General features: G+C 32.5%; 52 protein-coding genes and 1 tRNA gene (1 of these 53 running past the window's edge). 20 read left to right on the top strand and 33 right to left on the bottom strand.

Translation table 11 applies throughout. The features are described 5' to 3' along the window. Together ACN5J3_RS07630 and ACN5J3_RS07625 are read right to left on the bottom strand one after the other, a co-directional pair. Positions 1-215 carry the start of a hypothetical protein gene (locus ACN5J3_RS07630; protein ID WP_418511343.1) on the bottom strand. Its footprint begins 844 nt before the window's first position, so the window shows 215 of its 1,059 coding nt (coding positions 1-215); its start codon is at positions 213-215; its stop codon lies off the left edge, out of view. 49 nt (positions 216-264) lie between these two features. After that, the gene (locus ACN5J3_RS07625) at positions 265-918 is read right to left on the bottom strand and encodes a uracil-DNA glycosylase family protein (protein WP_418511342.1); all 654 of its coding nucleotides are present in this window, start codon (positions 916-918) and stop codon (positions 265-267) included. 68 nt (positions 919-986) lie between these two features. On the opposite strand from ACN5J3_RS07625, the gene ACN5J3_RS07620 reads away from it, so the two are divergent. After that, positions 987-1,121, top strand: coding sequence for a 30S ribosomal protein THX (locus ACN5J3_RS07620; RefSeq protein ID WP_418511341.1), 135 nt, complete (start codon positions 987-989; stop codon positions 1,119-1,121). Positions 1,122-1,123: 2 nt separating this feature from the next. Here the strand turns inward: ACN5J3_RS07620 and yaaA are convergent, their stop codons facing one another. The 3 genes from yaaA to ACN5J3_RS07605 form a co-directional block, all read right to left on the bottom strand. Continuing rightward, complete coding sequence (yaaA, locus tag ACN5J3_RS07615) at positions 1,124-1,882, bottom strand: peroxide stress protein YaaA (protein ID WP_417291617.1); 759 nt, start codon at positions 1,880-1,882, stop codon at positions 1,124-1,126. Positions 1,883-2,008: 126 nt separating this feature from the next. Beyond that, positions 2,009-3,052 carry an RluA family pseudouridine synthase gene (locus ACN5J3_RS07610; RefSeq protein WP_344729441.1) on the bottom strand — a complete coding sequence of 348 codons (1,044 nt, stop codon included), beginning with the start codon at positions 3,050-3,052 and terminating at the stop codon, positions 2,009-2,011. Positions 3,053-3,054: 2 nt separating this feature from the next. Then, positions 3,055-3,612, bottom strand: a complete 558-nt coding sequence (locus tag ACN5J3_RS07605; RefSeq protein WP_418511340.1) for a PASTA domain-containing protein — start codon at positions 3,610-3,612, stop codon at positions 3,055-3,057. Between the two features lie 163 nt (positions 3,613-3,775). On the opposite strand from ACN5J3_RS07605, the gene ACN5J3_RS07600 reads away from it, so the two are divergent. Together ACN5J3_RS07600 and coaD are read left to right on the top strand one after the other, a co-directional pair. Continuing rightward, positions 3,776-4,750, top strand: a complete 975-nt coding sequence (locus ACN5J3_RS07600; protein WP_418511339.1) for a D-alanine--D-alanine ligase — start codon at positions 3,776-3,778, stop codon at positions 4,748-4,750. A gap of 18 nt (positions 4,751-4,768) precedes the next feature. After that, a complete protein-coding gene (gene coaD / locus ACN5J3_RS07595) occupies positions 4,769-5,224 on the top strand; it encodes a pantetheine-phosphate adenylyltransferase (protein WP_417291620.1) in 456 nt (151 codons plus the stop codon). Between the two features lie 26 nt (positions 5,225-5,250). Here the strand turns inward: coaD and ACN5J3_RS07590 are convergent, their stop codons facing one another. Further along, on the bottom strand, positions 5,251-6,912 hold the full coding sequence (locus ACN5J3_RS07590; RefSeq protein WP_418511337.1) for a SulP family inorganic anion transporter: 1,662 nt from the start codon (positions 6,910-6,912) through the stop codon (positions 5,251-5,253). A 98-nt stretch (positions 6,913-7,010) separates the two neighbouring features. Here ACN5J3_RS07590 and ACN5J3_RS07585 point away from each other — a divergent pair, with 98 nt between their 5' ends. Further along, positions 7,011-8,744, top strand: coding sequence for a M14 family metallopeptidase (locus tag ACN5J3_RS07585; protein WP_418511336.1), 1,734 nt, complete (start codon positions 7,011-7,013; stop codon positions 8,742-8,744). A gap of 1 nt (position 8,745) precedes the next feature. On the opposite strand, the gene ACN5J3_RS07580 is transcribed toward ACN5J3_RS07585, so the two are convergent. Beyond that, positions 8,746-9,330, bottom strand: a complete 585-nt coding sequence (locus ACN5J3_RS07580; RefSeq protein ID WP_344729429.1) for an NUDIX hydrolase — start codon at positions 9,328-9,330, stop codon at positions 8,746-8,748. Positions 9,331-9,460: 130 nt separating this feature from the next. On the opposite strand from ACN5J3_RS07580, the gene pyrE reads away from it, so the two are divergent. Further along, positions 9,461-10,105, top strand: a complete 645-nt coding sequence (gene pyrE / locus ACN5J3_RS07575) for an orotate phosphoribosyltransferase (protein ID WP_344729427.1) — start codon at positions 9,461-9,463, stop codon at positions 10,103-10,105. Between the two features lie 30 nt (positions 10,106-10,135). Beyond that, positions 10,136-10,531 (top strand): SRPBCC family protein, encoded by a 396-nt coding sequence (locus ACN5J3_RS07570; RefSeq protein WP_418511334.1) that lies wholly within the window; start codon positions 10,136-10,138, stop codon positions 10,529-10,531. Here ACN5J3_RS07570 and ACN5J3_RS07565 read toward each other — a convergent pair. Then, positions 10,528-11,259 (bottom strand): biotin--[acetyl-CoA-carboxylase] ligase, encoded by a 732-nt coding sequence (locus ACN5J3_RS07565; protein ID WP_418511333.1) that lies wholly within the window; start codon positions 11,257-11,259, stop codon positions 10,528-10,530. The genes ACN5J3_RS07570 and ACN5J3_RS07565 overlap by 4 nt on opposite strands. Before the next feature lie 96 nt (positions 11,260-11,355). Here ACN5J3_RS07565 and rsfS point away from each other — a divergent pair, with 96 nt between their 5' ends. From rsfS to ACN5J3_RS07535, 6 genes are all read left to right on the top strand, one after another. Continuing rightward, positions 11,356-11,727, top strand: a complete 372-nt coding sequence (gene rsfS, locus ACN5J3_RS07560; RefSeq protein WP_344729421.1) for a ribosome silencing factor — start codon at positions 11,356-11,358, stop codon at positions 11,725-11,727. Between the two features lie 8 nt (positions 11,728-11,735). After that, positions 11,736-13,682 carry an ATP-dependent zinc metalloprotease FtsH gene (gene ftsH / locus ACN5J3_RS07555; RefSeq protein ID WP_344729419.1) on the top strand — a complete coding sequence of 649 codons (1,947 nt, stop codon included), beginning with the start codon at positions 11,736-11,738 and terminating at the stop codon, positions 13,680-13,682. Positions 13,683-13,800: 118 nt separating this feature from the next. Continuing rightward, the gene (locus tag ACN5J3_RS07550) at positions 13,801-14,421 is read left to right on the top strand and encodes an LUD domain-containing protein (RefSeq protein ID WP_418511332.1); all 621 of its coding nucleotides are present in this window, start codon (positions 13,801-13,803) and stop codon (positions 14,419-14,421) included. 1 nt (position 14,422) lies between these two features. Then, on the top strand, positions 14,423-15,244 hold the full coding sequence (locus ACN5J3_RS07545; protein WP_418511331.1) for a phosphatidate cytidylyltransferase: 822 nt from the start codon (positions 14,423-14,425) through the stop codon (positions 15,242-15,244). Next, complete coding sequence (locus ACN5J3_RS07540) at positions 15,234-15,884, top strand: phosphatidylserine decarboxylase family protein (RefSeq protein ID WP_344729413.1); 651 nt, start codon at positions 15,234-15,236, stop codon at positions 15,882-15,884. Before ACN5J3_RS07545 ends, ACN5J3_RS07540 begins: the two co-directional genes overlap by 11 nt. Next, the gene (locus tag ACN5J3_RS07535; protein ID WP_344729411.1) at positions 15,884-16,150 is read left to right on the top strand and encodes an acyl-CoA-binding protein; all 267 of its coding nucleotides are present in this window, start codon (positions 15,884-15,886) and stop codon (positions 16,148-16,150) included. Before ACN5J3_RS07540 ends, ACN5J3_RS07535 begins: the two co-directional genes overlap by 1 nt. 19 nt (positions 16,151-16,169) lie before the next feature. Here the strand turns inward: ACN5J3_RS07535 and pafA are convergent, their stop codons facing one another. Next, on the bottom strand, positions 16,170-17,816 hold the full coding sequence (gene pafA / locus ACN5J3_RS07530; RefSeq protein ID WP_418511330.1) for an alkaline phosphatase PafA: 1,647 nt from the start codon (positions 17,814-17,816) through the stop codon (positions 16,170-16,172). Positions 17,817-17,927: 111 nt separating this feature from the next. Between pafA and ACN5J3_RS07525 the strand changes: the two genes are divergently transcribed. Beyond that, entirely contained in the window at positions 17,928-18,665 is a 738-nt protein-coding gene (locus tag ACN5J3_RS07525) for an ABC transporter permease (RefSeq protein ID WP_344729407.1), read from the top strand. Then, entirely contained in the window at positions 18,665-19,432 is a 768-nt protein-coding gene (locus ACN5J3_RS07520; RefSeq protein WP_344729405.1) for an ABC transporter ATP-binding protein, read from the top strand. Before ACN5J3_RS07525 ends, ACN5J3_RS07520 begins: the two co-directional genes overlap by 1 nt. A gap of 3 nt (positions 19,433-19,435) precedes the next feature. Here ACN5J3_RS07520 and ACN5J3_RS07515 read toward each other — a convergent pair whose 3' ends face one another. The 5 genes from ACN5J3_RS07515 to argS all read right to left on the bottom strand — a co-directional run bounded on the left by ACN5J3_RS07515 (position 19,436) and on the right by argS (position 25,402). Next, on the bottom strand, positions 19,436-20,908 hold the full coding sequence (locus ACN5J3_RS07515; protein WP_418511329.1) for a DUF389 domain-containing protein: 1,473 nt from the start codon (positions 20,906-20,908) through the stop codon (positions 19,436-19,438). 2 nt (positions 20,909-20,910) lie between these two features. Next, a complete protein-coding gene (locus ACN5J3_RS07510; RefSeq protein WP_418511328.1) occupies positions 20,911-21,990 on the bottom strand; it encodes a mannose-1-phosphate guanylyltransferase in 1,080 nt (359 codons plus the stop codon). A gap of 49 nt (positions 21,991-22,039) precedes the next feature. Continuing rightward, entirely contained in the window at positions 22,040-22,636 is a 597-nt protein-coding gene (locus ACN5J3_RS07505; RefSeq protein WP_417291630.1) for a SprT-like domain-containing protein, read from the bottom strand. Between the two features lie 132 nt (positions 22,637-22,768). Further along, positions 22,769-23,539 (bottom strand): membrane metalloprotease, encoded by a 771-nt coding sequence (locus ACN5J3_RS07500; protein ID WP_418511327.1) that lies wholly within the window; start codon positions 23,537-23,539, stop codon positions 22,769-22,771. An 84-nt stretch (positions 23,540-23,623) separates the two neighbouring features. After that, a complete protein-coding gene (gene argS / locus ACN5J3_RS07495) occupies positions 23,624-25,402 on the bottom strand; it encodes an arginine--tRNA ligase (protein ID WP_418511326.1) in 1,779 nt (592 codons plus the stop codon). Between the two features lie 377 nt (positions 25,403-25,779). On the opposite strand from argS, the gene ACN5J3_RS07490 reads away from it, so the two are divergent. Beyond that, on the top strand, positions 25,780-27,849 hold the full coding sequence (locus tag ACN5J3_RS07490) for an ATP-binding protein (protein ID WP_418511324.1): 2,070 nt from the start codon (positions 25,780-25,782) through the stop codon (positions 27,847-27,849). Positions 27,850-27,852: 3 nt separating this feature from the next. Here the strand turns inward: ACN5J3_RS07490 and ctlX are convergent, their stop codons facing one another. After that, positions 27,853-28,788, bottom strand: coding sequence for a citrulline utilization hydrolase CtlX (gene ctlX / locus ACN5J3_RS07485; protein ID WP_417291634.1), 936 nt, complete (start codon positions 28,786-28,788; stop codon positions 27,853-27,855). A gap of 100 nt (positions 28,789-28,888) precedes the next feature. On the opposite strand from ctlX, the gene ACN5J3_RS07480 reads away from it, so the two are divergent. Together ACN5J3_RS07480 and ACN5J3_RS07475 are read left to right on the top strand one after the other, a co-directional pair. Then, positions 28,889-29,395: a DUF3124 domain-containing protein gene (locus ACN5J3_RS07480; protein ID WP_417291635.1), complete on the top strand. Its 507-nt coding sequence runs from the start codon at positions 28,889-28,891 to the stop codon at positions 29,393-29,395. Between the two features lie 6 nt (positions 29,396-29,401). Beyond that, complete coding sequence (locus tag ACN5J3_RS07475) at positions 29,402-30,100, top strand: class I SAM-dependent methyltransferase (RefSeq protein ID WP_417291636.1); 699 nt, start codon at positions 29,402-29,404, stop codon at positions 30,098-30,100. A 50-nt stretch (positions 30,101-30,150) separates the two neighbouring features. On the opposite strand, the gene ACN5J3_RS07470 is transcribed toward ACN5J3_RS07475, so the two are convergent. From ACN5J3_RS07470 to porU, 8 genes are all read right to left on the bottom strand, one after another. Then, a complete protein-coding gene (locus tag ACN5J3_RS07470) occupies positions 30,151-34,227 on the bottom strand; it encodes an FG-GAP-like repeat-containing protein (protein ID WP_418511323.1) in 4,077 nt (1,358 codons plus the stop codon). A 160-nt stretch (positions 34,228-34,387) separates the two neighbouring features. Continuing rightward, on the bottom strand, positions 34,388-35,071 hold the full coding sequence (locus ACN5J3_RS07465; protein ID WP_418511322.1) for an SDR family oxidoreductase: 684 nt from the start codon (positions 35,069-35,071) through the stop codon (positions 34,388-34,390). Next, entirely contained in the window at positions 35,064-36,014 is a 951-nt protein-coding gene (locus ACN5J3_RS07460; RefSeq protein WP_418511321.1) for a M28 family peptidase, read from the bottom strand. Before ACN5J3_RS07460 ends, ACN5J3_RS07465 begins: the two co-directional genes overlap by 8 nt. 102 nt (positions 36,015-36,116) lie before the next feature. Beyond that, complete coding sequence (locus ACN5J3_RS07455; protein WP_418511320.1) at positions 36,117-37,736, bottom strand: pyruvate dehydrogenase complex dihydrolipoamide acetyltransferase; 1,620 nt, start codon at positions 37,734-37,736, stop codon at positions 36,117-36,119. A gap of 6 nt (positions 37,737-37,742) precedes the next feature. Next, complete coding sequence (pdhA, locus tag ACN5J3_RS07450) at positions 37,743-38,741, bottom strand: pyruvate dehydrogenase (acetyl-transferring) E1 component subunit alpha (RefSeq protein ID WP_131508049.1); 999 nt, start codon at positions 38,739-38,741, stop codon at positions 37,743-37,745. Between the two features lie 123 nt (positions 38,742-38,864). After that, positions 38,865-39,347 (bottom strand): cytidine deaminase, encoded by a 483-nt coding sequence (gene cdd / locus ACN5J3_RS07445; protein ID WP_417291641.1) that lies wholly within the window; start codon positions 39,345-39,347, stop codon positions 38,865-38,867. Positions 39,348-39,456: 109 nt separating this feature from the next. Further along, positions 39,457-40,698, bottom strand: a complete 1,242-nt coding sequence (gene porV, locus ACN5J3_RS07440) for a type IX secretion system outer membrane channel protein PorV (RefSeq protein WP_417291642.1) — start codon at positions 40,696-40,698, stop codon at positions 39,457-39,459. A 34-nt stretch (positions 40,699-40,732) separates the two neighbouring features. Further along, the gene (gene porU / locus ACN5J3_RS07435) at positions 40,733-44,623 is read right to left on the bottom strand and encodes a type IX secretion system sortase PorU (protein ID WP_418511319.1); all 3,891 of its coding nucleotides are present in this window, start codon (positions 44,621-44,623) and stop codon (positions 40,733-40,735) included. A gap of 266 nt (positions 44,624-44,889) precedes the next feature. On the opposite strand from porU, the gene gldJ reads away from it, so the two are divergent. Continuing rightward, positions 44,890-46,584, top strand: coding sequence for a gliding motility lipoprotein GldJ (gldJ, locus tag ACN5J3_RS07430; RefSeq protein WP_417291653.1), 1,695 nt, complete (start codon positions 44,890-44,892; stop codon positions 46,582-46,584). Between the two features lie 64 nt (positions 46,585-46,648). Next, positions 46,649-47,917, top strand: a complete 1,269-nt coding sequence (locus tag ACN5J3_RS07425) for a UDP-N-acetylmuramoyl-tripeptide--D-alanyl-D-alanine ligase (protein WP_418511318.1) — start codon at positions 46,649-46,651, stop codon at positions 47,915-47,917. Positions 47,918-48,044: 127 nt separating this feature from the next. Here ACN5J3_RS07425 and ACN5J3_RS07420 read toward each other — a convergent pair whose 3' ends face one another. The 9 genes from ACN5J3_RS07420 to ACN5J3_RS07380 all read right to left on the bottom strand — a co-directional run bounded on the left by ACN5J3_RS07420 (position 48,045) and on the right by ACN5J3_RS07380 (position 56,095). Next, positions 48,045-48,815, bottom strand: coding sequence for a response regulator transcription factor (locus tag ACN5J3_RS07420; protein ID WP_418510202.1), 771 nt, complete (start codon positions 48,813-48,815; stop codon positions 48,045-48,047). Positions 48,816-48,888: 73 nt separating this feature from the next. Then, positions 48,889-48,963: transfer RNA gene (locus ACN5J3_RS07415), tRNA-Val, on the bottom strand. A 64-nt stretch (positions 48,964-49,027) separates the two neighbouring features. Beyond that, positions 49,028-50,248 (bottom strand): bifunctional folylpolyglutamate synthase/dihydrofolate synthase, encoded by a 1,221-nt coding sequence (locus ACN5J3_RS07410; protein ID WP_418511317.1) that lies wholly within the window; start codon positions 50,246-50,248, stop codon positions 49,028-49,030. A gap of 3 nt (positions 50,249-50,251) precedes the next feature. Next, positions 50,252-51,148: an energy transducer TonB gene (locus ACN5J3_RS07405; RefSeq protein ID WP_418511316.1), complete on the bottom strand. Its 897-nt coding sequence runs from the start codon at positions 51,146-51,148 to the stop codon at positions 50,252-50,254. Between the two features lie 2 nt (positions 51,149-51,150). Beyond that, positions 51,151-51,543 carry a biopolymer transporter ExbD gene (locus ACN5J3_RS07400; protein ID WP_344729359.1) on the bottom strand — a complete coding sequence of 131 codons (393 nt, stop codon included), beginning with the start codon at positions 51,541-51,543 and terminating at the stop codon, positions 51,151-51,153. Beyond that, positions 51,543-52,235 carry a MotA/TolQ/ExbB proton channel family protein gene (locus tag ACN5J3_RS07395; RefSeq protein WP_344729357.1) on the bottom strand — a complete coding sequence of 231 codons (693 nt, stop codon included), beginning with the start codon at positions 52,233-52,235 and terminating at the stop codon, positions 51,543-51,545. The genes ACN5J3_RS07400 and ACN5J3_RS07395 overlap by 1 nt, the downstream gene beginning before the upstream one ends. 57 nt (positions 52,236-52,292) lie before the next feature. Next, complete coding sequence (gene nhaD / locus ACN5J3_RS07390; RefSeq protein WP_417291649.1) at positions 52,293-53,690, bottom strand: sodium:proton antiporter NhaD; 1,398 nt, start codon at positions 53,688-53,690, stop codon at positions 52,293-52,295. Between the two features lie 6 nt (positions 53,691-53,696). Further along, a complete protein-coding gene (locus ACN5J3_RS07385; protein ID WP_418511315.1) occupies positions 53,697-54,923 on the bottom strand; it encodes a Glu/Leu/Phe/Val dehydrogenase dimerization domain-containing protein in 1,227 nt (408 codons plus the stop codon). A 68-nt stretch (positions 54,924-54,991) separates the two neighbouring features. Next, positions 54,992-56,095, bottom strand: a complete 1,104-nt coding sequence (locus ACN5J3_RS07380; RefSeq protein WP_418511314.1) for an anhydro-N-acetylmuramic acid kinase — start codon at positions 56,093-56,095, stop codon at positions 54,992-54,994. Positions 56,096-56,145: 50 nt separating this feature from the next. On the opposite strand from ACN5J3_RS07380, the gene ACN5J3_RS07375 reads away from it, so the two are divergent. Further along, on the top strand, positions 56,146-57,288 hold the full coding sequence (locus ACN5J3_RS07375) for an acyl-CoA dehydrogenase (protein ID WP_418510198.1): 1,143 nt from the start codon (positions 56,146-56,148) through the stop codon (positions 57,286-57,288). Between the two features lie 67 nt (positions 57,289-57,355). Here ACN5J3_RS07375 and ACN5J3_RS07370 read toward each other — a convergent pair whose 3' ends face one another. Beyond that, a complete protein-coding gene (locus tag ACN5J3_RS07370; RefSeq protein ID WP_418511313.1) occupies positions 57,356-57,604 on the bottom strand; it encodes a hypothetical protein in 249 nt (82 codons plus the stop codon). Positions 57,605-57,671: the final 67 nt, after the last annotated feature.

Here is a 57,671-nt window from a genome sequence, read left to right as displayed (position 1 = left end):
ACTAGTACAAAGTTCTGATTAGGTGGTACAAAGTTCAGATTAGGTAGTACAAAGTTCTGATTGACCACCACAAAGTTCTGATTGCTCACCACAAAGTTCTGATTGACCACCACAAAGTTCTGATTGACCACCGCAAAGTTCTGATTAACCACCACAAAGTTCTGATTGATTGGTACAAAGTTCTGATTGATTGGTACAAAGTTCTGATTAACCATTCCAGTTCCGTGATAGGTTGTTCCAGCTACACACTAGCTGCCATCACACCTAAAAAAACGCCCGGTATTGCATAACTCTAAAATCAAATGTATTAAAATCTGGGTTTTTAGCTTTAAGTTGCTTGTACAAAGGCAGCCTACTTATTGAGATATTCGCAGCACCAGAACTTGAGGTTAAAGACACCGTTTTAATAAGTCTTCCATTCAAAAAAAACTTATGAATTCTAGGCACCTCATCATGAACCAGCTCTAGTTTTAAACCATACGTCCTTAAGTGTTTTCTAAAAAAATACTCCGGGCCATTTTTACTATTACCACCAGTAAATAACAAGGTGTCAATATTAGGATACTGCTTAAGATAGCCTATAATATCGCGCAACTGTATTTGTGTCATTCCCAAATCTGAAGCATCTATTTTCTCTCTTTTAGCACTTGCCACAATATCACAAACACCTATCTTGTTTTCAATAAGAAATTGTTTGCGTTGCGCTACCGCTTCTTCAGAATTATCATATCGCAAACCTAAATTATGAATGCTATCAATAAACAACCATAAACTATTATAGTAGCTTCCGTAGCAAAAATCAACATCCTTTTCCAATAAATCGCCTGTTGAAAAACGCGGTGGTGGCAAAGTACCAACAATAAGTTTTTTAGTATCTGTTTGAATAAAAGGCTTATATGGATGTTTATGAAAGAACATTGATAAGATTTTCTATAAGTGGTATTTTTTCATTATATTATTATTTCACTTAAAACTAAATAAAAACCATGGGAAAAGGCGACAAAAAAACAAAACGAGGTAAAATACATCGAGGTACATCTGGTGCTAGGCGAAAAAAAATAAAGAAAAAGCCAAGACCAGAAGAAAAAATTAATATCGATAAAAAGATAAAAACTAAATAGCCTTATCTAATAAATACTAATTCATTGTCTTTTGACAATGCTTCACTAAACCCGTAACCTTCATAATTAAAACCTTTTACATCATCTATTGTTTGGGCATTGGTCTCTAGCACGTAGCGTGCCATATAGCCTCTAGCAAGTTTAGAAAAAATAGCTATGGTTTTGTAAGTACCGTTTTTTAACTCCTGGAATTTAACATGAGTTACAGGAACTTTTAGGGCTTTTTCGTCTACGGCCTTAAAGTATTCATTACTTGCTAGGTTTAGAAAAAGCTCATCATCTTTTAACTCGTCATTCAAGGCTTGAGTCACTTTCTTTTTCCAGAATTCATACAAGTTTTTGTTTTTTCCTACTGGAAATTTAGTGCCCATTTCTAATCGGTAAGGCTGAATTAAATCTAGCGGCTTTAACACACCATACAAACCTGATAAAATTCTAACGGTATGCTGTAACGCTTCTATTTTTTCAAGCGAAATGCTATAAGCATCTAACCCTCTATATACATCACCGCTAAACGCATAGACAGCTTGTCTAGAATTCTCTGGAGTAAATGGTAATTGCCAATCTTGATTACGCTCATAATTAAGTTGCCCTAAACTATCAGAAATGTGCATTAACTTTGATAAGCTTTTGGCTGATTTCTTTTTAAGAAGTTTATTTACACGTTCTGCCTCTTTTAAAAAAGATGCTTCAGTATATTGTGCTGTTGGTAATTTACTTTCGTAATCAAGTGATTTTGCAGGTGATAAAACGAGTTTCATTGAAAATTTATTTTTCATTTCCGAGCAATCGGAAAACTATTATTTGAATTAATCTCAAAATTACAATTACCTAATAATAAAATCAATTTTAGGTAATATTCTTTTCTATAAAACTATTGAATAAATTTATTCTAAATCCTGATGTTTTGAATAGTTACGCCATTTATCAATACACTGTTGCATATCTTCTGGAATTTCAGAATTAAATCTCATAAATTCGCCTGTAATTGGGTGTTCAAAACCTAACGTTTTAGCATGAAGCGCTTGCCTTGGCAAAACTTTAAAGCAATTATCTACAAACTGTTTGTACTTACTAAACGTGGTTCCTTTTAAAATTTTCTCACCACCATAGCGTTCGTCATTAAACAATGTATGCCCTATATGTTTCATATGCACACGTATTTGATGCGTACGTCCTGTTTCTAATTTACAAGACACGAGAGTAACATACCCTAAACGCTCTATAACCTTGTAATGTGTTACAGCCGGTTTTCCTTTATCTGCTTCATCGCCTTCAAAAACGGTGTTTTGTAATCTGTTTTTAGGATGACGACCTATGTTTCCTTCAACAGTTCCTGAATCTGCTTCTACATTGCCCCAAACAATGGCAACATACTCGCGCTCACTCGTTTTATCAAAAAACTGTTTAGATAAATGTGTCATAGCCTCTTCAGTTTTGGCTATCACCAATAAACCACTAGTGTCTTTATCTATTCTATGCACCAACCCAGGACGATTGCTTGAGTTGTTCGGTAAGTTATCAAAGTGATATGTTAAGGCGTTTATTAACGTTCCAGAATAATTACCATGACCAGGATGCACAACCATTCCAGCGGGTTTGTTTACTACTAGAAGCACGTCGTCTTCATAAACAATATCTAAAGGTATATTCTCTGGCGTTAATAAATACTCATACGGCGGATGCTCAAAAAGCACACGTATTTTATCAAAAGGCTTGACTTTGTAGTTTTGTTTTACGGGTATATCGTTTACATAAATACTACCGTTTTTTGCTGCCGTTTGAATTTTATTACGCGTAGCGTTTTCTATAAAATTCATTAAGTATTTATCTATTCTTAATGGTTGCTGACCTTTCTCTGCTGTAAATGCATAGTGCTCGTAAAGCTCATCGTCATTATTATCGTCTATCTCTAGAGGTGCTTGTGTCATAATTATTCAGGTCTATTTCCGTTTCCTAATACCAAATCTATTGTTGCTGTTTTTGACAACGCTTCATCTTTTTGAATTTCAGAACCTTTATGTGTAAGTTTTACAACCTCATCTTTACCTAAATAATCTACATAAGTAAGTGTTCCTATTTTAAAACCTAGAGCTTCTAAAGTTGGTTTTGCTTGTCTAAATGTTTTCCCTTTTAAGTTAGGTACTCTTACTTTTCTGTATCCTGAAGGGTTTAGTGTTAAATATATTTTTCTGCTTTCTTTTACCTTGGCTCCAGCAGCAGGATCTTGCTCTATCACGGAAAATTTAGGATAATCAGGATTATAATTAGAAGAATCTTGAATTTCCATGACCAGTTTATTTTCTTTTAGCTCAATTTCGGCTACCTCTATAGATTTACCTGTTAAATCTGGAACGGTTTCAAATTTTCCATGATTTGTAGAAATATTTAACCATTTCAACAAGATAAAACTCAATACAACAATAACGACAACCGCAATAATAATCTGCTTTAAAAAGATTCTACTTTTCAGAAATTTTATAAGACTCATGTATTTTTATTTGAAAACAAAGATATAAAAACAGAACTGTTTTTACTTTTGATTTATTAGTGATATTTTAGCTTAACAATAATTACTTACGTTTTATTGTACGTTTTTAGATTACATTAAAGAATAAATTAATTTATCGTCTTGTTTTACAAGATTAACATCTATGAAAAAAAACATTGCCATAATAATGGGCGGATATTCTAGCGAATATGAAATATCCCTTAAAAGCGGAAACGTGGTTTATGAAACCCTTGATAAGCAAAAATATAACGCTTACCGCATTCACATTTTTGAAAACAAATGGATATATGTTAATGACGATAACATAGAATTTCCTGTAGATAAAAACGATTTCTCTATAATTATTCATGATAAAAAAATCACTTTTGATTGTGTTTTTAATGCCATACATGGTACGCCTGGAGAAGATGGTTTTATGCAAGCATACCTAGAGTTGCTTAATATACCTCATACCAGCTGCGGCATGTATCAAGCAGCTTTAACTTTTAATAAAAGAGACTGCCTAAGTGTATTAAAACCTTACGGAATAAAAACTGCGGAATCTTATTATTTAAATTTAGGTGATGCTATTGATGAAGATGCTATTATAAAAAAAGTTGGATTACCGTGTTTTGTAAAAGCCAATAAAGCAGGAAGCAGCTTCGGAATTTCTAAAGTTTATGAAAAAGAAAAGCTACAACAAGCTATTGATTTTGCCTTTAAAGAAGATGATGAAATTATCATAGAATCATTTCTAGATGGCACCGAAGTATCGGTTGGTGTTATCTCTTACCAAGGCGAAACCAAAGTACTACCTATTACCGAAATTGTAAGTGATAATGATTTTTTTGATTATGAAGCCAAATACCTAGGTGAATCTCAAGAAATTACTCCTGCAAGAATAAGTGACACAGATGCTAACAAAGTACGAGAAATTGCAAAAAAGGTTTACGAAGTTTTAAAAATGAAAGGGTTTTCTAGAAGTGAATATATTTTTAAAAATGGAGAACCACACTTATTAGAAATAAACACCGTTCCTGGTCTTACACAAGCAAGTATTTTACCTCAACAAGCAGCTGCTGCTGGAATTTCATTATCAGAGTTGTTTGAAAACGCCATTGAAGAGGCTTTGAAATAATTGTTGTAATTTTACATTATGAAACGAGCTATTTTTCCAGGATCTTTTGATCCTATTACTTTAGGCCATTACGACATTATAAAACGAGGTGTAAAACTTTTTGATGAAGTGGTTGTTGCTATTGGTATCAATGCCGAAAAAAACTATATGTTTTCTCTAGAAGAACGAAAACAATTTATAGAAGACGCTTTTAAAGACCAACCAAAAGTAAAAGTGGTAACATATCAAGGGCTTACTGTTGATTTTTGTAAAGAAATAAAAGCAAAGTTTATTTTAAGAGGTTTAAGAAACCCTGCCGACTTTGAATTTGAAAAAGCCATTGCTCACACCAATAGAAAGCTTTCTAAAATTGAAACAGTATTTTTACTTACAGCTGCAAAAACATCGTATATAAGCTCTAGCATTGTTCGTGACGTTATTAGAAACAACGGCGATTACAGTGTGTTAGTTCCTGAAAGTGTTGTTGTAAAATAAAGCTTAATTACAGCTCTGTTTTTTTCTTACAACTTATATTCTGATAATGGATTAGGAAAGTCCTCTGGGTTTGCCGCAAGGTGATACCTAGGATCATCAATATCTTCAACGATAACTTCCTTAAATTTAGGACTTGCTTTATATAAAAGCATTTTACAGTCTTTACTTAAGTGTTTTAGTTTTATTGATTTTCCTTCGGCTTCATATTTATTAACCAGATTAAATATGGCCTCTAAAGCTGAATGGTCACTTACTCTAGATTCTACAAAATCTATTTCAATCTTTTCTGGATCATTCTTTACATCAAATTTCTCATTAAAAGCTGTTATACTTCCAAAAAATAATGGTCCCCAAATTTCATAAACTTTAGTACCATCAGCACGCATACGCTTTCTTGCTCTAATACGTTTTGCATTTTCCCATGCAAATGCTAAAGCAGATATTATAACACCTACAAAAACAGCAATAGCTAAATCAAAAATAACAGTAACCGCTGAAACCGTTATTAAAACAACCGCATCTGAAAGAGGTATTTTTTTTATAATTCTAAAACTAGACCAAGCAAATGTTTCTATTACCATCATAAACATAACACCTACTAAAGCTGCTATTGGCACTTGTTCTATCAACTTATCTGTAAACAATATAAATGTTAGAAGTGTGACAGCCATCATAACACCAGAAAGACGTCCACGTCCACCAGCATTTATATTTATTACGGTTTGTCCAATCATACCACAACCACCAGTTCCTCCAAAAAGTCCTGACATAATATTACCAGCTCCTTGTGCAATACATTCTCTGTTTCCGTCTCCTCTACTTTCTGTTAACTCATCTACCAAATTCATAGTCATTAAAGACTCTATCAATCCTACAGACGCCGCTAAAAATGCATATGGTAAAATAAATTTTAAGGTATCTAAATTTAGCGGTAAGTATTGCCATAACTCCATATTAGGCGTTGGCAACTCACCTTTTAAGCCTGTTCCGCCACCTTCTATAATGTATGAACCAACTGTAGAAACGTCTAAATTAAAGCCAACAACAACCAATGTTGTTATTAAAATAGCTGTTAAAGCTGCCGGAATTTTTTTTGTAATTCTTGGTAAAGCCCAAATAATTCCCATAGTTAAAAGCACCAAACCTATCATTGTATAAAGTTCGGTTCCTGACATAAATGTGCTTACGTACTCTTTAACGCCTTCACTTGAAATTTGTAGTGTTTTGTGTGAAAACATTTTTACTTGTGCCCAAAATATAACAATAGCTAATCCATTAACAAACCCTAGCATTACTGGATACGGAATTAGCCTAACAAATCTTCCTAATTTAAAAACACCTGCAAAAACCTGAATAACTCCCATTAAAATAACACAAGCCATCAAATAGAAGAATCCCATATTTTCAATAGGCTGATCAAAAAGCATTCCTTTGGTATGCCCATCTGATATCATACTAACAAAAATAACAGCAACAGCACCAGCTGCTCCAGAAATTAAACCTGGTCTTCCTCCAAAAATTGCTGCAATAAGTCCAACTATAAATGCACCTGAAAGCGCCATCAATGGGTCTATTTGAGCCACAAAAGCAAAAGCAACAACCTCTGGTATCATAGCTAGAGACACAGTAATACCACTTAAAATATCATTTTTAGGATTTGATGTGAAATTTCTAAATATTTGAGTCATTGTATTATTTTTTGAAGCTGCAAAAATACGTCGTTTATGCAGATGTACAAGTTTATATGCCAATAAATGATTAATTTTAAGCTCTAAAACTTTTTTTGATGAAGCGTATTTTCATACTATGCATTTTACTTGTTGGTTGTAAACAACAAGAGACAGTTTCAACTATTGATTTTAAAACCGTTTGTGAAAAAACCAACGGACAAGAAACAGCGACTTATCAAGAGACCATTTCATATTTCACAAATTTAAAAAACACATATCCTGAAATCTCAATGCAAACCATTGGCATGACAGATTCTGGGAAACCACTACATATTGTTACTCTAAACCCTGACAAAGAATTTAATTTTGAAAACATCAGAAAAAATAAACGTATTTTACTCGTAAACAATGGTATACATCCCGGAGAAAGTGATGGCATAGATGCCACAATGATGTTATTCAGAGATATTGTTCAAGGCAACATAAAAGCTCCTAAAAACACGGTATTGGTAACCATACCTATCTATAACATTGGTGGTAGTTTAAACAGAAATTCTACTACCAGAACAAATCAAAATGGCCCTAAAGAATATGGCTTTAGAGGAAACTCAAGAAACTACGATCTTAATAGAGATTTTATAAAATGTGACACAGAAAACGCCAAAAGCTTTGCTTCTATATTTCACCTTGTACAACCTGATGTTTTTATTGATAATCATGTGAGTAATGGTGCCGATTATCAATATACACTTACACACCTTTTTACACAGCACAATAAATTAGGAGGTACTTTAGGCAACTACATTCACACCCAAATAATGCCTGAATTAGAGAGCAAACTAAAAGAAAAAAACTGGGACATAACACCTTATGTAAATGTATTTAACCAAGTTCCAGAAAAGGGTTTTAGCCAATTTATGGATTATCCTAGATACTCTACGGGCTATACAACCCTTTGGAACACATTAGGTTTAATGGTAGAAACTCACATGCTAAAACCTTACAAACAACGTGTTGAAGGTACTTACGAGCTTATGAAAAGTATGCTAGAAATCGTAGAATCTGAAGGAGAAACTATTACTAAAATGAGAAATAAGAATTTTGATTATTTCACAGCAGGAAACTCCTACCCGTTAGATTGGGACGTTGACACCACAAAAACATCTACACTTCAGTTTAAGGGATATGAAGGGACATTTATTAATAGTGATGTTACTGGCTTGAAGCGCTTAAAATACAACAGAAACAAACCATTTATAAAAGATGTCGCTTATAAAAATTACTTTAAACCAACTACCGAAGTAACAATACCTAAAGCTTACATTATCCCACAAGGATGGAGAAAGATCATTAATTTACTTGAAATAAATAATATAAAAACAGTACAATTTAAAAAAGACACAACTTTATTGGTAGAAGGCTATAAAATTGCAAATTTCAACACGCGAAAAACACCTTACGAAGGACATTACCAACACTACAACACACAAGTGACCTCTTCTAGCAAATCAATTTCATTTTCAAAAGGCGACTATCTTATTACAACACAACAAAAAGGGATTCGTTACCTTTTAGAAACACTAGAACCACATGCTCCTGATTCATTTTTTAATTGGAACTTTTTTGATACTATCTTACAACAAAAAGAAGGTTTTTCACCATATGTTTGGGAGGACATAGCTCATGCCTTGTTAGAAAATGATTCTGAATTAAAATCTCAATTTGAAAACAAGAAGCAAACAGACGCCTCTTTTTCTGAAAATTGGTACTTACAACTAGACTGGTTACATAAACATAGTGATTACTATGAGAAAGCTCATATGCAATACCCAATATATAGACTACAATAAACTATGAAATTAATGTACGAATATTAGCATAACTATTTTCTAAAGCCTTTTTGCTTTCTTCTTCGTTTAACCAAGCAACTTTAGTTATACCTTCATTTTCTTGAGGCTCTAATTGCCCATCATAAGAAGAAGTCATTTCAAACCAATAAGTAATTTTTATTTTATGGCGCCCATTACGTTTAAATATATGATAGGTAGTTTGTAATGGTTTGGTTATTTCAAGTCCTTTAATACCGGTTTCTTCTTCTACTTCACGAATAGCTGTTTCTTCTATACGTTCTTTTTTTTCGGCTTTACCTTTAGGTAAATCCCATTTATCATTTCTGTAAATAAATAAAATCTCACCTTGATTATTATACACTTTTCCACCACCCGCTACAACGTTAGGCAACTTCTTCAAAAACTTCTTTAGTAACTTTTCCTCTTTATCATGAATAAGTCGCACCTCTTTTACAGATGTTTTATTTAATTCTTTAATAACCTTACTTATCTTAACAGTATTTAATAGGTAGTTTTTAAAATCTGTTTCCTTTTCTACTTTCGTTGTAAGAATTATTGGTTTGTCGTTTACAAAAATTTTATACATTTTGTTAAATCAAATAAATATGTGTTTATGTAAAAGTATCAATTTTAACAAAACAACCATAGGTTTCAAAATTAAATTTTAAATATGTTTTTAAAATAAAAATTAACTAAAAAAGTGTAATTTTGCTGTTATGATTTTCAACAAAAACACCGCAAGAAAAACAGCTGAAGTTTTATTGCAAATTAACGCGATTAAATTAAGTCCTAAAGAACCTTTTACATGGGCTTCAGGATGGAAGTCACCTATTTATTGTGACAACAGAATTGTACTATCTTACCCTACAATTCGTAACTACATACGAGAAACAATGGCCAAGCAAATTGAAAAGCAATATGGCAAACCTGATGTTATTGCAGGCGTTGCTACTGGTGCTATTGGCATAGGTATGTTGGTTGCTGAATATTTGGGTGTTCCTTTTATTTACGTAAGACCTGAAGCTAAAAGCCATGGTAGAAAAAACCAAATAGAAGGTCATGCTACAAGCGGTCAAAACGTTGTTGTTGTTGAAGACTTAATAAGCACAGGAAAAAGTAGTCTTAATGCTGTACGAGCACTAAAAGAAGCAAACCTAAATGTAAAAGGTATGATTGCTATTTTTTCGTATGGTTTTGATGTTTCTAAAGAGAACTTTGAAAAAGAAAACATTCAGCTTCATACATTAAGTAATTATGAGTCGTTATTAGAACAGGCATACCATACAAACTACATATCTACTAAAGAACAAGACATTTTAGCATCATGGAATGCCAATCCTAGTGAATGGAACGCTAATTGATATACCTAAAATCTAATAAAACACAATTTTATGAATTTAGAATCTAAAAAAACAACTATCAATAAATCATCGCAAGAAGTATTTGATTTTTTATCAGAGGTAAAAAACTTTGAAAAACTAATGCCTGAAAACATTAGTAAGTTTGAAGTATTAGATGATGATAAGTTCTTATTTGCTCTAAAAGGAATGCCTGAAATTATTTTAAAGAAAAAAGAAGTTGTACCTCCAAACAAAATTGTATTAGGAGCTGCAGGCGGAAAAATAGACTTTTCACTAGTAGGTGATATAACAGATATTGATGAGAATAGTAGCGATGTAAAATTAACCTTTAGTGGTGATTTTAACCCTATGATGGCCATGATGATAAAAGGCCCTATAAGTAAATTTATAGATACGCTTACAGTAAATATACCTAACGCTATTTAATATAAAAGCTCAAGTTCTTTTAAGTCAAACTCTTTTACAACGTTATCCTCAAGTAGCACTTGTAGTTTACCAGAATTTGAAACACCTTTTATAAAACCTAAAAACATAGAGCCTTCAGCATTTTTAAATGTTGAAGGCTTATTTTTTCTAAACAAATTAGCTTCATAAGCTGTCTTCAACACGTTATAATTCTTTTGCTTTAATAGCTCAAAATAATCCTTTAAATTTTTAATTATCTCTAGCATTACAAGCTCCTTATCATAATGCAATCCTGTAATTTGTTTTAGAGACGATGCTCTAGGCAAATTATCAAAACTTGTTTGGTTTACATTAAGCCCAATGCCAATTATTGTTTCTTTTAAAGCACCTTGCTTAATGACATTTTCTATCAAAACGCCACAAATCTTCTTATTGTCTGACAAAATGTCGTTAGGCCATTTTATAAATGTCTTTGGTATACCAAAAGTATTTAACGCCTTATTTATAGCAAGAGACACCACAATACTTATATAAAAATGATCATCTATAGCCACAAACGAAACCTCTTTAAACACGCTAAACATAAGGTTCTTACCAGGTATATTTTCCCAAACGGTTCCCATTTGTCCACGACCTTGAGTTTGAGAGTTTGTAACCACAACTGTGTAATCATCTAACTTATTTGTATGACTTAACTGCCTTAAAAAGGTGTTTGTAGAATTGGTGGCATCAAGTTTGATTATACGCACAATAAATTGGTTATATTAGTAGAGAAAAATCTTATGATTTTTTTACACCCTAAAGAACTAAAAAAATAATAACTTTGCACAAATTAAATAAAATTAATGGCTAAAAAACATACAAATGCAGACCAATTAATAGCAGCGATATTAAGCGGGATTGAAGATGTAAAAGGTAAAGAAATTAATATTTTAGATTTACGAGAAATTGAAAACACGGTTTGTGACTACTTTGTTGTATGTGAAGGAACTTCAAACACACAAGTGAATGCCATAGTCAATTCAATTCAAAAAAAAGTTAGTAAAGAATTAAAAGATAAGCCTTGGCATGTAGAAGGAACAGATAATGCTGAATGGGTTTTAATGGATTATGTGAATGTTGTTGTTCATGTTTTTCAAAAACACATTAGAGAGTATTATGACATAGAAAGCCTTTGGGGAGACGCAAAAATGACTGTAATTGAAACAAATTATTAAACAAATTAATGGCAAACAATAAAAAAAATCCGAAAAACAAAAAACCTAAATTTAGTCCATATTGGATTTATGGAGGAGTCATAGCTATATTTTTAGCCATGCAATTGTTTAATGGTAGTAGCTTTCAAGATGCAAAACCAACAACTCCATCTCAATTTATGGAATACCTAAAAAGTGGAGATGTTGAAAAAGTTGAAATAGTAAATAGACGCGAAGCAAAAGTATATCTTACCAAAGAAGCTCAAGAGAAAGAGATTCATAAAAAATCAAAGCCAACATCAATATTGCCATCTGCAACACGTTTACCAAATTATAAATTTGAATTTGGTGACCTTCAAAACTTTGAAGATGAAATTTCAGATGTTGTTAGTTCAGAAAACTTAAGCCCAAAACCAAAAATAGAATATAAAACTGAACAAAATCTTTGGGGCGATTTCCTTATTGGTTTATTACCTTTTATTCTATTAATTGGGGTTTGGATATTCATCATGCGTCGTATGTCATCTGGCGGCGGCGGTGGAGCTGGCGGCCAAATTTTTAACATTGGTAAATCTAGAGCCAAGCTATTTGACGAGAATACTGAAGTAAAAACAACGTTTAAAGATGTAGCTGGTCTTGAAGGCGCAAAAGAAGAAGTACAAGAAATTGTAGACTTCCTTAAAAACCCAGACAAATACACATCATTAGGAGGAAAAATCCCTAAAGGCGCACTACTTGTTGGTTCTCCTGGAACAGGAAAAACCTTATTAGCAAAAGCCGTTGCCGGAGAAGCAAAAGTTCCTTTCTTTTCTCTTTCTGGTTCTGATTTTGTTGAAATGTTTGTAGGAGTTGGAGCCTCAAGAGTTCGTGACTTATTCAAACAAGCTAAAGAAAAATCACCTTCAATAATATTTATTGATGAAATTGACGCCATAGGTCGAGCAAGAGGAAAAAGCAACTTTTCTGGATCTAATGACGAGCGTGAAAATACACTAAACCAATTACTAACCGAAATGGATGGTTTTGGTACAAACACAAACGTTATAGTATTAGCTGCAACAAACAGAGCTGATGTTTTAGATAAAGCCTTAATGAGAGCTGGACGTTTTGACAGACAAATATTTGTAGATCTACCTGATGTTCGTGAGCGTAAAGAAATTTTTGAAGTTCATTTAAGACCTCTTAAAAAATCTCAAGATTTAGATCTTGATTTCTTATCAAAACAAACACCTGGTTTCTCTGGAGCTGATATAGCAAATGTTTGTAATGAAGCTGCCTTAATTGCTGCGAGAAATGGTAAAAAAGAAGTTGACAAACAAGACTTCCTTGATGCTGTAGACAGAATTATTGGAGGTTTAGAGAAAAAGAATAAAATTGTTACTCCTGACGAGAAAAAAGCCATTGCTTATCATGAGGCAGGACACGCTACGGTAAGCTGGATGCTAGAACATGCAGCCCCACTAGTAAAAGTAACTATTGTACCTAGAGGTCGCTCATTAGGAGCTGCTTGGTACTTACCAGAAGAACGCCTTATTGTTAGGCCAGAACAAATGCTTGATGAAATGTGTGCAGCCCTTGGTGGTCGTGCAGCTGAAAAAGTTATGTTCAATAAAATATCAACTGGAGCCTTAAGTGATTTAGAAAAAGTTACCAAGCAAGCAAGAGCTATGGTTACGGTTTATGGCCTTAGTGATAAAATAGGAAACTTAACTTACTATGATTCTTCTGGAGAAAGTGAGTATGGATTTACAAAACCTTATAGCGAACAAACAGCTGAACTTATAGACAAAGAAATTTCTGATATCATTGAAAAACAATATGCAAGAGCTATAAAATTATTAGAAGACAATAAAGATAAGCTTATTGAACTTGCTGAAGTATTACTTGAAAAAGAAGTAATTTTCAAAGATAATTTAGAAAAAATATTTGGAGAACGTAGTTTTAACAAAGAAGAACGCGAATTATTAGACAAATAAAAATTCCTTAATTTTTTGTTAACATTTACTAAAAATCTTAAATTGGCCTAACGGTTAATTTAAGATTTTTTATATTTGGAAAAACCCTTTAAACACTAGGTTAATAGCAGTAATGTAAATGAGTCTTTTTAGAAAAATTTTTGGTTCCAAATCTGATAAAAAAGAAACCGAATTAAAATCGGAAGAGCGAGGCAAATACATGCCTGAAATAAAACTACCTATTGATGAACGTTTTACAATAAAGTTTAAACAAAATGGTGGTAAATTTCTGTATTGCGAAAACCTAAATGAAATTTTTGAAAGCTTAAATAATATTTTAGAGGAAAACCATTGGGAGAATGAAAAAGCTTTAATTATTGACGAAAATTTACAAAACAAATTTTCTAATTCTGGCTTAAACCCAACTAAATCATTTCAAGATTCTTCATTTTTTTTAACTACCTGCGAAAACTTAATTGCAGATGATGGTTCTTTACTAATCTCATCAAATCAAATTGCTGAAAAAAAATTACGCGAGTTTCCTGATAGCTTTATTGTTTTTGCAACAACAAGTCAAATTACTGCAAATATAGGTGATGGTTTGCGTGGTATTAAATCTAAAAACATGCAAAAAATACCTACAAACATTACCACAATAAAACATTTCAAACTTCAAGAAGAAAAACAAGAAGAAAAAGACTTCCTTAGTTACGGTAGTAGTTCAAAAAACTTATATTTGCTATTATTAGAAGACCTTTAGAATGAAAGAAATTCTTACCAGATCTTTTGCTGGTTTAGTATATATTTTATTACTATTAGCTGCTTTTTTAAATGAGCATGCTTTAATAATTCTGTTTTTTATTTTTGGCTTAATATCATTAGCCGAGTTTAAAAGACTCATAGAATATAAATCTTTCTTACCTTTTGTATTATTTTCAATACTTTACTTTGTTTTTGGCTATTGGCAACTAGTTTTAAACTCTGCCACCGGATTAAGCGAAGCTACTCAAATACTACAAGTTATTACTATTTTTGTACAACTTTTACTCATAAAAGATCTGTTTACAAAAAAAAACATACCGCTATTTATTTCTAATAGATTTACACTTACTACATTTTATATATCTAGTAGTTTTGTATTCTTAACTCTTATAGCAAACTACCCTAATGGTTACAACCCTGAAATTTTATTAGGCTCTTTTATTTTAGTTTGGACCAATGACACCTTTGCATTTTTAGTTGGAAAAAACTTTGGCAAGCAAAAACTGTTCGAAAAAATATCTCCAAAGAAAACTGTAGAAGGTTTTTTAGGCGGTTTATTTTTTGCTTGTGTTGCTAGTTATTTTATTGCTAACTTTACAGATACTCTAAATTTCACAAACTGGTTAATTTTAAGTATTATAATTAGCGTATTTGGAACTTTAGGAGATTTGATTGAATCCAAATTTAAACGTCAGGCCAATGTTAAAGATAGCGGCTTCATTATGCCTGGTCATGGAGGATTATTAGATAGATTAGATAGTATTATTTTTGCCGCACCATTTATTTATTTGTTTTTACGAATTATACATTATGTTTCATAAAGAAGGTCATAAAATCATATTACTAACACTTATAGTTGTTGTTGGTTTATTTTTAATTGCAGACGCTTATATTTCGGTATCATGGGTAAGCACTCTTGTTATGGTTGGCTTATTGATATTTTTAATATTAATACTCCAGTTTTTTAGAAACCCGAAACGCCATACCGTAAATAGTGACAATACTGTTGTATCTCCTGTTGATGGTAAAGTAGTTGTTATTGAAGAAGTATTTGAAAAAGAATATTTTAATGATAAGCGTATTCAAGTAAGCGTATTTATGTCACCTATAAATGTGCATGTAACAAGATACCCTATAAATGGTCAAGTTGTTTTTAGCAAGTACCATCCAGGAAAATACCTTGTAGCATGGCACCCAAAAGCTAGTGAGGAAAATGAACGAACAACTGTTGTAGTTGAGAATAAAAACTACGGAAAAGTTCTTTATAGACAAATTGCTGGAGCACTTGCTAAACGTATTGTAAATTACGCTGAAGTAAACCAAAGAGCCATTCAAGGTACAGATTCTGGATTTATAAAATTTGGATCTAGAGTTGATTTATTTTTACCTCTTGACGCCAATATAAAAGTAGAATTAAACCAAAAAGTACGTGGTGGCGAAAGTATTATAGCAGAAAAATAATGACTTCTGAAGAATTAGACATAGCGTTTGAAGATGCCGTAAACAGAATTAACGAGCACACAAAACCTTTTCCTGCTGATTTTTTATTACGCTTGTATGCTTATTATAAAAAAGCTACAAACAACTACGGAAGACCAAGCAGTAAAAAACCCATAATAAATGCATTTAAAACAAATGCTTTATTTCAAGTTAAAAACATTACTCAAGACGAAGCTAAACTAACTTACATTGAGTTAGTAAACAACTATTTTCTATATAGAAAATAGCTGCTTACTTTTTCATCTATTATTTCTTTATCACGAATTCTAAAGGACTTCCTGTTGCTCCGCTAGGAAAACTTATATTTAATAAAGCAGACATAGTTGGCGCAATATCTGGAATTACTGTTCTTGTTACAGTACTACCTTGCTTAACTCCTTTTCCATAGAATAATAATGGCACATGAGTATCATAATTAAATCCTGATCCGTGAGTAGAACCTGTATGGCTATATGATATATAAGCTGGATTATAAACAACTATAACATCTCCAGAACGCTTTTGATTAAACCCATTTTGAATCATGTGCTCAATACCATCAGGAAATGACGTAGAAATCATAGCTTGAGCCGTGTAAGCCTTATCGATATCATTATAGGTTATTAACTCATTAACTATTGTTTGTTGTACCGAACTTAAATCTAAACCTAATGCTTTAATTTTTTTTCTATTTAAAAACACTTGGTTATTACTTACATTCTCAACCAAATCAGAAGTTCCGTAAGTTTTGGTCATGAATTCAGTAAACTTTGTTTTCATATCCGAATTATCAATGTAACCTGCAGGCACATTCAAACTTTTTAAATAAGCAGGTACATCTACCGCACCATGATCAGCAGTTAAAAACACAGTATATTCTCCGCTTCCTACTTTTTTGTCTAATACTTTTAATAAACGCTCTAAATCTTTATCTAATCGTAAATAAGTATCTTCAACTTCTTTAGAATTTACTCCAAAATTGTGTCCTACATAATCAGTACAAGAGAAACTTACAGTTAAAACATCTGTTATTTCATCCTGACCTAGATCTTCACCTTCAATTGCAGCTAAAGCAAAATCAGCCGTTAGGCTGTTTCCAAATGGCGTGGTTTTTAAGATGTCATATCCACCATTCTCATCTTTTAAAGCCTTTAAATCGTAAGGAAATGTTGCTGTCTCTTTTCCTTTAAAACCTCCTTCAAAGTCATTTAAATCATCTCCACTCTCTACATATGTTTTGATATCATATAGTGTATTCCAAGTCTTTAAATACGATTTCACGGTTTTAGATTTATTAAAGTCTTTAACCCATTTTGGCAAATCTTCCATGTAGTAAGTACTTGTAATCCATTGACCTTCATCTTTACCATGAAACCAATAAGCTGCATTTGCAGTATGCCCTGCTGGTAAAATTGCCCCTCTATCTTTTATAGCAATTCCTATTGTTTTACCTTTCTTTTGAGTAAATAATCTGTTTTCATCAGCAAAGGTTGTTGTTTGCATTCTGTTAGGAGACATTTTCCCTGCGCGAGATGTTGTTCCTATAGATTCTACAGCATCATCTTGTGCACAATACACAGATGCTTTAGACACTTTATCATACCAATTGTTTGATATAATCCCATGATATTTTGGTGTAGTACCTGTGTATACAGAGGCATGTCCTGGTCCTGTATATGTTGGTACATAATTGAAATGATTATTCTTACAGTTAAAGCCTTCATTCATTAGGCGCTTAAATCCGCCTTCTCCATATTTGTTATAAAACCTTGTTAAATAATCATAACGCATTTGGTCTACAACAATACCAATCACTAATTTTGGATTTGACTTATCTGTAGTTTGAGAAATACTGCTTATTGGTGATAATAAAAAACAGAAAAGTATTATTGTAGAGAATAGTAGTTTTTTCATCTTAATTAATATAAATTTTAGGTCAAAAATACAGTTTTTATAACATCATAATTTAAAATTAAGGTTAAAAAAGCCGTAGATTTTCATACTTTAGCAACAACAATAATTTTTATGACATACCTACATAATATTGGTGCTTATTTTATAATGATTAAAGATATGTTTCGCAAGCCTACTAAATGGTCTGTGATGAAAACTTTAATATTTAAAGACATTGATGACTTAATCATAGGCTCATTAGGTATTGTAGCGTTTATTTCCTTTTTTGTTGGAGGCGTTGTTACCATACAAACAGCTTTAAACATTAGTAATCCTTTAATTCCTAAATATCTTGTAGGCTTTGCCACAAGACAGTCTGTAATTCTTGAATTTGCTCCTACCTTTATTTCTATTATTATGGCAGGTAAAGTTGGATCTTTTATTACTTCTAGTATTGGAACAATGCGCGTTACTGAACAAATAGATGCTCTTGAGGTTATGGGAATTAATGCCATAAACTATCTTGTATTTCCTAAGTTTGTAGCTCTTATGCTCTATCCTTTTGTGATTTCTATTGCAATGTTTTTAGGCATTATAGGTGGACTTGCTGCGTGTGTTTATGGTGGATTTAGTACGGTAGAAGATTACATAATAGGAATACAAACCGACTTTATTCCCTTTCATGTAACTTACGCCTTTATTAAAACTATAGTTTTTGCATTTGTTTTAGCAACAATACCATCTTTTCACGGTTACTTTATGAAAGGTGGTGCTTTAGAAGTTGGTAAAGCAAGTACAACCTCTTTTGTTTGGACAAGTGTGGTTATCATCCTTTTAAATTACATATTAACACAAATGCTTTTAAGTTAATGATTGAGGTTAAAGACATACACAAATCGTTTGGGGATTCTCACATTTTAAAGGGTATTACAACTTCTTTTGAAAAAGGAAAAACAAATTTGATTATAGGTCAAAGTGGCTCTGGTAAAACAGTTTTTTTAAAATGCTTATTAGGATTATTCGCTCCTGAAAAAGGTACAATTGCCTATAATGGTAAAATTTACTCTGATTTAACTGATGATCAAAAAAGAGATCTTCGCGCTGAAATGGGAATGGTTTTTCAAGGAAGTGCTTTGTTTGACTCAATGACAATTCTAGAAAATGTTATGTTTCCTTTACGCATGTTTACCAAACAAAGTAAAAGTGAAATGGCAGATAGAGCCAATTTTGTTTTAAAACGAGTTAACCTAGAAAACGCTCATAACAAAATGCCTAGCGAGGCTTCTGGAGGTATGCAAAAACGTGTTGCCATTGCTAGAGCTATAGTAAACAAGCCAAAATACTTATTTTGTGATGAACCTAATTCTGGTCTTGATCCTAGAACATCTATTGTAATTGACAACTTAATTCAAGAAATTACTGAAGAGTATGATATTACTACAATTATAAACACTCACGACATGAACTCTGTTATGGAGATTGGTGAAAAAATTGTGTTTTTAAAAGACGGGTTAAAAGCTTGGGAAGGTTCTAGCGAAACAATTTTTAAAACCGATAATGAAGCCGTTACCAACTTTGTTTATTCTTCTGAATTATTCAAAAAAGTACGCCAGATGTATTTAGAAGAAAAAGGATAATTATTACTTACGCCTTGTAACTAACAATGTATCCAAGTCTAATTTAAACTTCAACCATTTTTCTAGCTTACCTTGCTCTTTATTTATAAATGTTTCGTCATTTATAGAGTCGCTCCACTTTGTTGTAAACATATAAAGCGTATCAATCTTTTTGAAATTTGAAGTAATAACGTTAGAATAAGACAACTGCTCTAAACCTTCATAATTTATCTTTACCTCTTTTGTTATTTCTTCAAAAGGAATTGTATTTCGCTCTAACATGTTTAAGCGTTTCATTTTGTTCTCTAAAAAAGCAATTTTTTGATTTTGAGAAAGTAAATCTAAAGAATCTCTATATCTAATTTCTTCCATATACTTTAAATTATCTACATACTTATTTCTATTTTGATTAAGCAATAATTCTGTATTATTTAAAGATTTATATGTTTTCATTCTGCTTTCTAAAAGCGCCACAGTAGACTCTGGCAATTCATCAAGTCCAAATGTATTTATAACAATTTTTGATTTAACATTCTCTTCATCAGAATATTTATAATCAGCATTTTTTTGAATATAAGCCGCATGTGGTAATGATTTTAATTCATTATTTACAAACGAAGCTGCATCTCTATTAAAGTTACTTTCCCTTAAAACAGTAATAAAGGTATAACCTGCAGGAATCATGACTAAAATAGCTAGAAATGTTGCTATTTGGGAAATGCGCTTTCGTTTTTTAGAATTTGCATACTTAAGCATAGGAAAGCGAAGCACTTTAAGAACTAGAAATGTTGCTAAAGCAATAAATATGGTATTTATAGTAAATAAATACATAGCCTGAATAAAATAATCCGGTCTTCCTTTTGCCAAACCGTAACCGGCTGTACACAACGGCGGCATTAATGCTGTTGCAATTGCAACACCAAAAATCACAGAAGCTATAGTGCCTTTTTTTGTACGTGCAATTATTAATGCAGAACCACCAAAAAAGGCTATTAAAACATCACGAATATCTGGTTTTACACGGCCTAAAAGTTCTGACGTATCCTCACTTAAAGGGAAAAATCTAAAAAATAGAAATGCTGTAAGTAAACTTAAAACAATCATTACTGCCAAGTTTACCAACGATTTTTTTAATGTGTCAATATCATTTATTGCAACAGATAAACCAACACCTAAAATTGGCCCCATTAATGGTGATATTAACATGGCTCCAATAACTACTGCTGTAGAATTGGCATTTAGCCCTATTGATGCAACAAAAATTGAACAAACCAAAATCCAAGCGGTTGCTCCTTTAAATGGGATATCACTTTTTATCGCTTCAACAGTTGCATCTCTATCTGTATCGTCTCTAAAATCTAATAGTTCTCTAAAAAATGTTTTTATACTATGTAGTAAGCCCTTGGCATCTTTTTTTACAGCTTCTTTAGATTGCTCAACTGCTTGGGCTTTTTGCTGTGTTTCTTCTTCAGAAAAATTAAATTTATTTTCTTCCATAATTATCCATAATGCTCGCCAAATTTATCTTTGACTTGTTGAAGCACTTTTTTAATATCTTGTTCTTTTGCTTTAGGAAAGATAAGTAAAACTTCGTTATCATCTACAACAATATAATCATTTAAACCGTCTATTATGACCACCTTCTCATTTGAAGTTCTAATCATATTTCCTGACGCATCATCTGTTAATGTCTTTGCGTTAACTACAGCATTATTGTTGCTATCCTTCTCTAATTTATCGTATAAACTGCCCCATGTACCTAAATCACTCCAATCAAAATTAGCAGGAATCACATAAACGTTTTTTGATGATTCCATTATAGCATAATCTACAGAGATGTTTTCGGCTAGTTTATAGTTTTCATCTATAAATTTTTGTTCATGGCTTGTGTTGTATACTTCTGTACCTTTTTCAAAAAGCTTAAATAATTCGGGTTGGTTATTTTGAAATGCTTTAATAACACTTTTTGCACTCCACATAAAAATTCCGGCGTTCCAAAGAAAATTACCTTGTTCTATAAACTGTTTGGCTGTTTGATAATCTGGCTTTTCTCTAAACTGATTAACAACCTTTATTGTTTTATTAGGTGCCTTATCAAACTCTATATAACCATATCCAGTATTGGGAAATGTAGGTTGAATTCCTAATGTCATTAATGCATCATTTTTCTCACAAAAATCAAAAGCTTGTTGCACATTTTCAGTAAAGGCTACCTCATCTTCAATCCAGTGATCACTAGGCGCTACAATCATCATAGCATCCGGATTTTCTTTTTGAACTTTTAAAGATGCATATAAAATACACGGCGCTGTATTTCTCATAGCTGGTTCTAAAACCACCTGTCTTTCAGAAACTTCAGGTAATTGCTCAAGCACCAAATCGTTATAACGCTCATTTGTTAGTATAAAAATATTTTCTTTTGGAATTAGTTTTCCTAGTCTATTAAAAGTTCTTTGAAAAAGTGTTTCTCCTGTTCCTAGCATATCGTGAAACTGCTTTGGAAAAGCTTCTTTACTTACAGGCCAAAAACGTGATCCTACGCCTCCTGCCATTAAAATGGCATAATAATTTTTGTTCATTGATAATGATTTATCTTATTTCATTAATATGAGATTTTTAACTCTCATTTTAATTGATAACTTCTACTTCTGCATTCGGGTTGAAAAGATACAATTTTCCTGTTGCAATCTCAACACACTCATAACGTTTAGTACGTTTATTTCCTTTTTTAAACACTCTGTTATTATATAACTTAAATGTACTTCCAAATGGAACTTCAAAAATATACGTTTTATTATTAGGTTCATCAAATTGTTTTAAAGCTAACGCTAAATTAACATCTGTATCGCTACTAGCTTTAGGGCTCTTAAAATGTTGTGCTATTAATGGTAGTAATTGATTTGGAAAAATATCTGGGTTTATAAATGGTAACATTAGTCTTTGAAATGTATACTTCCATTCTTTACCATGAGGTTTGACTTTAAACCCATAGTTTTTGTAAGTTTCAAAATGCGCTACTTCATGTATCAAAGTTATTAAAAAGCGATATTGATTTAAATTAGCATTTACAGTTATTTGATGCCTGCCATCTGGAAAACGCCTGTAATCGCCATGGCGAGTTTTTCTTTCTTGTTTAATTTTTACAATTAAATCTTCATTTTCTAAAAGTTTAAAAACTTTTGACACTGCTGCTTCTGGTATAAACTGCTGAATCGCTTTTTGCATGCTACAAATCTACGGTTTTATCGCTAGAATTTAATTATCTTCTACTAGGTGATGACTAATATTGTGTGAAAAAAAACTGCTATGATTTAACATCATAGCAGTTTCAATATTTTAAGATTATTTTTATTGTTATTATCGCCCGCCGTTTGCCTGTAAGTCGGCAATACATTGCGCATCTAAAGTTGGAATGTTCCCACCAGAAACCATATCTATAATACCACTTCCTGTTTCAGCTGTCCAATACATTAAGCAGTCTTCAACATTACAATGTTTTGGATGTGCGCCATCTTCATGATTAGATTGTAAAGGAGTTCCAAGATTAGTTAATCCTAGTATGTGACCAAATTCATGCTCTATAACTACAGATTCTAGTACATTTCTACTTGGCTCTAAAGGTTCGTCACTAAAGCTAGAAATCGTTTCTTCAAAAATAACAAACGATGTATTTCTGTATGCTGTACCTAAAACGACTCCTGACCCTGAATTGCTAGCAGATTCAGCATCTGCAAAAAATGCCCATACTGCAATTTGGTTGCCCGTATTAAATCTGGTTCTGTTTGCATCTTCTATTGCAATTATATCATTAATGGTATAAGACGCTAATCTTGGTGACGCAATAGCTCTTTTTTCTACTGTAATACCATCAGGCTTAAATGTTCTATCTTCTAGAAATGATGTAAAATGGTTTATTGCTGCTTGTGTTGGTTCAAAACCTTCTACATAAACAACCTCAACAACCATGCTTGTAAACCTATTTGCAGAAAGCAAATCGTTTGAAGATTGTCCTGCTGATAATTGGTTTGCTAATCTACCTGTAAGTATGTTTGAATTAGAAGCATCGTCATCTGAACAAGACAATACTAAAAGGGATAAAAACAAATAAAAAATATGGTTAAGCTTCATAATTATTTTTTTGGTTACTCTTAATTATACGTAATTTTTATGAATTTGGTTTAAAAAATAAGCCTTTTTTTAATAAAAACACAATTACATACGCTCTGGCACTTGTATACCTAATAACGAAAAAGCGTTTCTTATAGTATTTGCAACTGATTGAGATAGCTGAACTCTAAAAATCTTATCGGTTTCAATATCAGCCCCTAAAATTGATACATTTTGATAAAAAGAGTTGAATTCTTTTACTAAATCATATGTATAATTAGCTATTAAAGCTGGGCTATAATTGCTTGCTGCTTGCTGAATAATATCCGGGAACAACTCTAATTGCTTAATAAGTTCCTTTTCTTTTTCATGAAGCTTTATGTCTGTTATGCTAACAGATGTATCAAAGCTAGATTTTCTTAAAATAGCTTGAATTCTAGCATAGGTATACTGAATAAAAGGCCCTGTATTTCCTTGAAAATCGACAGAGTCTTTAGGATCAAAAAGAATACGCTTTTTTGGATCTACTTTTAGTATGAAATATTTTAATGCGCCTAAACCTATTGTTTTATATATATCTTGTTTTTCTTGTTCTGTATAGCCATCAAGTTTCCCTAGTTCTTCAGAAATCTCTTCAGCGGTATTACTCATTTCAACTATTAAATCGTCAGCATCTACTACAGTACCTTCTCTACTCTTCATTTTTCCAGAAGGTAAATCTACCATACCATAGCTTAAGTGAAAAAGATTTTTAGCCCAATCAAAGCCAAGTTTTTTAAGAATTAAAAACAACACCTTAAAGTGATAGTCTTGTTCATTACCTACAGTATAAACCATCCCTCCAACATCTGGATAATCTTTAATACGCTGTATTGCAGTTCCAATATCTTGTGTCATATAAACTGCAGTTCCATCTGAACGAAGTACAATTTTTTCATCCAATCCGTCCTCAGTAAGGTCACACCAAACTGAACCGTCTTCTTTTTTATAAAACACTCCTGATTCTAAACCTGCAGTGACAAACTCTTTTCCTAAAAGATATGTTTGGCTTTCATAGTATAAAGCATCAAAATTTACTCCTAAATTCTTGTAGGTAACGTCAAAACCATCATAAACCCAACCATTCATAGTTTCCCAAAGCGCAACAACTTCATCATCACCTGCTTCCCATTTTTGCAACATTTCTTGAGCTTCAATCAAAATAGGCGCTTGCTTTTTGGCTTCTTCTTCAGATTTACCTTCTTTTATTAATGCTTCTATTTGTTTTTTGTACTCTTGATCAAATTTCACATAGTAGTTACCTACTAATTTGTCTCCTTTCAGCCCGGTTGTTTCTGGTGTTTCCCCATTTCCAAATCGTTTCCATGCTAACATACTTTTACAAATATGTATCCCTCTGTCGTTTATAATCTGTGTTTTATAAACCTTCTTACCAGATGCTTTTATTATTTCAGCTACACTGTAACCTAATAAGTTATTTCTAATATGTCCTAAATGAAGAGGCTTATTGGTATTTGGTGATGAATACTCAACCATAACAGCTTTTTCATCAGCTTTTGGAGTTATAAAGCCGTAACTTGAATCATTACTTATACTATTGAAAAAGTTTACATAGTAAGCATCTGCGATTTCAATATTTAAAAATCCCTTAACAACATTAAAAGCTTTTACAAAATCTACATGTTCTACCAAATAATTCCCTATAGATTCTCCTATCTGTACTGGGTTGCCTTTTACAACACGCAACACAGGAAACACTACTACAGTAATATCTCCAGCAAACTCTCTTCGTGTTGCTTGAAATTCTACGGTTTCTAATTGGGCATTGTAAATTGTTTTTACAGCTTCTTTTACTTGATTAGATAAGGTGTTTTGTAGATTCATTGAGATTTATTTTAAGGTTGCAAAGATAAGATTTTTATTAACGCTACGTGTTATATGTAATTGATTATAAAAAAGCGCGCCTTTAAGGACAAAATCTAAAGTGCATTTCATCGACAAAAGTGTTTTTTTTCTATGATTTTTACAGTTAATCGATTACATTTTTTTTGACAAAAATTTAGCTATCACTTAAACTAATTTTTTGGTAGTAAATCCTAAAAATTAGCTTTTTAGGTCTCTTTTTCCAATTTTTGTTTGGTAATGCTATTAACACCCCAAATTAATGGGTTTTTTTAAACTAACTAACATTCGCTAGACTTCCTAGAGGTTTCCTTTTATGGATATAAGTTAAGCTTGGTTTACTACTGCCCTATGACTAAATGAGAAAGTTATTTACGTTGTTTGTTTTTATTTTTGTTTGCGTTGGTTATTCTCAAACCAATGTACAAGATAGTCTTGCTATTCAATTAGCATTTCAAAAAACAGATACATCAAAAATAAAAACATCTTTAAGACTTGTTGAAGCCCTTTATCAAACAAAAGATTATGATAAAGCTTTAAAATATGCTTCTCAAAGCGAGAAACTATCTGCTAATTTAAATTACGAAAAAGGGATAGCTAAAATAGCTTACTACAAAGCTTTAATTTATACAAAAAAAGATGACTACATCAATGCGATGGATAGTTACTCAAAATCTAAAAGCTTATTTCTTCTACTCAAAGACACGCTTCATGTTGCAAGAGTAAACAACAATATAGGATTATTAGAAATAGAAAGAGGTAATTACGAGAAAGGTCTTAAGTACTCTTTATCTGCAATTAAAGAACTTGAAAAAAGGCATCTTACAAAAGAATTATGCTTAGCTTACCAGAGTTTGGCAATAGCATACTCTAATATGCAAATTACAGATAAAGCGATTGATTATTACCTTAAAGCTTTAGAGCTACAAGTACTACAACAAGATAAGCCTGCTGTAATAGAAACCAACAGAGCATTAGCTTTATTATACTCTCAAGAAAAAGAACACAGAAAAGCTATTCAATACTATGAAAAAACTTTAGACCTAATTGATGAGGAAAACGATTCTATAAGAGGGGAAATTTTACCTAAACTTGGTGGAGAACACTTACAGTTTAAAGATTATGAATTAGCCTCTGAATACCTGATAGAAAGCTTAAAGCTAAATAGAAAGCTTGGAAACAAATCAGGTTTATTAATTTCATTAAACAACATAGGTAACTTAAACATACAACAACGTCGTTTAAAATACGCCGAAAATCAACTTCTTGAGGCGAATGCAATTGCTAAATCTTTAGACAATAACGAAGAGCTTTTAAAGAACTTTAAACTCTTAAAATCTTTAGACTCTACAAACAAAAACTTTGACAGAGCTTTTATTTGGCAACGTGAGTATTATTCACTTAAAACAAAACTTGAAAAAGCAAAAATTCAAAAACCTACTGTTAAAGAAAGTACAGATACTCTCATTGAGGATACCTCTTTAAATATTAATAACTCTAACACATCGTACCTTGTTGCAGAGCAGAAAAAAGAAAATTCTGAAAACGAGAAAAAACTTAATGACCTAAAGCTAATTTTTTATGCTTTATTAGCTGCTTTTGCTGTAGTTTTAACCTTTTTTGTTCTTATATACCTTAAAAGAAATAACAGCATTAAATACACACATGAGTTAGAAGAGAAAAACAAAAAAATAGAACTTCAAAACAAAGCCATTCTAGAACAAACAAAGCACCTAGAAGATATAAACAAAGTAAAAGACAGATTGTTTTCTATTGTATCTCACGATTTAAAAGATTCGCTAACTTCCATAAAAGGATTTATTGATTTACTAAAAGAAGGGTCTTTATCACAAACCGAATTTGACAATTTAATTCCTGAATTAAGCGAAAATGCTAATAATGCTTCTTTATTACTCTTTAACTTATTAAACTGGTCAAAATCTCAAATGCAAGCGCTAGAACCTAGTCCTAGCTTATTTGATATTCAAGAAGTTTTTGAAGACAAAGTTCATTTGCTTGAACAAAAAATAGAAAACAAAGGCATAATTATTAGAGATCACACTCTAAAAGATTTTATATATGCTGATAGAAGTATGATTGAAATAATCATTCAAAATTTACTGACAAACGCTGTTAAGTTTAGTAGATCTGGAGATACAATAACTATTTCAAACCACATCAGCAACGGAAACTCTGTTATTAGTATTTCTGATACTGGAGTTGGGATATCACCAGAGAATAAAGAAAAAATATTTAAAAACAATTCGTTTACCACAAATGGCACTAAAAATGAAAAAGGCACAGGTTTAGGGCTTACCATTTGTAAAGAATTGGTAGAACTTAACAAAGGGAAAATTTGGGTTGAAAGCACCTTAAATGTAGGAAGCACTTTTTATATAGAGCTTCCTAAATCTAATACAGAAAATTAATTCTTAAGCTTTAGGCAAAAATACTTCTGCCATCATACATCGCGCGCTTCCGCCGCCACAAGCTTCTATAGTATCTAATGAACTTGATAGTATTTTACAATGCTTTTCTATTGTTTTTATTTGACTCTGACTTAAAGAATCATAAGCAGCCTGACTCATTATTAAAAAACGTTCGTCATTTTGACCTTTTACTTGTAACATATTACCAGCAAAATTATTTACTTGGTCTTCAGTAATTGTAATAATTTCTTTTCCTGTGTCTTTCAAATGTTTTACAACATTTTTTCTTTCTTTTTTATCATCAATACAGTCTAAACATATCACAGCAAAAGTTTCTGCTAGACACATCATAACATTTGTATGATAAATTGCTTTTCGTGTATTATTTACTGTTTGAAAAGCAGTAAATACAACAGGCGTAAACTCAAAATCTTCACAAAACTCTATAAACAAATCTTCATCAGCTCTTGGTGATAAGGCACAATATGCAATACGATTTTCTCTATCTAACAACAAGCTTCCTGTGCCTTCTAAAAATACTTGCTCTTCTTCTGCGCTTGTGTAATCTACTATTTGATTTATTTCAAAACCTTGATTTTCTAATTCAACAAGCACATCTTCTCTACGTTCAAGCCTTCTATTTTCAGCAAACATAGGATATAAGCCTATATTTCCATTCTCATGAAATGATATCCAGTTATTTGGAAATATAGAATCTGGTGTATCAAAATCATCTGAATCACTAACAACCACAACGTTAACACCAATAGCTCGAAGCTTGTTTACGTAAGCGTCAAACTCTTGTTGTGCTTTTGCATTTACGGTATCTGGCAATAAGTTATCTAAAACCTTTTGGTAGTAATTATTTACTGCTGTTTGCTCATTCATCCTGAAGTTTATAGGACGAATCATTAAAATTGTATTTGTTGTTTGTTGCATAATGATTATCTTAATTCTGCAAAATTACTTTTTTAAAATGAAATCCAATTGTTGATCGATACAAAATCGTTATTTTAGGAGTCAATAATCAAGCCTAATTATGAAGCACCTTTTTATATACTTACTTACCTGTATTATATTAATATCATGTAATGACACAAAGGAGATAAGCTCTATAAACCCAATAAATTGGCAAGAACGCTTTATTGACTTATCAACAAAAGATAGCTTAACAAACGGCAGCAGTTACTTATCTGTTTATTCTGAAATTTATAGCATGACAGAACATAGAACCATAAACCTTACTGCTACAGTTAGTTTAAGAAATATCAGTGTAAAAGATTCTGTTTTCATTTTGAATGCTGATTATTACAATACGCACGGTGATTTAATTAGAAATTACTTTAAAAAACCCATTTATATAAAGCCATTAGAGACCCTTGAAATCATTATAGATGAAAAGGATTCTCATGGTGGTTCTGGAGCTAATTTTATTTTTGATTGGAAAACACACCCGAATAATAGCGAGCCCCACTTTGAAGCTGTAATGATATCTACATCAGGACAGCAAGGTATCTCATTTACAACACAAGGCATAAAACTTTAAAACAATATGAATCAAGATACCATAAATGATATTATTGGCTGGGATATTGTTAATTGGTCTAAAGCTTTTCCTTTTTGGAACAAACATATTGATATAAAAAACAAGCAGCTATCTTGTTTAGAAATTGGAGCTAGACAAGGTGGATTATCTTTATGGCTTGCGTTGCACGGCAATAACGTTATATGCTCTGATGTAAGTTATAAAGATCAACAACACGAACTAGATAAAACAATAACTCTTCATAAAAAACACAACTGCGAAAACCTAATTTCTTATGAAGCTATAGACGCATCAAATATTCCTTATGAAAACAAATTTGATTTAGTTGTTTTTAAATCTGTTTTAGGAGGCGTAAGCATTGGTTCAAATACTCGTTTAGAACAACAAACTATTAATTCAATATATAAAAGTTTAAAACCTGGTGGGAAAATTCTTTTTATAGAAAATCTTGAAGCATCATTTTTACACATGTATGCAAGGAAAAAGTTTGTAAAATGGGGCAATAAATGGCATTACCTTAAACTTAACGAGATGGTATCTTTATTTAAGTCTTTTCAAAAAATAGATTATAAAACAGTTGGTTTTTTTGGAACTTTTGGTAAAAACGAAAAACAACGCCAATTATATGGTAAGGTAGATACTTTTTTTGATAAGCTTGTACCAAAAAGCTATCGCTATATTATGATAGGTATTGTAGAAAAATAAAAAAGGAGCAATTTTTAATTTGCTCCTTTTTTTATTAAAACACTTTATGATTACTTCGTTACAATAATTTTTTTAGTTCCTCCATTATCATTTGTTAAAACATAAACACCTGTTTCAGTAGAAGACGGGATTGTTATTTTCGCTATTCCTGTTTGAGGATTAAAGCTTGTTTGATTTAATGCTATGTATCGACCTCTTATGTCAATTAGCTTATAAGTAGCTTGTTTCGAAGCATTAGACACATTAATCACACCACCAGAAGCAACCGGATTTGGATATGTATTTGAAATTGAGAAATCAGAGACTCCTAAAGTATTGCTAGTAAAATAAGGAACAGCAAAATCAAAAGCGCCTACTCCTATTGCTTCTCCCATAATACGCCCAGGGATATCATCTACCGAAGGATGAATTCCACCCCATATTCTTGATAAACTACACTGGTCTGAAGCATCTCTATAAGTTGCCCATTGTAAAGTAATATCTACAGAAGGACCTTCCTCAAAAACTAAAAACTCATTTTTTCTAGCTTCAAATTCTCCCATACCACCTGGGAAATATTCATCACCTGTAATAAGTGTCATTACTTCAGCTGCTGCTCTTGAGTATGTAGAGTGCCCTGAAACATAACCAGCAAACGGTGGCGTTACAAATGAAGGGCGTTGATAAGGCCACCAATCTTCTGATAATATCCAGCCAACTCCAGCTGTATCAGTATCTGTATTATTAACAAAATCATGTCCCTTCCATGAATATAATTTAATTTTACCAACATGCTGGTTTGATGCTCCAGCTAGTGGATCTCCTGCTTCAACAACTTCAATATAACCTGGTTGAAGCGGTATTCCTTGTGGATGATAATTTGATAACCCTGTATCTGTACTTTGTCCTAAATCTGCCATATATCTAATTGCAGAAATAGGTCTTAAATAATCATACCATCCTTTTACACTCCAAGCAGAAATCGCTGCATCGTGCATAGCGCCACCTAATACAAAGTAGGCTTTTACATCCCATTCTAAAACAACATTATCCGGAATAGAATACATATCTAATCCCGCTGTAGATTTATCAAACTCTGGATGATCTGTAACGTGATTTAATAATGTAAACCAGTGTCCTGGAGGTGTTTCAGAATCAGGACCATCAGCCCAAAACTCGGCTAACACCCTAGTATAATCACCTCTTGGAACAATTTGTGGGTCGTATGGCTGTCCTGTAACAGGATTCATACTATGTCCTGTACCGATATCGCCTCCATCAAATAAATCATAAAAACTTGGGTGCTGTAAATAACTTGTTGGCAACGATGAAAAAGGAATATTTCCTTTAGAGTTTGGCGAAATATCCCACATTACTCCATCGTTTGGATCTAAATGTGATCCCCAAATAGAAACTAAAGAAAACGTCCATTTGTAAGATTCGCTTTGCGCACTACTATTTGTGTTATCAATATAAGGAGGACTTGAAGGGTCATGATAAACTTGGTAGTCATTACCATCTCTTTGATAAGTTGTTTTATCTCCATCAGTCATCGCAAAAGGATATACATCTCCCCATTCTGGACTTAAGAAAGGTATCGCAGCTCCATCAATTAAGTTTCCACTTTGGTCTATATAGGTTTCTAAACTTAAAGATTGCCATCGGTTTGGATCTACCAATGTATTACTTTCATAAGCTGGCGCTAAAGGAGGATTTACTGGTTGATAATGATCATTATCATAACCAGAGCTCTCTCTTGCTCCATCTGTAAAACCGTAATTTATCATTAACTGCGCTACATAGTTTCCTAAATCTGCCGCATTTCCTGATTGATAGTTACTCGATGTATAGTTTATATCATAACCTAACTCATCCATCAAATAATCAAAACGCTGCTGGGTTTCAAAGGCTCCTGGAGAGTTTTGAAATCTATGACTTAAGAGTCTATACATAGCGTAACTAATAGCTTCATTATTAGAATTAATAAAGCCTTCTTGAGGAACAAATGGAAGTAGTGAGCTGTTAAATCCGTGTATTTCATTCCCTACAAAGTAAGGTCTTGCATGCGATTGTGGACTTGGATGTGCTAAAATTCCATCATAAATTGCCCATATATCATACATAACTACACTAGAATGAAATAAGTTTCTGGCATGTACAGTTGGTCTTGCAAAATCTTTTCTTATCGCTTCTAATAAAGCTTCATTCCATAACCTTGCTATAGATATATGATCTTGGGTTTGTTGTAATATAATGTCAACATCTAGCTCTACTACAGGACTTGAACAATTACCATCACTTTCAGAGACTGTAATCTTGCCTGTTTCATTCAATCCCCATTTTACAACAATGCTAGGTGTTCCTTGACCAGATACCAGCTCTCCACCTCTAACTGACCAAAAAACACTTGTTCCTGTTGCCGGATAACTATATGTTTCTTGTCGTAAAAACCCAGATGTTACTGCCCCAGAGATTGTACCTTCTGGCAAATATGTACATGAGTTATCATTTACTGTTGCGCTTGGGTTGTAATTACAAGATGTTGGATCTGTACATCCGTATATTTTTACACTAGGCGATATAGATAAATCTACAATACCTGCACCTTCAGTAGCTTTTACATGGGTATCAGCATTAAGGTTGTTGTGAGTTTCTATAAGTCCAGAAGGCCATTTTATAGTTAAGCTGATTATTTGTGTATCGCCATTAAGACCAAAATGCACAGGTTTTATACTCTGCCCTAAAAAGCCTACTCCAGTAAAGTACCGTTTAAATGTTCCACTATTTGTAACTATAGTCACTTCTGTTCCTATGGCACTTCTGTTTGATGTAGTTCCTTCTAATGATACTTTAAACCAATGTTGTGTTACTGGCGCATCAAAATTCAGAAGTTTATTTTCATAAAGATAAGAATGTGTATCGCTATTTGTTAGAAACAAATCTAAATCCCCATCATTATCATAATCAAAATCTACTGCTTCTATGCTTATTGTAGAATCATGAAGATTTACCGCAGTTGTATTGTCTACAAAATTATTTAACCCTTCAACGTAATTGTTTTTAAAATAAACGTTGTATTCTGCTCCTCTGCCTTCAAATGTGTAACCGTTTGCTACAAATAAGTCTTCATCTCCATCTAAATCAAAATCTGCAAATTTGGTTCCCCAAGCCCAACCGCTTCCTGTTATACCATTTACTACAGATTGTTCTGAAAATGTATTATCTCCGTTATTTAAAAATAAAGCTGTTTCATCTATTCCTGTAATAAAGAAATCAAAATTTCCATCTACATTAAAATCTCCCATAGCAATACCCATATCGTCAAAATCATTATCAAGCCCGACTGCTGAAGCTTGCTCTATAAAACCTGTTCCGCTTTGATTTATATACAAGTAGTTTTCATCGTTAAAATCATTACTTACATATAAATCCATATAGCCGTCTTGATTAAAGTCAAAAGGCATTGCTGTAAAACTTTGTCTTGAAGGTATGCCCTCTGCAATTCCCATAGCACCTGTTACATCTGTAAAAGTACCATCACCATTGTTATGGTATAATAAGTTAGTAGCACATCCGCCCCAATCATTGATATAGATATCTAAATAGCTATCATTATCATAATCAAACCATGTTGCTCCCATGTATTGACAGCCTGTTGCTACATTAAAACCTGCTGATGTTGTAACGTTGGTAAATGTTCCGTCTCCATTGTTTTGGTACAATAAGACATTGAATGTATTTGTAAAAAACACATCTGGAAAGCCGTCATTGTTAAAGTCTCCCCAAAATGCACCTTGCTTATAGCCATCAAAACTATAAAAAATGCCATCTTGACTGTAATCTTGTATTAATAAATTGGTAAGTCCTGATGCATTGGTTACATCGGTAAAAGAACCGTCATTATTGTTTCTAAATAGACGGCTATGTGTTCTTTCTACTCCATTAACATCTATTCCTTCGCCTACCACAAAAATATCCATAACATTATCTCCATTGTAATCTACAACAGAAACACCGCTATTTTGTTCTAAAATACCCAGACCTGATACAACTTCGGCCCTCTCGAAGGTTTGCCCATAAATTTGATTAAAGAAACTTAAAAAAGCCAGGCTACTTAATAAGTTTAAGTGACGTAAAGTTTTTTTCATGATGATAAATTAAATTTTACATAAATAAAGATATTTTTATATCCTTGATAAAATTTATTCTACCAACTGTACATATTTACTTTTAAGTGCTTAATTTTATGTTAGTTAACGTTAAATTAACCTTAAAACAACATCATAACTCACTGATTACAAAGATGTTTCACGGTGTAGAATTTGAAACTGGCAAAAGCTTACCATTGTAGTATTTATGGGCGTTTAAAGCAAATTCTGAAATATATTCTGCCATTTTTAATGCTGAAGTATTAGCCACATAACCAGGAAAAGCTTCTTCTAACATTTCTGTTTGAACAGCGCCCAAAGCAAGCACATTAAAACTAGGACCGGACTCTTTATATTCTTCAGCCAACAACTCGGTTAATGTAATAACAGCTCCTTTGCTTGAACTATATGCAGCTAGTCCTGCAAATTTCATACTCCCTTGAACACCTCCCATAGAACTTATTGTTACTACGTGACTGTCTTTTTTCATGAAAGGTAATACGGTTCGTATCATTTCAGAAACTCCAAAAACATTTGTTTCATAAACTTTCTGAAAGTTAGTAAATGTTGTTTCACTGAAAGGCTTGTTAAGTAGTAAACCTGCATTATTTATAAGTATATCAACATGCTTCCATTCTTTTTCAATAAACGCTGTCACTTTTTTATAATCTGATTCATTACATAAATCAAAGGCAAAAGATGAAATATTATCATATTGAAGATTAGAAACTGGTTGTGCATTTCTAGATAGTGCCAAAACATTATGACCTTGACTTGCTAAAAGATGCACCATTTCAAAGCCAATACCTCTACTTGTTCCTGTTATTATAATATTCTTACTCATTAATTACAATCTCCTTTGTTGGTGTATTACTCATAGCTTCTATGGCAGGTATAATTGTATTTATAAAATTAGCCATATGTGTGTAGTCTAACTTATCAGCTTCGTCATCTACATGGTGATAATAATCATAATTAGATAAATCACAAGACGAAATTGTATGACAAGGCAGATTGAAAGCCTTATAGAAAGCATAATTATCAGACTGTCTAAATAAATTATACTTTTTAGCTACATCTGAAGCTCCTACAATATGAGCACCAGCATATTCATTTATTTTTTCAGCCATATTTGATACATCATACCCAGTTAAAAAAGCTATATAATCACGATCTTTAAAAGGTACACCTATCATTTCCATATTAACCATAGTATATAGGTTGAAATTTTCTGCTTTTAGTTTTTTAGCTAAATGATCAGAACCCAGTAATCCTTTTTCTTCAGCCGAAAACAGCACGAAAAGTAAGCTTCTTTTATTGTTTTTCTTTGCAGCAAAATACTTTGCCATAGCAAGTACAGAACTTGTTCCTGCTGCATTATCATTTGCTCCGTTAGCGATTGAATCGTTATCTACAATACGCTTTGAGATTCCTATATGATCATAATGTGCGCCTATAACAACAAACTCATCTTTAAGTTTAGGGTCAACACCTTCTAAATAACCTACAACATTATAGGCATTCATGTCTTTTACCTTAAAACTATCTCTATATGTTTCAAAATAAGGTTTAACGTTGTAAGACTCCAACTCTTTTTCAATAAACAAGGCCGCTTTCTCTATTCCTGAAGTTCCGGTATCTCTACCATTTAATTCATCTGAAGCTAAATAAGAGACCATATTTTTAACCTCTTCACTGGTGATTGTAATTGTTTTTGAAGTATTTTTTTCTGTAGATTTACATCCAACAAATAGTAATGGGAGTAAAATAAATATAAGGTATCTCATTTTTTAACTAGTGTTTTTTTACAAGGTTTAAATATAAAAAAATCCCAACTCAATATACTTGAATTGGGATTTTAAGTTATATCAAACTATATAAAACTCCTATTAAACTAACATTGTAACTGGGTTTTCTATATATCCTTTTAATGTTTGAAGGAATTGTGCTCCAGTTGCTCCATCTACAGTTCTGTGGTCACAAGCTAAACATAACTTCATAGTATGTCCTACTACAATTTGACCATTTTTAACTACAGGTTTTTCAACAATATTTCCTACTGAAAGAATTGCTGAGTTAGGTTGGTTGATGATAGATGTAAAACTATCTATACCAAACATTCCTAAATTAGATACAGTAAACGTACTACCTTCCATTTCTTGAGGCGTTAGTTTCTTGTTTCTAGCCTTACCTGCAAGTTCTTTAACTTCAGCTCCGATTTGTGGTAATGATTGCTCATTAGCAAAACGTACTACAGGAACTACCAATCCGTCAGGAACTGCAACTGCTACACCAATATGCACATGATGATTTAAACGCATTTTATCTGCAGACCATTGTGAGTTTACTTGCGGATGTTGTTTTAACGCTAAAGCACATGCTTTAACAATCATATCATTGTATGATATTTTAGTATCTGGAATAGAGTTAAACTGCGCACGGAAAGCTATAGCATTTTCCATATCAAACTCTACATTTAAGTAATAATGAGGTGCTGTAAATTTAGATTCTGCTAAACGCTTCGCAATCACTTTACGCATTTGCGAATTGTTTACTTCTTCAAAATCTTCTTGACCTGTTGGTACAAATTTACCTACTGCAACCGCAGATGTTCCTGGTGTGAAGTTTTCTATATCGCGTTTTATAATACGACCATTCTCACCTGAACCTGTTACTTGAGATAAATTAATACCTTTTTCATCAGCCATTTTTTTAGCTAATGGCGATACAAATACTCTATCTGAAGACGATGTTGATGCTGGAGCAGAAACTTTAGGTGTTTCTTTTTTAGGAGCTTCAGCTTTTGGCTCTGGTTTAGAAGCTGCTTTTGGTGCTTCCTCTTTTGGAGCTTCTGCTTTTTCTCCTGATGATGCTTTGAAATTCTTTGCAATATTTTCAACATCAGTTCCTTTAGGACCTAAAATAGCTAAAAGTGCATCTACTTTTGCAGATTCTCCTTCTTGCAATCCTACGTGTAATAATGTACCTGATTGAAAAGACTCAAACTCCATAGTCGCTTTGTCTGTTTCAATTTCGGCTAAAATATCACCTTCTTCAACCTCATCTCCAACTTTTTTCAACCATGTTGCAACAGTTCCTTCTTCCATAGTATCACTTAAACGTGGCATTGTTACCACTGTAACACCTTCAGGAATATCTACAGTTTCTGTTGCTGGCTCGCTAGTTGCTTCTTCTTTTTCTTCTTTTGGTGCCTCTTCTTCTTTTGAATCTTGAGTAGCACTTCCATTTAATAAACCAGAAATATCTTCTCCTTCTTCTCCTATAATAGCTAAAAGCTCATCTACTTTTGTAGTTTCACCTTCTTGAACACCTATATGTAATAGTGTACCTTCATAGAAAGACTCAAACTCCATAGTTGCTTTGTCTGTTTCTATTTCGGCTAGGATATCTCCTTCTTCTACTTTATCACCAACTTTTTTCAACCAAGTTGCGACAGTACCTTCTTCCATAGTGTCGCTCAAACGAGGCATGTTTATTACTTCTGCCATATCTTATTATAGTTTGTGTTGTATAAATGGATAATCTTGTTGCTCGTAAACCGCATCGTACATAACATTCTTTTCTGGGAATGGAGATTCTTCAGCAAATTTTTCGCATTCGCTTACTAAATCTTTTACGCGCTTGTCAATAACTTTTATATCAGCTTCAGTTGCATATTTGTTTTCCAAGATAATGTCTTTTACTTGCGTAATAGGATCTATTTTCTTGTACTCTTCAACTTCTTCTTTTGTTCTGTAGTGTTGTGCATCAGACATTGAGTGTCCTCTGTAACGGTATGTTTTTAATTCTAAAAATGTTGGTCCGTCACCACGTCTAGCTCTTTCAATAGCTTCATCAAAGGCTTCAGCAACTTTTACAGGATTCATACCATCTACAGGTCCGCAGGGCATTTCGTACCCTAAACCTAGTTTCCAGATATCTGTATGGTTTGCAGTACGCTCTACAGATGTTCCCATAGCATAACCGTTGTTTTCACAAACAAATACTACTGGTAATTTCCATAACATTGCCAAGTTGAACGTTTCGTGAAGTGAACCTTGTCTTGCAGCACCATCACCAAAGCAACAAAGCGTTACAGCATCGCTACCATGATATTTATCACCAAATGCAATACCAGCACCTAGAGGAATTTGACCACCTACAATACCATGACCACCATAAAAACGGTGTTCTTTAGAAAAAATATGCATTGAACCACCAAGACCTTGAGAGGTACCTGTTGCTTTACCATATAATTCTGCCATAACACGTTTTGGGTCTACACCCATACCAATTGGTTGTACGTGGTTACGATATGCAGTTATCATTTTATCTTTAGTCAAGTCCATAGCGTGTAGCGCTCCTGCTAACACTGCTTCTTGACCATTGTACAAGTGAAGAAATCCTCTTACTTTTTGTTGGATATAAACTGCAGCTAGTTTGTCTTCAAACTTTCTCCAGAATAACATGTCTTCATACCATTTAAGGTAAACTTCTTTTGTTACTTTTTGCATTTAACCTAATTTATAAAAGAAAATAATGCGTGTCATATAAAAAAATCGACACAAGCGAATAACAAAAGTAACACTTTACACATTAATGAAAAAACAGTAATTCGTAATTTTTTTTCGAAAACGTTATAGAAACGATTTATCAAAAACTAATGGCAAAATATTTGCTAGAGAATTTGACTTTACAACCTTTCCTATTTCACCCATAAAATAGATTTCAATAGGTGTTTCTTGTTTAATTTCATATTCTGCAATCGCTTGTCTGCATGCTCCACAAGGCGGAATTGGGGACATTGTTTGTTTTATTGTAGACCCTGCTATTATGGCCATTTGTACAATTTTAGCTTCTGGGTATTTTGCGCCTGCATAATAAATAGCTGTTCGCTCTGCGCAAAGCCCTGAAGGATATGATGCATTTTCTTGGTTACTACCTGTAATAATTTCACCATTATCTAATAATAAAGCAGCTCCTACGCTAAACTTTGAATACGGTGAATATGATTTTTGCCTAGCTTCTATAGCGTGCTGCATTAATGAAGCTACTGATTTTGGTAGCTCATCAAAATTATCATAAACCGTTAATGTGGATTCTATTTTTACTTCTTTCATGTATTGTAAAATCTCATTTAGTAGATACTAAAGTTACTGATACTATTTTAGACAAAAAAACTATTGCAAAAAGCAATAGTTTTAATGTATTTGAATAGTGTATTATTTATTAATATTCTGTGTAAGCACCAGAACCTATGTTAAAGGTTAACGAGAAACGAAGTGTATTCTCTAAAGGACTTTGAACTTTTGATGCTGAAAACAAATATGATAAATCAATACCAATTACATTATAAGTGAAACCTGCACCAATAGCAAAGAATTTTCTAGCTCCTTTATCTTCGGCCTCGTTAAAATAACCTGCTCTGAATGCAAAAGAATCCTGATATTTATACTCGGCTCCTAATGCCCAAGTAAACTCTTTAATCTCTTCGCTGAAACCACCTGGCGCATCACCAAAGGATTGAAACATGCCTTTAAAAAACCCTACATTAGGATCTTTACCCTCTATAATATAATTAGGAACTACACTTACACGCGTATCTTCTCCTTCTTGGTAACCTTCTTCTCCATTCACTTCTTCATACTCTATCAAGGACCCTGTTACCGGAGGCGTTGGAACTAATAGTTTAGTTACCTCAGCTGTCACAGAGATTTTATTATAATCATCTAAAATAAAATCAAAACCACCTCCTAAACGTAAGGTTGTTGGTTGAAAGTTTTCTTGTCCGCCTTCATCATATTTAAATTTAGGCCCAATATTTTGAATAGCAAAGCCTAAACGCGTACGCCCATTAAAACTATTGTAAGCTTCTTCTTCACTTTGGTAATATCCAGAAATATCAGCTCCAAATGTGCTTGCTGCTTTAGTATCTGGATCAACAGCATTAATTTTTAAATCTGATCTTAAGTAACGCATCGCTACAGACATTGCAAATTGTTCGCTTAATTTTAGTGAGTAAGACACATCAAAAGTTAATTCATTTGGTCTTTCTACTAATGCTTGAGAAAATTCATCTTGTACTAACTCAATGTCTCCTAAAGAAAAATATTTAAAACTTGCAGCAAAAGAACTTTGCTCATTTAATCTATTAAAATATGTAATGTTTCCTAAAAAAATATCATTAACTAGCTTACTTAAATATGGTGTATAACTAACTCCTATTCCTTGTTTTACTTCAGAAAATGCATATTTAGAAGAATTCCACTGCTGTGAAAACACATCCACAGATGTTGCCACACCCATATCTCCCATTGAAGCCGCTCTTGCGTCAGGAGCAATTAATGTAAAAGGCACCCCTGTTGTAATAACTCTAGAGTCATTGCTATCAGGCACTATAGTAGTGAGTGTTTGTGCTTGTATTTGAGTGGCAAAAAAGCCTGCTAATAAAATTAAAATCTGATTTTTCATCTATTTTGTTTATTTTGACAAATATAAATTATTATTATAGTATAACAAGTTTCTCTATTTTTTCGGCACGTTTATTCGTTGTACTGGAAACTACAGTAAGTTTATAGATGTAAACACCTTTTCCTATGCGGTCTCCAAAATCATCGCGCCCATCCCAAATAATATCTCTTGAAAGTGTTGAACCTCCTTGATTACAGCATTGAGCTGTATTGGTTTGTCCTGTAAGTGTTTTTACCAATTTGCCTGATACTGTAAATATTTGTACCGTAACGTTTAATGGTTCAGGACTATTGTGATTAAACCAAAATTCTGTATAATTTACAAACGGATTAGGGTAATTAAGCACGTGGTCTATAACGAGACCTTGATCTTTATCGTATACTACAAATTGTATTTCTGATGTTGATGAGTTATTATATACATCCCAAGCTTTTACAGTTAATGTATGAAGTCCTGGAGACAAGTCTCTAAATGGGTAAGTGAGACTTCCTTTTTGATAAACATCAAGATCTGTTTGGTAATAATCGTTAAGGACATATTGGTTTGTCTCATCTCCATCTATAATAGCTACAATATCATGACCAATACCACTAGCGGTATTTATACCGTTTTCATCTTCAAGTTTAACAAGTAAGCTTGGTGATTCATTTGTAATACCTCCAGAAACAAAACTTTCGTCATTCATAAAAAGGTTTATTAATGGTCCTTGGTTATCTTCTGGCGCATCTTCATTTAAACCACCTATTCTTAATTCGGTAACATTTGCTCCTGTATGATCTTGAAAAGCTTCTCCATTTTTTGCATAAAAACTTGCTTTGCCTAGTCCTACAGGAATACCAATATCTCTAGGCACTATAAAATCGAATTCAAACTGTCCGTTTGTTACGGTTGCTTGTCCTCTAAATATAATTGAACCTAGTGTTTCAAAATCCATAATTATAAGCTGATTCCCTTCTCTAACTCTATCATTGGCTAACGTTTGCCTTTCTACGTTTTTATCATAAATTGTTGCAGAAAGTTCTCCGTTGTAATTTGAAAGAACATTTCCTGATAAATCAGTAACTTCTCCTGCTAGCTTTGCATGACTTAATGCCTGCAATACATCCGAACCACTTCCGATAGGGTTATCATTAATATGTGTTAATCGTATTTGAGGATCTGGAAACGCTAATCTCATTGCTGGATCTCCAATAAAAAACACCAATCGTCTTTGGCTTATACCTGAAATTTGAGGATCAACTTTTGTTAACCTTAAAGCTTCTGCCATTGTTGGGTATTCATTATCATCGTAATCATCATTATCACTAAAAGAAAATAAATACTCATCTAATGTGGTGTTAAATGAAATACCAACATTAACGAAAATCTGTCTCGTCGTTGTAATTAGTCCGATTGCTCCGCCATTTTTATTCCAATAAATAAATTCGCCTGCTGTTGGCCTCAATGGATTATCAAACCTGGTATACTCACAGGTAACTGTTATAAAACAGGTCTGCTTACAAACATTATTAAGGTTTTCTCCTTCTGAATTTTCAAAAATACGTTCATGAGCTAGACCATCTTCACCACCATGACCAAAATAATTTACAACCAATGCTCCGTTTTCAAGAGCATTTATAATAGCTGTATTTACTGTAGGATACCTTTGCCCTCCTGCAGTTGACTCTTGTTGAAAAGCATCTGCGTGAATTTTAATTGCATTGATAAAAGGTTTTTCTGTTGATACTTCATCTGCAATATGATCTGTAGTTTCCTGTAAAACACGTTCCCATTCTTCATCAATATCATCAGATATTACGACAAAATTATTTCGCCAATTACCGTAAGAAGCTTGACTGTAGTAGTTTTCTATTTTTGATAACAATTCATTTGCTTGTTGCGGAGAAGCTGCAAGAATTCTACCTACAGCAATATCTAATTTATCTGCAGTATGCATACTTCCTTCATTATTATCCATCATACCAAAAAAATCGTCTGAAATAAATGAACTTGTTAGGTTAAAGCTCTCATAGGCATGCCATGACGGTACTATATTGGTATTATTTCGGATTCTATCTTTATAATCAAATGAAGCATCTCCAAACATACACAAATACTTCAACTTGTTTTCTGGTGAGCTTGCATTATCATATACATATTTTACAAAGTTTCTAATAGCTCCAATATCTTGATTACCTGAACTGAATTCTAGGTAAATTTGATCTAGTGTAACAACCTTTACTGTTAATCCATTATTCACTCTATTTATTTGTGCTAACCGTTCTGCTTGATTATATAATAATGCTGGTGTAATTATTAAGTAATCTATATCTTGAAACTGACCTTGTTCATTTTGAAAAATGGTCCCTTTAAGATTTTGATTAAACACAAAAGGGTTTGTAGCTAATAACGGTTGGTAATAATCTAAAGGTGTTACTGCCACATATTTTTTTAATGAACCGAGTGTTGATTTAAAACTAATATTAGCGCTAGCATTTGAATTAACATACGTTGTAACATTATATATATCTGTAATATTCCATATCTCTGAAACCTGTGATGCATTAGTCATATTATACAAGCCAATTCCAGATGTCTGGGCTACTGATTTATTATAAAACTTGAATTGTGTTCCAGAGAAATTCAAAGCTCTTGTTGCCTCTAGAGCAATATAATCTATATAACCTGAAGCAGAGGGATTACTAGAATTATCAAAATTATAATTTACTGATACCATTCCTGAATTTACTGTTACATTACCAGTAAAACCAGCCTCTGTAGCAAAGTTACTATCAGACACTTCAGGTATCACTAAATTTGCAACATCTGTACCATTTATTCTTACCTGCATGCTGGTAGGCACTTCAGAAGCTGAAGCTACAATTGTTTTGAACCTAACTGGTTCTGATGTTATTAAATCAGGAAAAACAAAATCAAATGTTTTATTTGTTTCAACATCAAAACGATCACCAAACCACCTACGTCCTACGCTAACCAAATTATACTCATCTAATTCATGATATTGATAATCATGAAATGTATTGATGGTTATATCTGGATTTCCTGATGGTTGTAAAAAAGGTTGTATTCGCTTTCCATTTCCAGGACTTATATTAATGTAATAATATGATGTATCAGTATAAGGATTTACGTGAGTATTTATAGTTGTATCATCAATATTACCTTCTGGTCCTTGTGCATAAAATAGAATGTAGTCAAACTCATGAAAAAAGCCGTCTTCTTCACCAACAACACGAATAGCGTTTTCTTGTAAATCTATTGGATATGGTTCTGAATTAGCATACGGTATCATTTTACCACCGTTTCCATAAAGCTTTATTGTTCTAGGATCAATGGTATTAATATTAATACCCATTTGCTGTAAAAATGCTTTTGAGATTTGGTGAACTCCTGATTTGTTTACATAAAATCTAAACCATTGACCAGTTTCAAGCACAGAATTTGTTATAGCATTACTAGAAAAAGAATTATTCCTTGATGCAACATTTCCATTAGAATAATTTACAGTAAAAGCTGTTATTTTTTTAAAAACGCCGTTTTGTTTCACAATAGGTGAAATTGAAAAAAAAGCAGAACGCTTATTCCTTGCAACAGAATTTTTTATTTCATACGTTAACGCATTAGGAATTTTATTGACGTTAAGCCCTTTTAATTCATTTCTAGAAATGTTCTGATAAGAAACATTTGTAACTTGAACTGATTGTTCGTTTAAAGCTTGTGCAATATTCCACTGTTCTACAAATTGTAAACCTTTATCTAGACTATAATTAAAATTTTTGTCATTAAAAGCAGGAACCTCTAAAGAAAAGGTTTCATTAGAGAGGGTTTTGGTGCCAGTCCATTGTATTTCAAAACGTTTCTGTTGAGAAAAACAAAACATAGTTAGGAAAAGCAAAAATGCAAATAGTAAAGATTTCTTTTTCATTGTTTACAATAACGCTAATTTTTGTAGGTTATTACTATAAAATATTTTTTTTTAAAAAAACGTTTCAAATTTACAATAATAAAATAAAAAATAGCACGTTATTAAGCTATAATAATGGAGATAAAATATTAAAAAACATCGACGTAATACACAATAAATAGGATGAAATACATTTTTTTCTTGTTTAAAATTTAAAAAATTGCTTGTATTATAACCGATAATTCTTATATTGCGGCTCCAAAATATAAATGGCTTACCTAATAAGTATGGATATGAAAAAAACAACAGCATTTAAGGTATTGTTAGTGTTAGCAATATCAATAACTATCACTAGTTGTAAAAGATCTTCTAGCTCTAATAGCTCTAGGGCAACAGGTTGGGATATAAATTCTAAAGAAGGAGGTTTTCAGTACAATACAAAATTTCAAGAGCAAGAAACAGCTCCTGGATTAGTTTTTGTAGAAGGTGGTACTTTTACAATGGGACAAGTTCAAGACGATGTTATGCATGATTGGAACAACACACCAAATCAACAACACGTTATGTCTTTCTATATGGATGAGACTGAAGTTACCAATAAAATGTATACTGAATATTTAGATTGGATTAAACGAATTTATCCACCAACAGACGAAAACTTTAAAGCTATTTATGATGGTGCATTACCAGATACTTTAGTTTGGAGAAATAGATTAGGTTATAACGAAGTAATGACTGAAAACTATTTACGTCACCCTGGTTACGGAGAATATCCTGTTGTTGGTGTTAGCTGGATTCAAGCTGTTGAATTTGCTAACTGGAGATCTGATCGTGTAAACGAAATGTATTTAGAAAATGCTGGATACATTGCAAGAGATGCTAAAATAACTAGCGTAGAAGCTGGACAAACTTTCAATACAGATACTTACATTAGTGCTCCTAAAGAAGTTTATGGAGGTAATGATAGTTTAACAAACCCACAAAACACAAGAAGAAGACCACAAACAACTGCTTCTGGAGATACTATAAATGTTTATGCAGGAAGAGAAACAGGTATTATCTCTCCTAAATACAGACTACCAACTGAAGCTGAGTGGGAATATGCAGCTTTAGGTTTAACAGAAGTTCGTAGCTACAATATATACAGAGGTAGAAAAAAATATCCTTGGGACGGACAATATACACGTTCAGGAAAGCGTAAAATAAAAGGAGATCAATTAGCAAACTTTAAGCAAGGTAAAGGTGATTATGGTGGTATTGCTGGATGGTCTGATGACAATGCTGATATTACAAACAAAGTAAAATCATACCAACCTAACGATTTTGGTTTATATGATATGGCAGGAAACGTTGCAGAATGGGTTGCTGATGTTTACAGACCTATTGTTGATGATGAGTTTAACGATTTCAACTACTACCGTGGTAACGTTTATACTAAAAACGCAATCAATGATGATGGTACTGTAAAAATTGTAACAACAGATGATATTGTTTATGATACATTACCAAACGGAAAAGTTGTTGCTAGAAACCTTCCAGGAGAAATCTTACAAGTAGCTGTAGACGAAAACGAAACATACTTAAGATCTAACTTTGATAAAAGTGATAATAGAAACTTTAGAGATGGAGATAAGCGTTCTTCTCGCTACTACAGAGATAGTTTTAACGAAGATGAATTTGGTGAAGACGGTGATAAAAATTCAATGACAAGCAAAATGTACAACTCTCCAAAGCACCATGTAGAATCTGATTCAGCTGGGCAATTAATTAGAGAGTATGATAAGTCAGACAAAAGAACATCTTTAATTAACGATGAAGTTCGTGTTTACAAAGGAGGTTCTTGGAAAGATAGAGAGTACTGGTTAGACCCTGCTCAACGTCGTTACTTCCCTCAAGATATGGCAACAGACTACATTGGATTTAGATGTGCAATGTCTAGAGTTGGATCAAAATCTAAAGGAAGAAATAAGAGTAAAAACTAATTTTACTTAACAATATTTAAAAAAGTCCTGATAATTATCAGGACTTTTTTTTTACATTTATTTTATGAAAATTGAAGAAATATATCAGCTATATTTAAATAGCAACAACGTGTCTACTGATACTAGAACCATTAAACCTAATGATATCTATTTTGCTTTAAAAGGAGATAATTTTGATGGGAATAAGTTTTGTAAACAAGCTTTAGAAAAAGGTGCTAAATACTGTATTGTAGATAGCAAAGAAGCGTTACTAAATGATCATTGCATATTAGTAAGTAATACACTAGACACATTGCAAAAACTAGCTACACATCATAGAATAACATTAACTATTCCTATAGTAGCTCTAACAGGAAGCAACGGTAAAACAACCACTAAAGAACTTATAAACGAAGTCTTGTCACAAGAATATCAAACCAGCGCTACAAAAGGCAATCTTAATAACCACATAGGAGTACCTTTAACACTATTAAAGATGACAAGCGCAACAGAAATAGGTATTGTTGAAATGGGTGCAAACCATGCTAATGAAATTGCTTTTTTATGCAATATAGCTTTACCAGATTATGGTGTTATCACAAATTTTGGAAAAGCCCATCTAGAAGGTTTTGGTAGTATTGAAGGTGTGATAAAAGCCAAATCTGAACTATACAATCACCTAAAAGAAAACAATAAAACAATATTTATAAATACTGATGATGCAGTTCAACTAAATCAAACAAAAGGTTATAGTAACATTGTTACTTTCAACAGTGAAACCATTTCTTTTTTAGAATGCCAGCCCTATGTGTCTGTCTCATATCAAAATACTAAAATAGATTCTAAACTTACCGGAAAATATAATTATACAAACATTGCCATTGCTATTGCTATTGGTAATCATTTCAAAGTACCTCTAAACAATATAAAAAAAGCAATAGAAGGTTATACACCAAGTAACAACAGATCTCAACTTATCACAAAAGGAGATAATACCATTTTATTAGATGCTTATAATGCAAACCCAACAAGCATGAAAGCAGCTCTTGAAAATTTTCATCAAATAAAACATGAAAACAAAATTCTTTTTTTAGGAGATATGTTTGAACTAGGAAAAGATTCTGATTTTGAACATCAAGCAATCACAAGTTATTTAGATAACAATTCATTTGCCGAAGTATTTTTAACAGGTAAAAATTTTCACAATACGTCTCATACAAATAAGAGTATAAACACATTTGATAGTTTTGAATCATTAAAAGTGTTTTTGGAAACTAAAAAGTTTAACAACGCTTATATTTTAATAAAAGGCTCTCGAGGCATGGCTCTTGAGCGTATTATAGACTTGATATAATTAAAAAAGCCTAAAGTAAATAAATACTTTAGGCTATGGCCTTTTTATAATTCCCTACAAATTAATTAATAGCAGTGTAAAATTCTGAATTTTTTTAAGTATACACAATACTCAAATTGAGTATTTTTTATATTAAATGTCTATTCAGTTTTAACATACCTACTAATTCACCTGTTGAATTTAAATTTAATTTCTTTAAAATATTTCGCCTGTGGGTATCAACTGTATTAGGGCTAATGCTTAATTTATCTCCTATTTCTTTACTAGAATAGCTTAACACCAAAAGTCTAATTATATCTCTTTCTCTATTGCTAACAGTATTGGCTAGTAGTTTTTGTGAAAAATTATTAAAGTATAATGTTTCATACTCATCGTTATCATTTAAGAATTTTGCTGTCGCAGTAACCTGAAGTTTAATTTTAGGATCCAACACTGTATAATGCGCAAGTCCAATAATGGGTTTCATTGCGCTATCAAACTCTAAAGGAGTTGTATTTTGTATAATATTTACATACTCATCATTTCCATTTTTAAACCTATAATTCCAAGTATAGCTCATCTTCTTTCTAACGGTTTCAGGAATCTCCCTCAAAGTAAACTCCATTAACGCATTTAAAGCCGCTAACCACTGTTCTACATCTTCTGGGTGTATTCTACTCCAAAAGTATCTCATAGCGTCTTGTTTTAGCTTTTCTATATCGAGACCTACACAAGGGTACATATTTTTACTTATATATTCAAAAGTTAAGTCTTGAGTATTGGTAATACAAAAAAAAGTTGAGCTATGAGGAAGGTATGTATCTAGTTCAATAATCTTCTCTATATGTTTTTCTAAAGATGGATTATCGTAAGACTTAAAAATGTCTTTATAAAGGCTCCTAATTTTATTTGCAATCATAAACTAAAGATAGTTCTTACAAATTTAGCACAAAAAAAAACTCTAAAGAAAATCTTTAGAGTTTTAATTTCTGTGGGCGCGAAGGGATTCGAACCCCTGACCCCTTGGGTGTAAACCAAGTGCTCTGAACCAACTGAGCTACGCGCCCTTGTTATTTGGACTGCAAATATAGAGCACTTTTTGATATCTCAAAACTTTTTTTGAAAAAAAATTCAAAAAATTTCTGCTACTACAAAAGTACTCCCTCCAATGAATATTAAGTCATCGTCATTTGCTGTTTCTTTTGCCGTTTTTACAGCCTCATTTACACTACTATAGCTTTTCCCTATATACCCTTCTGACAAAAATATGCTTTGTAATTTTTTTTCATCAAATCCTCTTGGAACATTAGGCTTACAAAAATAATATGTCGCTTTTTTTGGCAAAAGTGACAAAATTGATGTGACATCTTTATCATTTACTACGCCAAATACTATATGTAAACTTTTATGAGGTTCTTTTTTTATTTGAGAAAACACATAAGTTAAGCCTTCTTTATTATGAGCTGTGTCACAAATTATTTTTGGATTGTTTTGAATAACTTGCCATCTTCCTTGCAATCCCGTGTTTTTTACTACATTATTTAGACCTTTTATGATAGAGGATTTTGAAATGCTGTAATGTTCAACACCATTTAGAATTTTTAGCGTTTGTAATACAGTTTTAATATTATTCTGTTGGTAGCTTCCTTTTAAATCACTTTCATAAGTTTCATTTATTAATTGGTCTGCAAAATAAATAGAGCTATTATTCTGTTTTGCAATACTTTTAAAAACAGGAGTCGTTTCTTCTTGTGTCTCGCCAATAACAACTGGAACTTGAGGTTTTATAATACCTGCCTTTTCTCTGGCAATTTCTTTTAACGTATTCCCTAAAAACTGAATGTGATCTAAACCAATATTAGTAATCACTGAAACTTTAGGTGTTATTATGTTTGTAGAATCTAATCTGCCACCTAAACCAACTTCTATAACAGCTATATCAACGTTTTGTTTTTTAAAAAACTCAAAAGCCATCCCAGAAGTCATTTCAAAAAAAGATAGTTTATTAGCTTCTAAAAACGCTTTATTTCGTTTTATAAAACCTATAACAAATGCTTTACTAACTAAACGACCATTAACTTTGATACGTTCACGAAAGTCTTTTAAATGCGGTGATGTAAATAATCCTACCTTAAAGCCTGCTTCTTGTAAAACAGAAGCCAACATATGACTTGTAGAGCCTTTTCCGTTAGTTCCTGCTACATGAATCGTATGTAGAGATTTTTCAGGATTCTTTAAATGTTTTGCAAGGCGAATAGTGTTTACTAAATCTGCTTTATAAGCTATTTTACCTTGTCTTTGATACATTGGCAGTCTAGAAAACATCCAATCAATAGTATCTTTATATGTCATGACTTACTGCCCTAAATTGAAGTTTACTTTTACAAAACCTACCTGTTTTGTTGGTGCATTACTATCAGCTCTCCACTTATGAGATAGTGCGATTTTTTTTGCTGGTTCTAAAAGGCATTGTGTTTTGTTTGTTGTTCCTTTTACACCTGGAATTGCCTCTATTACATTACCGTTTCTATTTACTATAATTTTTACAATTACCAATCCAGACTCATTACAATCTTGTTTTAACTTTTTGTAAGTAGCTTTTCCTCTGCCATTAAGTCCATAACCAACGCCTCCGTTACCACTACCTGGTCCACCAAAATAGCTAGGAGCATAAGGGTCTCCATTAAGTTGTCCTTTATCTCCTGCTTGGTTATCATCGCCCTCGCTTCCAGACTCAGTTCCATTAGACTTGCTTACTCCGCCTATTAAAGCATCCAGTTTTTTCTTTTTGGCTTCTTGTTCGGCTTTTTCTTTTGCAATTCTTTCTGCTTCAGCTTTTGCCTTAGCGTCTGCCTCTGCTTTAGCTTTTGCCTTGGCATCTGCTTCGGCTTTCGCTTTTGCTTGAGCTTCTTTTTGTTTTTTTATGGCAATGGCTTCCTCGTTTGTTTGAGTTAAAACATCTTCAGCTTTAGTTTTTTCTGCTGAAGCAGCTTCTGGTTGGCTCTCTTGAGGTTGAGACACTGCCTCTTGAGGAGGCTTTGGAATTTCTCTTGGCTCTGATTTTACAGGTTTTATTGGCTGTGTATTACCAGAACCCACACTAGAGTTTCCAAAATTGACAGCAACACCATATTCCTCCGGAGGATCCATATAAGGCGGACCTACCACAAACAATAACAGTAAAATAATCAACACTAAAAGTGCTGTTATTTTTGCTGAATTACGTTCGTGTTTGGTCTTTAAATACCTCATGTTTATTGGGGTTTTACAGCAAGAATTACTTTAAATTTATTTCTATTTGCAATATCCATTACTTTTACCACATTGTCTACAGGAACAGATTTTTCTGCTCTTAAAACTATAGTTGGTTTATCTTGACTTGATAAAGCAGTAAGTAATTCATTTTCTAAAACACTTTCTCCTACAAGTTTTTGATCTATATAATACCTTAAATCTTTAGTTATACTAACAGCTACAGATTTTTTGTTTTCGGTTTTTCCGCTAGCTTTTGGTAATAAAATGTCTATTGCACTTGTTGTTACCAAGGTTGATGCTAGCATAAAAAATATTAATAACAAAAAAACAATATCTGTCATTGATGACATATTGAATTCTGGTGTTACTTTATTTCTTCCTCTAATATTCATTAAATAGGCTCGTTTAAATGATCTAAAAATTCTAAAGAATTTGCTTCCATTTGATAAACCACTTTGTCTGTTTTTACTACGAGATGATTATAAGCAATATAGCCTACAATACCAACTATAAGTCCTGCTACTGTTGTTGTCATGGCTGTATATAAACCATCTGCTAGAAGTTTAATATCTATTTGACCTCCAGAATTTGCAATTTCAAAAATAGATAAAATCATACCTATAACTGTACCTAAAAAACCAATCATAGGAGCTGCTCCTGATATTGTTGCTAATACACTAACATTTTTTTCTAAACCATAAACTTCTAATCTTCCTGCATTTTCTATTGCAGTATTTATGTCTTCTAATGGTTTTCCTATTCTAGTAATACCTTTATTTATCAATCTAGATACAGGCGTATTTACTTGAGCGCATAGCATTTGAGCTGAATCAATTTTTCCATTACTTACATGGTCTTTTATTTGATTCATAAAATTGGCATCTATTTTAGAAGCTGCCTTAATTGCAAACAGTCTTTCAAAATAAATATAACTAGCTACAACTAGTAATATAAATAATATACCTATAATGATTTGACCTGCTACTCCACCACTACTAATTAACTCTATAATAGATAGGGTTTTTTCTACAGGCTCTTCTTCATTAAGCAATTCTGCGCCATCTTGTATTAAAGTATTTATCATTTACTATCTTTTATTTTATTGAATAACGTTATTTTTTGCTACAAATTATATCCCTTGTTAAGGAATTAAGGTTCTTGTTACCATAAATGCAGCTGCACCTACTAGGAAACCTAACAAGGCTAACCAAGAGATTTTTTTAAGGTACCAGAAAAAGTTGATTTTCTCCATTCCCATTGCTACCACTCCTGCTGCAGAGCCAATGATTAACATACTTCCACCTGTTCCTGCTGAATATGCTATAAAATGCCATAACTCATTATCAATTGGTTGAGAAAACATTCCTAAACTAGCTGCTACTAACGGTACATTATCTATTACAGCAGAACCTACTCCTAATAATAATACAACAACGTCAGAAACACCTTCATGATGTAACTCTGTACCTAACATAGGCATATTATCTTGTAAAGATTGAGCAAAACCAAACAGAATTCCTAATGACTCTAATGCGGCAACGGCCATTAATATACCTAAAAAGAATAAAATACTTGGCATTTCTATTTTAGATAGTGAATGATGCACCGGACTATGATGTCCTTCAGAATCTCCTCCTTGGTGCTCTGCATGAGATAGTGTAAATTTAGAGCTGCTATAAATTTCAGCAAATACAGCTACAACTCCTAATGCCAACATCATACCAACGTATGGAGGTAAGTGAGTAACTGTTTTAAATATTGGTACAGAAACAATACCTCCTAATCCTAAATAAAGCATAGTTGCACTAAATCTACTTTTAGGTTTTTCATCTTGTTCCTCATTATTTTCTAATTGCCCCTTGAATGCAGGTAAAAATGATGCTATAAATGTTGGTACAAGCATACATAATAATGATGGTATAAATAAGTAAACAAATAAGTGTCCTGTAGTTACTTTTTTACCTATCCATAACATTGTTGTTGTAACATCTCCGATAGGAGACCAAGCACCTCCTGCATTCGCTGCTATGATAATAAGTCCTGCATACCAAATACGTACATCTTTATCATGTACTAATTTCTGTAATATAGAGATAAGTACTATAGTTGCTGTTAAGTTATCAATTATAGCTGATAAGAAAAATGCTAAAAAGGCAAATATCCATAGAATACGTTTTTTACTTTTTGTTTTTACAAAGCTTTTTATAGTTGAGAATCCATCAAAATAATCAATGATTTCAACGATGGTCATTGCTCCTAATAAAAACACTAAAATTTCAGCAGTTTTACCTAAATGATGAAGTAAAGTTTCCTCCATAAGATGTAACTTCTCTTCATGACCTAGCAATCCGAAATTGTCTAATAAAGCATGTTCAGCTGAATTAAACCATTGTGTGAAACTATCTAACCCTAAAGCTATTAATGCCCAACATATGGCCATCATAACCAAAGCTGGTATAAGTTTATCTATTTTTAAATTATGTTCTAAAGTAATGGCTAAATAGCCTATTACAAATACTAAAATAATTGCTGTTTCCATGTAGTTTTATATAAGTTGGCTTAAAGCGATTTCGAATGCTGTCTCACTAATACCTGTTTGTGAATTATTTTGATTATATACGTTTTGAATGGCTTGTTTTATAATATTTGAAGTATCATTAAATATAGCTTCGTCTGTCATTTGCACACGCCCTTCCATAAAATAAGCAAATACGCGAGCCATACCACAATTTGAAATAAAATCTGGAATTAAACTTACGCGTTTGTCTGTATGTTCCATTATTGGTCCAAAAAATATTTCTTTATCTGCAAAAGGAACATTTGCTCCACAAGATATAACTTCTAAACCACTATCAATCATTTGATCTATTTGACCTCTTGTTATTAATCTTGAGGCTGCACATGGCATAAAAATTTCTGTTTGTAAGCTCCATATTTTTTCATTCATTTCTTCAAAAGGAATGAGATTATCATGAACTAACGTGTTTCCTGTTTTAGCTAAAAACAGCTCTGTAATTTCATCAAAAGTGAAACCATCTTCTTTAATTAATCCTCCTGCTATATCTATAATCCCTACAATTTTTGCTCCCATTTGAGACAAATAAAAAGCCGCTGCAGCACCAACATTACCAAACCCTTGAACTATGGCTGTTTTTCCTTTTACAGAGCCTCCATATATGGTATAATATTGTTTTACGGCTTCAGCTACTCCAAAACCAGTAATCATATCTGCTATGGTATATTTCTTTTTCACGTCTGGTGAGAAGTTTGGGTTTTCAATTACCTTGATAACACCTTGACGTAATTGTCCTATTCGGTTTATTTTATCAGCTTGTGTAGGTTTAAAATGTCCTTCAAAAACACCTTCTTGTGGGTGCCAAACACCACTCTCTTCTGTAATAGGAATAACTTCATGTATTTCATCTACATTAAGATCGCCTCCTGTTCCGTAATAACTTTTTAACAGAGGTGAAACCGCTTTGTACCAACGTTCTAAAACACCTTTTTTTCTTGGGTCTTTAGGATCAAAATTAATTCCTGATTTAGCACCTCCTATGGCTGGTCCTGATACTGTAAATTTCACTTCCATAGTTTTTGCAAGTGACAATACCTCATTCATGTCTAAACCTTTTCGCATTCTAGTTCCGCCTCCAGCTGCACCGCCTCTTAATGAGTTTATTACGGTCCAACCTTCTGCTTCGGTTTCAGGATCTTTCCAATTAAATATAATTTCAGGCTCTTTAGCCTCATACTTGTGAAGTAATTCTTTCATTAGTTAGTGTTATTATATTGACAAATATAAAAAACTAAACACCCTTAAATATTAAATTTATAATAATTTTATATCCTATAAACAACACCTGAACTATGATTGAATTTAGCTCCAGTTACACTGGCTAAACAGTTAACTTCATTACGAAGTTTTAACACACCTAAAAAACCAAAAATTATGGCTTCCTTAAATTCAATTATTGTGCTATTAGGAATACTAATTTCGTGTTTAGTTTTCTCTTTTATTTTGCTTATTAAGAATGTATTATAAGCGCCTCCTCCAGTAATTAGAACAGAGGATTTTTTTGTTTGATTTATCTCTTTTGCAATTTGATCAGCAATATGTTCTACAAAAGTTCTTAAAATATCCTTTGTGTCTATATTGTATTTATTAATGAGTGAAAATATATTTTCTTTAACCCATTCTAAACCTAATGATTTAGGGTGACTCTTTTCATAAAACTTTAAACTGTTAAGCTTACTTAATAATTCTTGATGTACATTTCCTGATTTAGCAATAGCGCCTTTATCATCAAAAAGCTTCCCTAATTGACTTACGTAATAATTTAAAACTATATTAACTGGACAAATATCATAAGCTATACGATTACCCGAAAACTCTGAAGATATATTGGCAAATCCTCCTAAATTAATACAATAATCATAATTAGAAAACAGTAATTTATCACCAACAGGAACTAATGGTGCTCCTTGACCTCCTAGCGCTACATCTTGGGTTCTAAAATCACATACCACTGTTTTATTTAAGATTTTAGAAATTTCAGGTAAATTTCCTATTTGATAAGTTAAACCTAAATCTGGTTGATGCAAAGCTGTATGACCATGAGAAGCAATAAAATCAATATCGACCAGATTATTATCTCTAATAAAAGTATTGATTCTATCAGCTAAAAAAGCGGTGTAATCTCTATCAAACACTTTAAGGTCTTCGTTTGACATATCTGTCAAATTACTTAACTGCAACTTCCATTTATCAGGATACGCATAGGTTTCAGAATAACTTGTTGTAAACTCCCATGTGTCGTTTAAAGTAAAAGTTACATAAACCAAATCAACACCATCTAGTGAAGTACCAGACATCACTCCTATAACATTATAATACTTCTTAATCATATCTGTAAAAATAACAATAGTTGATTGAAAAAATACCATTAAACACCTATATTTGTAATCATTTTTTATCAATTCAATAATCATTATTTATGGATTTTACTCTTACAGAAGAACACCTTATGATTCGTGATGCAGCACGAGATTTTGCGCAAACCGAATTACTTCCAGGTGTTATAGAACGCGATAATGCACAAACTTTCCCTGACGAATTAGTTAGAAAAATGGGAGAACTTGGTTTCATGGGAATTATGGTAGACCCAAAATACGGAGGAAGCGGTATGGATGCCATTTCTTACGTACTTATTATGGAAGAACTTTCAAAAATAGATGCATCTGCTTCTGTAATGGTTTCTGTAAATAATTCTCTAGTTTGTTATGGACTTGAGGCTTATGGATCTGAAGAACAAAAGCAAAAATATTTAACTAAACTTGCTACTGGCGAATGCATTGGTGCTTTTTGTTTAAGTGAACCTGAAGCTGGTAGTGACGCCACTTCTCAAAAAACAACTGCAATAGATATGGGTGATCATTATGTAATTAATGGTACAAAAAACTGGATTACAAACGGCGGTAGAGCTGAAGTATATCTTGTTATAGCCCAAACTGATAGAGAAAAAGGACATAGAGGTATTAATGCTTTTATTGTTGAAAAAGGAACTCCTGGATTTGATATAGGCCCTAAAGAAGATAAGTTAGGAATTAGAGGTAGTGACACACATACGCTTCAATTTAACGATGTTAAAGTTCCTAAAGAAAATAGAATTGGAGAAGACGGTTTTGGATTTAAATTTGCAATGAAAACTCTTTCTGGTGGTCGTATAGGTATTGCTGCTCAAGCACTTGGAATTGCATCTGGAGCCTATGAATTAGCATTAAAATACAGTAAAGAACGTAAAGCATTTGGTACTGAAATATCAAACCATCAGGCTATAGCTTTCAAACTTGCAGATATGGCTACAGAAATAGAAGCGGCTCGTATGTTAGTCATGAAAGCTGCTTGGGACAAAGATCAAGGTAATAATTATGATATGTCTAGTGCTATGGCAAAACTTTATGCTAGTAAGGTAGCTATGGAACAAAGTGTTGAAGCTGTTCAAATACACGGTGGAAACGGGTTTGTTAAAGAATACCACGTAGAACGCCTTATGAGAGATGCTAAAATTACTCAAATTTATGAAGGGACTTCTGAAATTCAAAAAATTGTTATTTCAAGAGGTGTTTTAAAAGCATAAAATAAATAATCTAATAACATTATAAAAAGCCTACCTTTTACGGTAGGCTTTTTTATTTTATTAAAGTTTATAACTTTAAATTATACCAGTAACATTCAGCAATAGAATTTCTAGATTTAATAGTAAGGTCAACGATATATTTTTGATCAAAAGCTAAAATAGCGTTATAAAAGTCAAAGATGTGTCTGAAGTGTTTACCTAAATTAGAATAAAAAGGCGGTATGGTATCGTTACAAAAGTCACTTTTATCTATGACATTCAATATGGTATTCGATTTTAAAAGTGTATTTATACAAGCCTCTATTACTACATGCATATATCTATAGATTCAATATTTCTCTAATATAAAATAAATATAGTGATTAGTCAATATTACATCGATA

Origin of the sequence: Corallibacter sp. (assembly GCF_048381695.1) — a bacterium.
GTDB lineage: Bacteria > Bacteroidota > Bacteroidia > Flavobacteriales > Flavobacteriaceae > Corallibacter > Corallibacter vietnamensis.
This window is presented reverse-complemented; position numbering and strand designations above follow the sequence as displayed.

Bases quoted from the DNA above. Each gene is read 5' to 3' on its own strand.
- ACN5J3_RS07625 (WP_418511342.1), bottom strand. From the start codon at position 918: ATGTTCTTTCATAAACATCCATATAAGCCTTTTATTCAAACAGATACT.
- ACN5J3_RS07620 (WP_418511341.1), top strand. From the start codon at position 987: ATGGGAAAAGGCGACAAAAAAACAAAACGAGGTAAAATACATCGAGGT.
- yaaA (WP_417291617.1), bottom strand. From the start codon at position 1,882: ATGAAACTCGTTTTATCACCTGCAAAATCACTTGATTACGAAAGTAAA.
- ACN5J3_RS07610 (WP_344729441.1), bottom strand. From the start codon at position 3,052: ATGACACAAGCACCTCTAGAGATAGACGATAATAATGACGATGAGCTT.
- ACN5J3_RS07605 (WP_418511340.1), bottom strand. From the start codon at position 3,612: ATGAGTCTTATAAAATTTCTGAAAAGTAGAATCTTTTTAAAGCAGATT.
- ACN5J3_RS07600 (WP_418511339.1), top strand. From the start codon at position 3,776: ATGAAAAAAAACATTGCCATAATAATGGGCGGATATTCTAGCGAATAT.
- coaD (WP_417291620.1), top strand. From the start codon at position 4,769: ATGAAACGAGCTATTTTTCCAGGATCTTTTGATCCTATTACTTTAGGC.
- ACN5J3_RS07590 (WP_418511337.1), bottom strand. From the start codon at position 6,912: ATGACTCAAATATTTAGAAATTTCACATCAAATCCTAAAAATGATATT.
- ACN5J3_RS07585 (WP_418511336.1), top strand. From the start codon at position 7,011: ATGAAGCGTATTTTCATACTATGCATTTTACTTGTTGGTTGTAAACAA.
- ACN5J3_RS07580 (WP_344729429.1), bottom strand. From the start codon at position 9,330: ATGTATAAAATTTTTGTAAACGACAAACCAATAATTCTTACAACGAAA.
- pyrE (WP_344729427.1), top strand. From the start codon at position 9,461: ATGATTTTCAACAAAAACACCGCAAGAAAAACAGCTGAAGTTTTATTG.
- ACN5J3_RS07570 (WP_418511334.1), top strand. From the start codon at position 10,136: ATGAATTTAGAATCTAAAAAAACAACTATCAATAAATCATCGCAAGAA.
- rsfS (WP_344729421.1), top strand. From the start codon at position 11,356: ATGGCTAAAAAACATACAAATGCAGACCAATTAATAGCAGCGATATTA.
- ftsH (WP_344729419.1), top strand. From the start codon at position 11,736: ATGGCAAACAATAAAAAAAATCCGAAAAACAAAAAACCTAAATTTAGT.
- ACN5J3_RS07550 (WP_418511332.1), top strand. From the start codon at position 13,801: ATGAGTCTTTTTAGAAAAATTTTTGGTTCCAAATCTGATAAAAAAGAA.
- ACN5J3_RS07545 (WP_418511331.1), top strand. From the start codon at position 14,423: ATGAAAGAAATTCTTACCAGATCTTTTGCTGGTTTAGTATATATTTTA.
- ACN5J3_RS07540 (WP_344729413.1), top strand. From the start codon at position 15,234: ATGTTTCATAAAGAAGGTCATAAAATCATATTACTAACACTTATAGTT.
- ACN5J3_RS07535 (WP_344729411.1), top strand. From the start codon at position 15,884: ATGACTTCTGAAGAATTAGACATAGCGTTTGAAGATGCCGTAAACAGA.
- pafA (WP_418511330.1), bottom strand. From the start codon at position 17,816: ATGAAAAAACTACTATTCTCTACAATAATACTTTTCTGTTTTTTATTA.
- ACN5J3_RS07525 (WP_344729407.1), top strand. From the start codon at position 17,928: ATGACATACCTACATAATATTGGTGCTTATTTTATAATGATTAAAGAT.
- ACN5J3_RS07520 (WP_344729405.1), top strand. From the start codon at position 18,665: ATGATTGAGGTTAAAGACATACACAAATCGTTTGGGGATTCTCACATT.
- ACN5J3_RS07515 (WP_418511329.1), bottom strand. From the start codon at position 20,908: ATGGAAGAAAATAAATTTAATTTTTCTGAAGAAGAAACACAGCAAAAA.
- ACN5J3_RS07510 (WP_418511328.1), bottom strand. From the start codon at position 21,990: ATGAACAAAAATTATTATGCCATTTTAATGGCAGGAGGCGTAGGATCA.
- ACN5J3_RS07505 (WP_417291630.1), bottom strand. From the start codon at position 22,636: ATGCAAAAAGCGATTCAGCAGTTTATACCAGAAGCAGCAGTGTCAAAA.
- ACN5J3_RS07500 (WP_418511327.1), bottom strand. From the start codon at position 23,539: ATGAAGCTTAACCATATTTTTTATTTGTTTTTATCCCTTTTAGTATTG.
- argS (WP_418511326.1), bottom strand. From the start codon at position 25,402: ATGAATCTACAAAACACCTTATCTAATCAAGTAAAAGAAGCTGTAAAA.
- ACN5J3_RS07490 (WP_418511324.1), top strand. From the start codon at position 25,780: ATGAGAAAGTTATTTACGTTGTTTGTTTTTATTTTTGTTTGCGTTGGT.
- ctlX (WP_417291634.1), bottom strand. From the start codon at position 28,788: ATGCAACAAACAACAAATACAATTTTAATGATTCGTCCTATAAACTTC.
- ACN5J3_RS07480 (WP_417291635.1), top strand. From the start codon at position 28,889: ATGAAGCACCTTTTTATATACTTACTTACCTGTATTATATTAATATCA.
- ACN5J3_RS07475 (WP_417291636.1), top strand. From the start codon at position 29,402: ATGAATCAAGATACCATAAATGATATTATTGGCTGGGATATTGTTAAT.
- ACN5J3_RS07470 (WP_418511323.1), bottom strand. From the start codon at position 34,227: ATGAAAAAAACTTTACGTCACTTAAACTTATTAAGTAGCCTGGCTTTT.
- ACN5J3_RS07465 (WP_418511322.1), bottom strand. From the start codon at position 35,071: ATGAGTAAGAATATTATAATAACAGGAACAAGTAGAGGTATTGGCTTT.
- ACN5J3_RS07460 (WP_418511321.1), bottom strand. From the start codon at position 36,014: ATGAGATACCTTATATTTATTTTACTCCCATTACTATTTGTTGGATGT.
- ACN5J3_RS07455 (WP_418511320.1), bottom strand. From the start codon at position 37,736: ATGGCAGAAGTAATAAACATGCCTCGTTTGAGCGACACTATGGAAGAA.
- pdhA (WP_131508049.1), bottom strand. From the start codon at position 38,741: ATGCAAAAAGTAACAAAAGAAGTTTACCTTAAATGGTATGAAGACATG.
- cdd (WP_417291641.1), bottom strand. From the start codon at position 39,347: ATGAAAGAAGTAAAAATAGAATCCACATTAACGGTTTATGATAATTTT.
- porV (WP_417291642.1), bottom strand. From the start codon at position 40,698: ATGAAAAATCAGATTTTAATTTTATTAGCAGGCTTTTTTGCCACTCAA.
- porU (WP_418511319.1), bottom strand. From the start codon at position 44,623: ATGAAAAAGAAATCTTTACTATTTGCATTTTTGCTTTTCCTAACTATG.
- gldJ (WP_417291653.1), top strand. From the start codon at position 44,890: ATGGATATGAAAAAAACAACAGCATTTAAGGTATTGTTAGTGTTAGCA.
- ACN5J3_RS07425 (WP_418511318.1), top strand. From the start codon at position 46,649: ATGAAAATTGAAGAAATATATCAGCTATATTTAAATAGCAACAACGTG.
- ACN5J3_RS07420 (WP_418510202.1), bottom strand. From the start codon at position 48,815: ATGATTGCAAATAAAATTAGGAGCCTTTATAAAGACATTTTTAAGTCT.
- ACN5J3_RS07410 (WP_418511317.1), bottom strand. From the start codon at position 50,248: ATGACATATAAAGATACTATTGATTGGATGTTTTCTAGACTGCCAATG.
- ACN5J3_RS07405 (WP_418511316.1), bottom strand. From the start codon at position 51,148: ATGAGGTATTTAAAGACCAAACACGAACGTAATTCAGCAAAAATAACA.
- ACN5J3_RS07400 (WP_344729359.1), bottom strand. From the start codon at position 51,543: ATGAATATTAGAGGAAGAAATAAAGTAACACCAGAATTCAATATGTCA.
- ACN5J3_RS07395 (WP_344729357.1), bottom strand. From the start codon at position 52,235: ATGATAAATACTTTAATACAAGATGGCGCAGAATTGCTTAATGAAGAA.
- nhaD (WP_417291649.1), bottom strand. From the start codon at position 53,690: ATGGAAACAGCAATTATTTTAGTATTTGTAATAGGCTATTTAGCCATT.
- ACN5J3_RS07385 (WP_418511315.1), bottom strand. From the start codon at position 54,923: ATGAAAGAATTACTTCACAAGTATGAGGCTAAAGAGCCTGAAATTATA.
- ACN5J3_RS07380 (WP_418511314.1), bottom strand. From the start codon at position 56,095: ATGGTATTTTTTCAATCAACTATTGTTATTTTTACAGATATGATTAAG.
- ACN5J3_RS07375 (WP_418510198.1), top strand. From the start codon at position 56,146: ATGGATTTTACTCTTACAGAAGAACACCTTATGATTCGTGATGCAGCA.
- ACN5J3_RS07370 (WP_418511313.1), bottom strand. From the start codon at position 57,604: ATGCATGTAGTAATAGAGGCTTGTATAAATACACTTTTAAAATCGAAT.